Raw genomic sequence first — 57274 nt, forward strand, 5'->3', positions numbered from 1 at the left:
ACCGCAGCAGGCACCGCGCCCATCATTGCTGCCAGCAGGCCGGATTCAAACTCCCCGAGCTGGTTTGAGGTATTAATAAAGATGCTGTTGACCGCATTGACGCGCCCGCGCATATCATCCGGGGTGTCGAGCTGCACCAGCGCCCCGCGGATCACCATGCTGACCATATCAAAACCGCCGAGCGCGGCCAGCGCCAGCAGCGAGAGCCACAGCTGGCTGGAGAGCGCAAACACCAGCGTAGCAACGCCGAACCCGGCTACGGAACCAAACATAATCATGCCGACATTCTTCTCCAGCTTGTTACGGCTGAGCCAGACGCCCACCAGCAGCGCGCCAACCGACGGTGCGCCGCGCAGCATCCCCAGCCCCCACGGCCCGGTATGCAGAATATCTTTGGCAAAAATTGGCAGCAGCGCAGTGGCGCCGCCCAGCAGCACGGCAAACAGGTCGAGCGAGATCACGCCCAGCACGTCGCGGCGCTCGCGGATGAACTTCACCCCGGCAAACAGCGTTTTGATATTGGCGGGCAGACGCGGCTGCGCGGCGCGGATAAAGCGGATGCGGCTGACCATAATAATCGACAGCAGGTAAAACGCCGCGGCCACCGTATACACCACCTCTGGTCCGGCAACATACAGCAGCCCGCCGAGAGTCGGGCCGAGGATCACCGCGCTTTGCCCGCTCACCGCCCCCGCTGCCGTGGCGCGCGCCAGCATCGCAGGCGGCACCAGCGAGGGCAGCATCGACTGCATTGCCGGGCCTTCAATCGCCTTCGCCACCGAGATAAGAAACACCAGCCCCCACAGCGCGTGCTGATTCGACCAGTGATTAAAGGTCAGCAGCACCAGCGCCAGCAGCGCGCCCCACTCCATGAGCTGCCCGCACAGCACAATACGGCGGCGATCGTACTGGTCGGCCATATGCCCGGCCGGCAGCGCCAGCAGCACCGACGGCAGAAACTGCATCAGGCCAATCATCCCCAGCGCCATTGCACTGTGGGTGATAGCGTAGATCTGCCAGCTGACCGCCACGGAGAACATCTGAAAACCGAAGGAAGAGAAAGTGCGCGCCAGCCAGAAAGCGACAAAGGCGCGTTGATGCAGCAGCGAACCATCCGCTGCTGGTGCAGGTGAACTCATAGCGATTCCGAATCTTATTGTCAGGTTTTGTAATGTTGACAATAAAATAGCGCAATCAGCGCGATGCGGCGATGAGAATAATCACCAGCGCACTCGCCCTGACTGCACGCTTTACTGCGCGGCGGTGACGCGCCAGACGGTGTCTCCGGCATCGTCGGCGATCAGCAGCGCCCCCTGCTGGTCCATCGCCAGCCCAACCGGCAGGCCGTGCACCTGCTTATGATCGTCGCTGAGGAACCCCGTCACCACCGGCTGCGGCAGGCCAACCGGCTTGCCGTTCTCAAAGGCGACGTACGCCACGCGATAGCCGTTGAGCGGGTCGCGGTCCCAGCTTCCGTGTTCGCTGATAAACGCCCCGCCGTGATACTGCGCGGGCAGACTGTTGCCGGTGTAGAACCACAGGCCAAGCGGCGCGACGTGCGAGCTGAGCGCATAATCCGGCTTCACGGCTTTCGCTACCAGATCCGGGCGCGGCGGCTGTGCACGCTTGTCAACATGCTGACCAAAATAGCTGTATGGCCAGCCGTAGAACGCCCCTTCATTCACCGAGGTCAGATAATCTGGCACCAGGTCTGCACCAATTTCATCCCGCTCGTTGACCACCGCCCACAATTTTCCGGTTTGTGGCTCCCACTGTAATCCGGTCGGATTGCGCAGCCCGCTGGCATAAATACGGCTGGCGCCGCTGGCCGCATCCACTTCCAGCACTGCCGCCCGCCGATACTCGGCCCCGATGCCGTTTTCGGTGATATTACTGTTAGAACCCACGCCAACATAAAGCTTGCTGCCGTCCGGGCTGGCGAGCAGCGATTTGGTCCAGTGGTGATTGATCGGGCCGCCCGGTAGCTCGGTCAGCTCGGTCCCCGGCGCCTCAATGCGCGTCTGTCCGCTCTGATACGGATACTTCATCAGGCTGTCGGCGTTCGCCACATACAGCGTATTACCGACCAGCTGCACGCCAAACGGCGAGTGCAGCCCCTCAAGGAAAACATGCTTCTCCCAGGTTTTACCGTCGCCGCTGCTGTTACGCAGCAGGGTAATACGGTTGCCGCCTGCTCCCCCCTTACCGGAAGACTGCTGCACAATGCCCATAATCAGCTGCTTCGGTCGGCTGGTGGGTTTCGCCGGGCCGTTAGCCTCCACCACCAGAATATCGTTATTCGGCAGCACGTACAGCTGGCGCGGATGCTGCAGACCGCTGGCAATTTTGGCAATTTGCAGCCCCTGTGCCACCTGCGGCTTCTCATCGCCCTTCCAGCCGACGCCCTGCGGCACGCGCATCGGCGGCATCAGGAAGTTCTGCGCCTCCGGCAGCACCGGATCGGCGCCCACCTGCTGATTCGGGTCCATGGTTGAAGCGCCATCGCATCCGGCGAGCATCAGCGCTGCCGACAGCGCCAGCAGAGGGAAAACGTGTTGATTTTTCATCTTTTTCTCCTCAGTGTCGCGCGCGCAGGCGCAGAGCAAGCTGAACATTGCCAATCAGCAGCAGCAGGACGGTCAGGGTCGAGAGGATAGCCCCAAGCGGCACCACCGCGTAGCCGTCACGGCTGTGAATAAAGGCATTGAAGATCGCCAGCACCACCGCCAGCAGGTTAAGCCAGAAGTCCGTGCGGTAAGCCCCCGCACGCAGCGGTGCCCGCCCGACCCAGACTTGAAATAAATTAATCAGTCGCGGAACCACGGCAATCAGCAGGCCAAAGACGATCAGCCAGCTGGCGCCCTGGGTCCAGAACTGTTCAAAGCTGTAAACGTAGATGATGTCGAAGATCCAGGCCGCAACGAAACAGCCGAGTGGAATGGGATTCAGCAGCTGATACAGCGCCAGTGCCAGCGTTGACTGCCGTAAGGTGCCAGTTTCGGACATAACAAACCCTCCAGAGAAATAATGCGGGCGGCAAAACCATCCGCCGCCCGCGACACTGCAAAGTTTAGTTAGTGTTATGAATATTTGTAACTTTTGTTAAAGATCACCCCGCCTTATGGAAGAACGGGAACGCACCGGTGATCAGTCCGCCGACCATCAGCATCAGGCTGACCAGGATCCCCCACTTAATCGCAAAGCGCTGATGGTCACCAATATCCACCTTCGCCAGCCCTACCAGCAGGTAGACTGACGGCACCAGCGGGCTGAGCAGATGGAACGGCTGGCCGACAATCGATGCGCGTGCAATTTCCTCAGCGGAGATGCCATAGCTGGCTGCCGTCTGCGCGATCACCGGCAGGATGCCGAAATAGAAAGCATCGTTCGACATAAAGAAGGTAAACGGCAGGCTGACCAGCGCGGTAAACACCGCCAGATAAGGGCCGAAACTGTGCGGGATCACCGCCAGCAGGCTCTTCGCCATCGCATCGACCATTCCGGTGCCGGAGAGGATGCCGGTAAATATCCCGGCGGCGAAAATCAGCGAGGTTACCGCCAGCACGTTACCCGCATGGGCGCTGATGCGCGCTTTCTGCTGCTCCAGCGTCGGGTAGTTGAGCATCACCGCCACGGCGAAGGCCAGCATAAACAGGATCTGAATCGGCAGCAGGCCCACCACCAGCAGTACCAGCAGCACCGTGGTAAGGATCAGGTTGGGCCAGAACATTTTCGGGCGGCGGTTGGCGGCGCACTCTTCGGCATCCCCCAGCCCCAGCTCAATGTTTTCCAGATGATGGTCGCTGATTTTCATTACCCCGAGGCGCTTACGCTCCTGCAGGCCAAACAGCACCGCCATGCTGACCAGCGTCACGCAGGCGATAAACATCGCAGGTAGCATCGGGATGAAGATGTCCAGCGCATCAATGCGCAGCGCCGCCGCGGCACGGGCGGTAGGGCCGCCCCACGGTGAGAGGTTCATAATACCGCTGGCGAGGTTGACCAGGCAGGTCATCGCCAGCACGTTCATTCCCAGCTTGCGGTACAGCGGTAAAAACGCCGCGATGGCGATCATATAGGTAGTCGAGCTGTCGCCGTCCAGTGAGACCAGCAGCGTCAGGATAGCCGTGCCGACCAGCACCTTCAGCGGATCCCCGCGCACCAGCCTGAGAATAAAGCGCACCAGCGGGTCGAACAGCCCGGCATCAATCATCAGGCCAAAGTAGAGAATGGAAAAGGTCAGCATCACGCCGGTGGGTGCCAGCGTCTTCACCCCATCGAGCATCATGGCGCCCAGGCCATGGTAAAAACCGCCTGCCAGCGCAAACAGGGTCGGGATCAGGATCAGTGCAATCAGTGCCGACATGCGCTTGGTCATGATCAGGTACATGAAACAGACAACCATCGAAAAACCCAATATGGTCAGCAAGGTAACTCCCCTCTTTAAGCGGTATGAAAGGTGATAAATTGGTCACGTAGTGATAAAAAAACTGATGAAACAATTAGCGCGCTCATGATTAACCTATTGTTTTACATGACGAGCGCTATTTCCTGATAATAATTAGTAACCAAATTTCTTCATTTTTTTAACAAAAAAGAGTGAGGGCGATCGCCTTTCCACACTGTGTAAATGGATAAGTGTGAGGGCGATCAACTGCTGCAGGGTTATCGGTAACAGGAAATGTGGAGGGGACAGTCCGGTTTAACCTGGCACTGACGGTAAAGTACAGGGCCGCAGCCAGCGGCCGCCGCCCTGCCCGTGCGTTTATCGGCTTTGCACCAGCTTTTGCAATACTTTGAGCTGTGCAACCGCTTCCTGCATTGCATCAATCCCGGAAGTCATTTCGTTAAGCTTATCGAGGTTATCACTAATGCTCTTACGCTCGCTGGCCGTCTGGCTGCTCATTGCCGCGATGGCGTTGGCGGCATCGATGCTCTGCTCGGCCATCTGCTTCGCACGCTCGACGGTAGTCTCCGCCACTTTACGGATATGCAGAATGGTACTCACCGAGTCGGTGATGCTGCGTGAGGTGGCATCCGCCTGCTCTTTCGAGGAGTGCGCCAGGCGGCGCACTTCGCTGGCGACCACGGCAAAACCTCGTCCTGCCTCCCCGGCGCGTGCTGCTTCCACCGCGGCATTCAGCGCCAGAATATTGGTTTGAAACGCAATATTACTGATGCCGCTATTGATAGTGGTAATCCCGGCGGAGAGGGTTTCCAGCTGGTCAAGGCCGCTGCTGAGCTGATGCTGCGCCTGCTGGCTGTGCAGCGCGGCATCGCTGATCGAACGGATATTGCTTTCTGCCGCGGTCAGCGCTTCGCTCTGGCTGCGCGTGGCGTTTTCCAGCGCCGGCAGCGATTTCATCAGCGGGTCGAGCTGCTGCTGATAGTCCACCACCTGATTCACAATTTTGCTTTGCAGCGCGTTCAACGCCTCCCAGCGGCGCAGGGCGCGCTGCGCATAGTGGCTGGCATAACCGGCATACTGTACCGGGAAGTTACGCATCGCATCCGATGGACGATGGAAGAATGCCAGCGCCGACAGCGTCTGATTGATCGGCACACCAAGGATTTCGCCAAAGCTGGAGAAGCCCGCCGCCGGGATGCCGGTGAAGAAGTGGGACTGCGGCAGGCGCGCCAGGTTACCGGCCCGGCGCAGTACGCAGTCATTCAGCAGCAGCGCCGCTGGCTCGCCATACTGCGCGGTAAACTTCTGCCAGTCTTCGCGCGTGGCCGCAGCAAAGTCGGTCTCCTGCAGCAGATGCAGGCGATCGCCAAACTCCAGATCGCAGAAGAACTGAATGCGGTCCGGCAAAATTTTGGCGATGGAACGAATGAAGAACTCCTCTTCGACTTTTACCGCAAAGGTCAGCCCCTGCAGGCTTTGTTGCAGGTTTGCCGGCGTGCAATTTAACTGCGCGCACAGCGCCTCGATAACGTTGTGCTGGCGCCCCTGGGCATCAAACAGCGAGGTGACGGTGCGTGCCACCGGGTCCGCTTCCGCGACCAGCCAGCTGTGCGCTGTCGGGACAAAGTTCTGGCTTTTAAACGGCGCAAAGGATTTACCGGCGGCCATCTGGCAGAAGACGATCACCGCCTTGCCCTGCAAAATACGCCCGCCGTTGGCGATCCAGGTGCCGTCAAAATCCAGCGTGCCGCCTGCGGACCCGCCAATCGCCAGACACGGGAAGCGACCGGAGGCATACCACGCCTGCATCAGGAATCCTTCGGATGCTGACAGGCCATCACAGAAGATCAGCGCAAAGGTCCGCTCTGCCGAGAGTGGCATTTTAAGCGCCAGATGCTCAAGCTCGCGCTGAATAGCGCTGACACGCTGCGAGGCACCCGAAGTATCCTGTACGTGCAGATCAACTTCATGCACTTCGTGTGCGGCAATCAGACTCTCCGGCAGCCAAAGCCAGCTTCCCTGCTGCCCGTCACCGTCACAGTAGGTGCTCTGCCCCCGCCCGCTGCACAGTGCGCCATTGGAGGAGAGCGTCAGCACGCTGCGCCGCGCCGCGTTCAGCTTCTGCCACGGCGTACTGACACGGCTGAAATCGGCATGCGGCGGCACAAAACTTAGCAGCAGACCGGCGCTGTTGCGGCTCAGTCCTAGCTCGTTCATGCCTGCAGGAGGGTGGCTGGCGTTAAAAACACCGGCACGAGGTACGCTGCCGCGCGTTTTCAGCCGCGCGGCAGTGTTCCAGAAAGAAGTGTGACTCATTTATTGCCTACTTATTAACTAAGCGCCCGGTGCCGTCTGGGTTGAAGTCTGGCACCTGCTGGTGAAAAAAATAAGAGATGCGCTTCCGTGTGTCGTTAGGTTTTACGCTGGGGGTTATCGGCAACGAGGGGGGAAGTATTAGGAGCAATGCGTGCGGTGCGCCAACAGAGGGTTAACGGGCGAGGCAAACCTCGCCCGCGCGGTGGTCGGGCCATTTTCCTGGTTGGGGTCAGGCCTGCCTGACCGGGGGCCACCAGTGATTATGGTCGTGCCGCGCTGCCGTCCGGCAGGCGGGCGTTGGTCCAGTCCGGCAGACCCCCGCTCACCGGGAAGCGTTTCGCTTTCTCCTCATCAATATCCACCCCCAGCCCCGGACGGTCACTGAGGTAAGCATAGCCGCGGTCGATTTCCGGGCAGCCTGGGAACACCTCCATCAGCGCCTCATTGACCGGGGTATACTCCTGAATGCCAAAGTTGGTCACGCTGAGATCCAGATGCATATTGGCGGCGACGCCGACAGGGGAAATATCCCCCGGGCCGTGCCACGCGGTTCGCACGCCGTGGATCTCGGCATAGGTCGCCAGCTTCTTCGCGGGGGTAATCCCACCGATGGTGCTGACGTGGCAGCGGATAAAATCGATCAGCTGCTGCTGAATCAGCGGCTTCCATTCGTTGACGTGGGTAAACAGCTCCCCCATCGAGATCGGGGTGCTGCTCTGGGCGCGGATCATTTTCAGCCAGTCGAGGTTCTCTGGCGCAACCGGATCTTCAAGGAAGAACAGCTGGTATGGCTCAAGGTTTTTCGCCAGCTGTACCGCCGCAACCGGCGCGATGCGCTCGTGAACGTCGTGAATAAACTCAACGCCAAAGCCTAATTTGTCGCGCAGGTGGTCAAACAGGCGCGGTACCGCTCGGGCATAAGCATCCGGGTCAAAATAGATCCCTGCCGTCTGGCTGCGCGGCGAAATTTTCGCTTTGATGTTGCGGGCTTTCGCCAGCTTGCCGGCAATCAGGCGCAGATCTTCGGTCCCGGCGCCGCCGTACATCCCCATCTGACAGCGCACATACTGATAGCCCTCTTCCATGCGCGCGCGGATGTTGTCCTCCACTTCTACTTCATCGGCACCGTCGCAGTGGCGATAGAGCGGAATAGCGTCGCGACATTTGCCGCCCAGCAGCTGATAGACCGGCAGCCCGGCAACCTTGCCCTTAATATCCCACAGCGCCATATCAATGCCGGACAGCGCGTTGTTCATGATCGGGCCGCTACGCCAGTAGCCGCTGACCGCCGCCGACTGCCAGATATCCTCAATGCGCAGCGGATCTTTCCCCAGCAAAAATGGACGCATGTAATTTTCAATCGCGGCTTCCACGGCGAAAATGCGCTGAGTAAAAGTGGCGCAGCCCAAACCGTACAGCCCCGGCTGATTGGTTTCGACTTTAACAACCACCAGATCGATGCCGCCGGGTGCCGTCAGCAGGGTTCTGACATTCGTTATTTTCAACGTTTCCATAACTGTCTCCGTATCACCGCAATGATGTATGATGTCCTACAAGATAGGGTTTTAAAAAAAGCCTCGCACTGAGGCTTTTTGCGCGACTACTTTTCGCCCAATTTCACTTCTTCAATCGCGCTGACGTTGTGCGCCATCGCGCTGTTCAAGGTTTCGCTGGCGGTGGCCGCATCACGGTTTTTCAGCGCCATAAACACCTTAATATGCGCCTCGACGCTTTCCAGCGTGACGCCCAGCACCCGGTTAAGCTCTTCCAGATAATGGATATAGATATTCTTCAGCGACTCCATCACGTGGATAAACACCTTGTTATGCGAGGCTTTAACAATCGCCAGGTGGAAATCGTAGTCGGCTAAGGAGTACTTTTTGTAGTCGTCTTTGCTGACCAGCATGCGGTTCAGCGCCTGCTCCAGCCGCACGATGTCTTCATCAGTGGCATTCTCTACGGCCAGGTCCATGCAGCGGAACTCTACCGTCTGGCGGAACACGCGCATATCGTCAAACTCTTCCTGTGAGAGGTGCAGTATCGGCTGGCTGTCGCTGAAAGCGCCGTAGCGCGACACTTCACGCGTAACAAAGGTGCCCTTGCCCTGATGGGTCACCACCACGCCGAGGTCGCGCAGTTTCTGCACCGCACTGCGCACGCTGACCCGGCTAACGTTAAAGGTTGCCGTCAGTTCAGCTTCCGAAGGCAACTTACAGCCCGGCTCCCACACCCCGTCCTGAATGTTTTGCTTCATCTGCTGATAGATCAGATTCACCACGTTGTGCTTTTGTACGCTTTCCAGGGTCACTGCCGTCCTCTCTTAACCTGTCCTACAAGCTGGGTTTATTTTTAGCATTGTCGTGGTGTCATTAGCAAGGCTTTGATGATAAATAGTTAACTTCATGATTTTTATACACTAAGCCGCACTGCGGCAATTAAAATGTGATATTGCCTGCATTTTTATTATCCCCGGATTGCCGATTTAACGCGCATCACGTAGATATTAAGCCACAACTTGTTAGTCATGTTACATATACATTAACCGGAGTTACTATGTCTTCTCTGTTCTCCCTTGCTGGTAAAACCGCGCTGATTACCGGCTCCACCCGCGGCCTTGGCCTGGCCTATGCTCAGGGGCTGGCGGCGGCTGGCGCAGCGGTGATTATCAACGGTACGCAGCAGCAGCACCTGCACTCTGCCCTGGCCACCCTCGGCGCTCAGGGCGCCAGCGCACGCGGGTTTCTGTTTAATGTCGCCGATGAATCAGCGGTTGAGGCCGTGTTCCGTCAGCTTGATGAAGAACAGGTCAATGTCGACATTGTGATTAATAACGCCGGGATCCAATTTCGCAAACCGATGCTCGAACTGGCGCTCAGCGACTGGCAGCGCGTGCTGGATATCAATCTCACCAGCGCATTTATCGTCTCGCGTGCCGCCGCGACGCGCATGGTGGCGCGCAACAGCGGCGGCAAGATCATCAATATTGGCTCCCTCACCAGCGAAGCGGCGCGGGCCACCGTTGCCCCCTATACCGCGGCTAAAGGCGGTATCAAGCTGCTCACTAAGTCGATGGCGGCAGAGTGGGCACAGTACAACATTCAGAGCAACGGTATCGGCCCGGGCTACATCCTGACCGATATGAACCAGGCGCTGGTGGATAACCAGGAGTTTGATCAGTGGGTGCGCAGCAGTAACCCTTCCGGGCGCTGGGGCCACCCCGATGAGCTGATCGGCACCTCTGTTTATCTGGCCTCGTCAGCGTCCAACTATGTGAACGGCCAGATGATCTACGTTGACGGCGGCTGGCTCGCCACCCTGTAACAGCGCATACCCTACCGGAGCAGAGCGCTAAGACTCTGCCCTTCCATGATACCGAGGTCAGCACCATGAATCAGACAATCGCGGCGGCACTGCCCGCCAGTCGCTGGGGGAAACTGATCCCCATCGCTTTCATTACCTACAGTCTCGCCTATCTTGACCGCGCCAATTATGGCTTTGGTGCCGCAGCGGGGCTGGCTGAAGATCTGAATATTACGCCCGCTATTTCGTCCCTTCTCGGCGCGCTGTTCTTTCTCGGCTACTTCTGCTTTCAGGTGCCCGGCGGGATTTATGCGGAAAAGCATTCGGCTAAGCGGCTAATTTTCTGGAGCCTGGTGCTGTGGGGCGCGCTGGCGGCGGCCACCGGAATGGTGCACAACGTGGTGCTGCTGGCCGCGATCCGCTTTCTGCTCGGCGTGGCCGAAAGCGTGGTGATGCCCGCCATGCTGATTTTCCTCAGCCACTGGTTTACCCGCGCTGAGCGTTCAAAAGCCAATACGTTCCTGTTCCTCGGTAACCCGATCACCGTGCTCTGGATGTCGATCCTTTCCGGTTATCTGGTCAATGCCTTCGGCTGGCGCGGCATGTTTATTATCGAAGGAGTTCCGGCAATTCTCTGGGCGGGGATCTGGTGGCTGGTGTATGCAGACCGCCCGCGCGACGCCAAATGGCTGAGCGAGGCGGAAAAACGGGCGATTGAGAGTGCGCTGGCTGCGGAGCAGCAGGCGATCAAACCGGTTAAAAACTACCGTGAAGCGTTTCGCTCACCGAAAGTGCTGGCGCTGGCATTTATCCACTTCTTCTGGAACATCGGCATGTACGGTTTCATTATGTGGCTGCCATCGATGCTGAAAAGTGCCTCGGGCATGGGGATTGTGGCGACAGGCTGGCTCTCCGCCGCGCCTTATCTGCTGGCGGTGCCGCTAATGCTGGCAGCTTCGTGGTTTTCTGATAAATACCAGCAGCGTAAGGCTATTGTCCTGTTGTTCCTTGGACTCGGCGCGATCTGCTTTATCGCCTCCTTCTCCATCGGGCCTGCTCACTTCTGGCTCTCGTGGGTGCTACTGGTGATTGCCGGTGGTGCAATGTATACCCCTTACGGCCCGTTCTTTGCGGCGATCCCTGAAATGATCCCACGTAACGTCGTGGCTGGGGCGATGTCGTTCGTGGTCTGTTTTGGCGCACTGGGATCCTTTATTGGTGCGTGGATCGTAGGCTATCTTAACGGCCTGACCGGCAGCCCCGACGCGTCCTACATCTTTATGGGCGGTTCGCTGGTGCTGGCGGTGCTGCTCGCCGCGCTGACCACCTTCAGCAGCCACTCCTCCACGGCGCAAGCCACTGTGGCCGGCTAAGGGGGCACTGATGACGACGATGAAACCCACGCGTTCACGCTTGACCATTCTGCTGATGCTGTTTGTGGTGACGGCCATCAATTATATGGACCGCGCCAATCTGTCGGTGGCGGGGTCGCATATTCAGGGCGAGTTTGCCCTGTCACCGACCCAGCTTGGCCTGCTGTTTTCAATGTTCACCTGGTTTTATGCCATGAGCCAGATCCCGGTCGGCTATATTCTGGACCGGGTGGGTTCGCGGGTGCTGTACGGCAGCGCCATCGTGCTGTGGAGTATCTTTACCTTTGTGATGGGCTTTGCCTCGCACCATCTGTTCGCTACCGCCAGCGCATCGTTCGCCATGCTGCTGGCCTGCCGCGCGCTGATTGGCGTGGCGGAGGCGCCCTCTTTCCCTTCCAACACCAAGATCATTGCCAGCTGGTTCCCGGACCACGAACGCGCGCGCGCCACCGCCTTTTACTCCAGCGCGCAATATATTGGCCTGGCGCTGCTGACGCCGCTGCTCTCCTGGATCGTGGCGGAATACGGCTGGGAGATGTCGTTTTATCTCTCCGGCGGGATTGGCATTGCGTTTGGCATTTACTGGCTGATCGCCTATCGCGACCCGCAGCACAGCAAAACGGTCAATCAGGCAGAGCTGGAGTATATTCGCGCCGGTGGCGGCTATGGTTCCAGTAATCAGAAAGGTAGCAGTGGCAAAGTGAACTGGGCCAGCGTCAAGCATATCCTGCGCCAGCGTACCGTGTGGGGGCTATTTATTGCCCAGTTCGCCGCTTCATCGACCCTCTATTTCTTCCTGACGTGGTTTATTGTCTATCTGGAAAAAGGGCTGGGGCTGTCGATTGCCAAAGCGGGGATCGGGGCGATGTTCCCCTACCTGATGGCGATGGCGGGCGTGCTGTGCGGCGGTACGTTGAGCGATATGCTGCTGAAAAAAGGGCATTCACGCACGTTTGCCCGCAAGCTACCGGTGATGAGCGGCCTGTTGGTCACCACCTCCATTGCGCTGGTCAACTTTTTCCAGCACAGCCCGACAATTGCCATCGCGATTCTGTCAGTCGCCTTCTTTGCCAATGCCTTTTCTAACCTCGGCTGGGTGGTGTGCAGCGATGTTATTCCACGCCATCTGATCGGCACCATCGGCGGCTTCCTGAATATCTTCGGCAACCTGTCCGGCATCATCAGCCCTATCGTGATTGGCGTGATCCTCGAACGCACCCATAACTTCCAGTATGCCATGTGGTATATCGCCGCCGTGGCGCTGGCGGGCTTCTTCGCCTATCTGCTGCTGGTTGGCAAAATAGAGGTGATAGCCCTGCCGGATGAAAAACCTGAAGCGGATGAACCATTAAAAAAACTGAGGGAAAACAATGCAGCACATTAAAGAAATCGTTGCCAGCGTGGTCAGCGGTGCGCATCAGGTCAGTAATGAAACGCGCAGCCTGACGTGGAGCGACAGCCAGGTGCTGGTGAAGGTCGAGCGCGGCGGGATCTGCGGCTCCGATCTGCATTACTATCAGCACGGCCGTGCCGGGATGTCGATACTAAAGCAGCCGCTTATACTGGGGCATGAATTTGTCGGCCGCATTGAACAAGCTCCGCCAGAAAGCGGCTTGCGGGCCGGTCAGCGCGTGGCGGTCAATCCTTCGCAACCCTGTAATCAGTGCGAGCTGTGCCTGAAGGGCAAACAGAACCTCTGCCGCACCATGAAGTTTATGGGCAGCGCGCAGTTCTTCCCTCATATCAACGGTGGGTTTGCCAGCTTTGTCGCGGTTAGCCCGGCGCAGTGCGTGCCATTCGCCGAGGATGTGGACAGCAAGATTATTGCCTTTGCCGAGCCGCTGGCAGTGGCGCTGCATGCCATTCACCAGGCGGGGGAAATTTTCGGCAAGAAGGTGCTGGTGACCGGTTCCGGTCCGATTGGCTGCCTGGTGATCGCGGCCGCCTTAGCGGGCGGGGCCGCTGAGATCGTCGCAACCGATATGAGTCCGCGCTGCCGCCAGCTGGCGCTGGAAATGGGGGCCACGCAGGCGATCGATCCCAGCGATGAGAGCCTCACCGCCCACTGGCTGGAAGACGGTGGCTATTTCGACCTGTGCTTTGAAGCCTCGGGGGCAGCAGCGGCTATCGCCTCCACCGTCGGTTTTACCCGCCCGGCAGGGCGCATTGTGCAGCTGGGGATGGGCGCGGCCGCGCTGGAATTCCCCCTTGGGCCTCTACTGGTTAAGGAGATTGTGCTGGCAGGATCCTTCCGCTTTATCAGCGAGTTCCAGCTGGCAGTGCGCTGGCTGGAGAGCGGACGGATAAACCCCCTGCCGCTGCTTTCCGCCGAGTTCCCACAGCAGGCTATCGTGGCGGCGCTGGAAATGGCCAGCGATAAGAGCCGTGCGGCCAAGGTGCAGGTCGTATTCGGCTAACGTTATGGCGAGGCATGCCTCGCCACTACGGGATTGCGGATGCAGGCGCAGCAGCAGGAGGTTGCCGTAGGGGTCAGGCCTGCCTGACCCGCAATTCCCCGCGCTGATTCAACCTTCCAGCACGTTCAACGACTCGCCCGTGGCATAGAACTGCCCGCCTGCCACGTAGTGCAGGCTGCGCAGTGCGGGGTCGGCCTGGTCAAAATGCCAGTGACCTTCGCTGAATACCCGGCTGTCGGCCCATGCGCCCACCACTTCAGCGATAAACAGATCATAAGTGTTCTGAATATGAGGTTCGGGGATTAGCCGGCAGGCCAGCCACGCGGAACAGCCGCGTACAAACGGCAGGTCGTAGCCGTCGAAGCTGAACAGCTCCACGCCGCAGTTGGCCAGCTTATCCGGTTCGTTAAACAGGCTGCGCGTGCCAACCGCATGGGTAAGATTGATCTGTGCGACGGTGGGAACCTGAATCACAAACAGCCCGCTCTCCTCTACCAGCTGCCGGGTTTTGGCGATTTTGTCGATCACTACCGTCAGCTTTGACGGCGAGAAATCCAGCCCGCAGGCCCAGGCCGCTGCCATCACATCTTCCGTGCCGCCTGCGCGCGCTGAAACAAGGATGGTCGGGCCGTGATTAATCAGGCGGTAGGCCTTTTCCAGTTCAACCGGGACAATATTGTTCATTGATTTCCACCCTGATGGATTTTTTGCATTACGATCATATCAAGGGTATCTCATCGGGGAATCATCATGCCACTGCTAATCCTGGTACTGCTCAGCGCGCTTCTGCCGCTGCGGGTCGCGACTGCCGACAGCAGCGGCTGCCAGCAACAGTGCTATATCGAAAACAGCCGCTGCGACCGTGACAGTCGCAGCGGCTGTAGCAGTACACTTCAGAGCTGTCTGCAGGCCTGCGCGCACCGTTAACGGCTGACGGGCAGATCAAGCACCTGCTGGGTGGTTTTGATCTCGGCGAATACGTCTGCGACGGCGGCCAGGGCAGCACGCTGCAGATCCTTGCTGTCGACAACGTTGTTATCCCAGGTCGCCAGGCTGCGCGTGGCGGTAGCATCTTGCGGGATAATGACCTCATAGCCCAGCGGCACGGCGTCACGCGCGGTAGATGAGACGCACATGTGGGTCATCAGGCCGCATACGATCAGCGTTTTAATTCCTTTCGCTTTCAGCTGCGCATCCAGATCGGTGCCGACGAACGAACTTGGGGTCGGTTTGGTAATCGTGATATCGCCCTCAACCGGCAGCAACTCCGGGTGAAACTCAGACAAAAAGTGGTCTTTAGCAAACAGTGGGCCGTCCGCCGGGCCTTCGTGGCGAACGAAAAATACCGGCATCGCGTGGGCATGGGCAAAATCAACCAGCTTGCGCGACTGCTTTAAGACTTTCATGCCGTCGGCGATCGGCATTTTGCCGTCAAAATATTCATTCTGGATATCGATAACGATCAGCGCAGTCTCGTTGGCCGTCAGTTGGTTAATAGCCGTGGCGCCGCTCATGGTGCGGATGCTGGGTGCCTGGCTTGCAGTAGCAGATAATGTGGTCATGTTATTTTCCTGTAAGCGTGTTCAATTAGTGGCCTGTCTGATTATAGACAGGCTCACAAATGGGATTAGTTAATTACCCGCATATCGAGAACCTGCTGGGTGGTTTTGATCTCGGCGAATACGTCCGCAACGCCTGCCAGCGCGGCACGCTGCAGATCCTTGCTGTCGACGACGCTATTATCCCAGGTCGCCAGGCTACGAGTGGCAGTTGCATCTTCCGGAATAATTACCTGATAGCCTAATGGCACAGCATCGCGGGCGGTGGAAGAGACACACATATGGGTCATCAGTCCGGTGACAATCAAATCTTTGATGCCCAGTTTTTTCAGCTGCGCATCAAGGTCGGTGCCAACAAATGAGCTGGGAGTGGCTTTGGTGATCACAATGTCACCTTTGCCCGGCTGCAGGTCTTTATGGAACTCTGCAAAGTGGCTGCCTTTGGCAAACAGCGGGCCGTCCGCCGGGCCTTCATGACGCACGAAGATCACCGGCATCCCTTTTTTATGCGCAAAATCGACCAGTTTGCGTGACTGCTTCAGAGCTTTCATGCCGTCGGGGATCGGCATTTTACCGTCAAAGTATTCATTCTGAATGTCGATAACCACCAGCGCGGTCTGTTTGGCAGTCAGCTGATTGATGGATGTCGCGCCGCTCATGGTACGGATAGTCGGAGCCTTGCTGGCGGTTACGGTGTCAGCGGCAACAGCAGCGCCGGAAGCCATCATGGCTAATACCAGGGCAGCGGAGGTGAATAATGTTTTCATGTTATTTCCTTTCTCTCATTTTCAGGTTAGTTTGCTTTTCACTCATCAAGTGATGGCGGCAAGTATCCTCCTGAAACGGCATGTTGAAGAGAGGCGCGGATACCCAAAAACGATCGTTTTGGGCCAGGTTGATTACAGGAGAAGGTTCATGGCGATTAACATAGGGATTGTGGTGTTTGACGACATCATTCCTTTCCATCTCTCCGTGCCCTGCGCGGTATTTGAGAAGGCGCTACAGCCGGATGGCAGCCCTGTTTTTCAGCTAACCGTGTGCGCCACCACGCCGGGCGTGCTGCGCACCAATGCTGGGTTTTCCATTGTTGCGGAGCGGGGATTAGACGCGCTGGATTCAGCGGATATTGTGGTGGTGCCCAGCTGGAGTAAACCGGACGAGCTCCCCCCTGAAGTCCTGCTGGCGGCGCTGCGCAAGGCACATCAGCGTGGAGCTACCGTCGTCGGGCTGTGCCTCGGGGCCTTTGTGCTGGCGGCAGCGGGCCTGCTGAATGGCCGTCGCGCCACCACGCACTGGCGCTGGATGGATGACTTTCTCAGCCGCTATCCGCAGGTCGATATTGACCGGGACGTACTCTATATCGATGAAGAGGATATTGTCACTTCGGCGGGCACCGCAGCCAGCATCGACTGCTGCCTGCACCTGGTGCGTAAACATTGTGGGGCGGATAGCGCTAACAGCGTGGCGCGCCTGCTGGTGGTCCCCCCTCACCGTCAGGGTGGGCAGGCGCAGTACGTTGAGCAGCCGGTGTATAACACCAAAGGCGGGGATAACTTTTTATCGTCACTCAGCTGGGCAACGGAGAACCTGCAGCAGCCATTAACGCTGGATATGCTGGCGGACCACGCCTGCATGAGCCGCCGCAGCTTTACCCGCCGTTTTCAGCAGACCAGCGGCACCAGCTTTAATGCCTGGCTGCTGAATCAGCGGCTGGCGGTAGCGCAGCGTTTTCTGGAAAAAACCGACCAGCCGATTGAGCTGGTGGCGCAGCACAGCGGATTTCCATCCGCCATTGCTCTGCGCCGCCATTTTAAAGCGCAGTTTAATACCTCCCCGGCCCGCTACCGCAGCGAGTTCCGCGGACGGGTTTAATTGCCGACGCGCTTCATCAGATCGGCGGGGTAACGATCTCCGGTGACTTCGATCTCAGCCAGGGCGCTGTTGATCGCCGCCAGATCGGCGGATGGTCTGTTCCCCGGCTTCGGACAGGCCAAAATGTTTTACTTTCCCTTCGGCGATCGGCTGCTTAACCGTACCGGCCACCTCTTCAATCGGCACGTTAGGGTCGATGCGGTGCTGATACAGCACACTATAGTGCTCAGGTGCATGCGCTTATCAGTTCAGCTCATTAATCATCGGGGACTGGCGCATAACATTCACCAGAGCACGCGCCATTAATGAGTTCAGCTCACCACTTCTATAAGCCAGACGCACTCAATCCCCCGTGTGCAATAGCCTATGATGAAGGGGTGTTCAACACTCAAGGAATCAAACTGATGATCGATATTACAAAAAAAGACAGCAAACCGGCCGTTGCCGGACCGGCAGACTATTTCACCGGGGCGGTTACCGTTGCTTCCCCGTTTGCCACCACTGAACCGGCGCGTCTGAGCGGCGCAACCGTGACCTTTACCCCGGGCGCACGCACCGCATGGCATACGCATCCACTGGGGCAGACGCTGCTGGTGACGGCGGGCCAGGGTTGGGTGCAGGAGTGGGGTAAAGAAGCACAGGCGATCTCTGCTGGCGACAACGTGTGGATCCGTCCCGGGGTAAAACACTGGCACGGCGCCAGCGCCGAAAGCGCGATGACCCATATCGCCATCGCCGAAGCCGAAGATGGCAAAGTGGTAGACTGGCTGGAGCATGTCAGCGACGAGCAGTATCAGGGCTAATATTTCACCCTGGCGGGCCAACCTAAAAAGAAGGTCGGCCCCTACGAGGAACAGTGGCCGAAGCTGGCGCAGGGGACGACCCGCATCAACACCCAGGGCCGACCGAAAAAGAGGGTCGGCCCCTACAGGAACGGTGGTCGAAGCTGGCGCAGGGGCCGACCCGCATCAACACCCAGGGCCGACCGGAAAAGAGGGTCGGCCCCCACAGGAACGGTGGTCGAAGCTGGCGCAGGGGTCGACCGCCCTTCTGGTCGACCCGCACCAACACCCAGGACCGACCGGAAAAGAGGGTCGGCCCCTACAGGAACGGTGGTCGAAGCTGGCGTAGGGGTCGACCGCCCTTCTGGTCGACCCGCATCAACACCCAGGGCCGACCAAAAAAGAGGGTCGGCCCCCACAGGAACGGTGGCCGAAGCTGGCGTAGGGGTCGACCGCCCTTCTGGTCGACCCGCATCAACACCCAGGGCCGACCGAAAAAGAGGGTCGGCCCCTACAGGAACGGTGGTCGAAGCTGGCGCAGGGGTCGACCCGCAAACCTTAAACCAGGTACTTGTTAAACCACGCCAGGGTTCTTTCCCACGCCAGATCAGCGGCGGCTTTGTCATAACGCGGAGTTGAGTCGTTATGGAAGCCGTGGTTGACCCCTTTGTACACGTAGCCCTCGTAAATCTTGTGATGCTCTTTCAGCGCCGCTTCGTAAGGCGGCCAGCCTTCGGTGATGCGCGTATCCAGCTCGGCATAGTGCAGCAGCAGCGGCGCTTTAATCTTCGCCACGTCTTCCGTTTTAGGCTGACGGCCATAAAACGGCACGGCCGCCGCCAGCTCGGGATAGGCGACAGCTGCAGCATTGGCCACCCCGCCGCCGTAGCAGAAGCCGGTAATGCCCACTTTGCCGGTGCCGGGTTGATGCTGCATCAGAAATTCAATCGCGGCGAAAAAGTCGTTCATCAACTTAGTCGGGTCGATCTGCTGCTGCAGCTCGCGCCCCTTCTCGTCATTACCGGGATAGCCGCCGACCGAACTTAACCCGTCCGGGGCCAGCGCGATAAATCCGGCCTTGGCCACGCGGCGCGCCACATCTTCGATATACGGATTCAGGCCACGGTTTTCGTGCACCACCACCACGCCCGGCACCTTGCCACTGGCGTTGGCCGGGCGCACCAGGTAGCCTTTTACGCTGCCGTGCCCCTGCGGTGACGGATAGTGAATATATTCCGCGAGAATGTCAGGATCGGTGAACTTCACCTGCTGAGCATAAGCATAATTGGGCGTCAGCAATGTGCCGAGCGCGGCGGCCGACAGACCACCAACGACAAATTTCGCCGCGATATCAAGAAATTCGCGCTTGCTGATTTTGCCGTGGACGTAGAAATCGAAATACTCGAGTAGTTCAGGGGGGAAATCTTTTGCCGTCATACGTGTCATGCGCCAGGCTCCGTTCGGTTCAAAAGAAGCCTGAATAATGACCTGTAAATGCCGATTTTGTAAACACATTATGCACAGGCACGTAGGGGCGAGGCAGGCCTCGCCCCCATAACGGGCTCGCTATAATTCGACGGAATGCGCGTTGATATCCGGAATGGCTTTGATCAGTCCCTGCTGCAGATACCACTCGGCAACGTGCTGAATATGCTGGCGCTGCGCTGCGCCGACCGGGGAGAGCGGCACGGTATTCACTGTGCCCAGCTGGTCGCCCAGCCCGTCCCCGAGGCGCCCCATCTGCTGCGCCCAGATTTTCCCGGCCTCATGCGGGTGCTGCTTCGCCCAGGCATTCTGCTGCTTCATCACCTCCCAGAATATCTTCACCACTTCCGGGTGCTGCTGATAAAACGAGGTGGTGACAAAATAGCCCACCGCATTTTCCGAGCCAAGCTGTTTGCCGTTGGTCAGCAGGCGGCCATCGTAGCTCTGGCGCGCCAGCGACAGAAACGGGTCCCATACGGCCCACGCATCAACATGGCCGCCGACAAAGGCGCTGCCGCTGTCGGTCGGCGTCAGGTACTCTTTCTGCACGTCGCTCTCTTTCATCCCGGCGCTTTGCAGCGCGCGCGACAGCAGATACTGCCCGGTGCCGCCCTTATTCACCGCCACCTTTTTCCCGCGCAGGTCGGCCAGCGTTTTCAGCGGCGACTCTTTACGGACCACAATGCCTTCGCCATCGGGCGACATCGCCTGATAGCCGAAGAACACCAGCGGCAGCCCGGCAGAGATGGCGGTGACGAACGCGGTTGAGCTGCCGGTGGTGATATCGATCGACCCGGCGTTCATCGCTTCATAGGCGGGCGCGGCTGAGGAGAACGTCCCCGACCACTGCAATTTAACGTTATGCGCGGCCAGCGCCTTTTCCAGGCTGCCGTTTTCCCGCGCCAGCGCCAGGTCGGTCGGCGCACGTAAAAAGCCAATCCGCAGCGTGACAGGGTCGGCAGCCTGAGCCGCCAGCGTGATGCCTAACGCCGCGGCAACCAGCACGCGCAGCACTCCGTTCTTCATGCCTGTACTCCGTATTCTGCCGCAACGCCAATCGTCAACGGCTGGGTGATAAATTCGGCGGCCAGCAGATCGTCGGCCTGCTGCTGCTGCTCCGCCAGCAGGGCTGGTGCAACGCGCTGAATGCCCCATGGGCGGGCGCGAAGGGTTGCCAGCCAGTGGCTTTCGCTCAGCGCCCCCGGCAGATGCTGATGCAGCAGTCTGGCCGCCTGCAGGCTGTTTTCAGCAATCCAGCGGTCATTATCGCTGAGCACTTCCAGCAGCTGCGTTGCCTGCTGCGCATGCTGGCTGAGCCAGCTGGCGCGGCACCAGAACAGCGAACGATTGCGGATCACCTCGCCGACCTGAGCGAGACAGCGCACCTTTTTAGCATCCCGGGCGGCAGTTAGCCAGGGATCGATAGCGGCCCACAGGTCCACCCGCCCTTCGCGCAGCGCACGCGCGGCATCGCTGCCGTTAAGGTCCACCAGCGTGACGTCACCCAGCGTCAGCTGCTGCCGGAGCAGCAGGCGGGCGAGAAAATGGTCGGTAAACGAGCCTTTCATACAGGCAATGCGCGCGCCGCGCAGGTCGCGTACGCTTTGCCTGGCGCCCTCCTTCATCGCCAACAGCGCACAGTTGGCGGCACGATCGGGAGAGGCGGCGAGATAGGCCACATCCAGACCGTTACCCTGGGCGTAGATCGGCGGGGTTGAGCCGGTCCCCGCCACGTCCAGCCGCAGGTCGGTCAGCATCGCCGCGCTGTCGCCGCCGTGCAGATAGTCCACCCAGCGCACGCCGCTTATCGCCGCTTCCAGCACGCCGCGCTGGCGCAGAATAAACAGCGAGAGGTTATTGGGATGGCTGCCGATACGTAAGCTCATCAGCGCTCCTCCGTCTGGCTAATCGGGCGGTCCCACAGATTGCTCCAGGTAAAGGTATTGGCCGCCTCGTCCGCCGCTGCCGTGACCGCATTGTCGTCCAGCTGCAGGCGCGGCAGCACCAGCTCGCTGAAGCGCTCGGCCTTCTCCAGCAGCGGGAAGCCGGAGAGAATAAACACCTCGACGCCAGCCTGCTGATAAGCTTTCAGCGTGCGTTCCACCGTTTGCGGGCTGCCGACAATCGCCGTGCCCGGCCCCGGACGCACCAGACCGATGCCCGCCCACAGCCCGGGATAGATCTCCAGCTCGCGCGGGTCGTCGGGGCGGGCGTCATTGTGCAGCGCGCTCATACGTGCCTGGCCGACGGAGTCCGACCCCGCCGCCAGCGCCCGGCGGGCAGCGATCGCCTGCTCATCCATCGACTGATACAGCTCGTCTACCGCCTGCCATGCGGCCTCGTCGCTGTCGCGCACGATGACATACAGGCGAATGCCAAAGCGTAGCGTGCGCTGGTAAGCTGCCGCCCGCTGCTTCACCGCCGCGATTTTCTCTGCAGCCTGCGGCGGGGTTTCTCCCCAGGAGAGATAGGTATCAATATGCTTAGCCGCGACGTCCTGCGCCGCTTCAGATGAGCCGCCAAACCACAGTGCCGGAGGCGGATAGCCGCCGTTGCCCAACGCCAGCTTCGCCTTGTCGATATCAAGATGGTCGCCATGGAAATCCACCGACTGCCCGGCCAGCAGCGGTTTCAGCACGGTAAGAAACTCATCGCTCAGGGCATAACGCTGGTCGTGTTCCAGGTGCATACCGTAGGCGCCAAGGGTATTTTTATCACCGCTCACCACGTTCAGCAGCACCCTCCCTTTCGAGAACTGGTTAAAGGTGACCGCCATTTTCGCCAGCAGCGTCGGGGAGATCAGCCCTGGCTGGATGGCAATCAGAAACTTCATGCGCTCGGTGGCAGAGATCAGCGATGCACCGATAATCCACGGATCGTGCGCCCCCGTCGCCAGCAGCGCACCGTGAAAACCCAGACGGTCAATACCGCGCGCCACCCGCTGGAACCAGGCATAATCGATGTTATAGCTGCCGGCGGCGTTCCACGGCTGAGGGCCATCAGGGGCGGTGAGATACCAGTAAATTTCCATTGCGGCTAACCTTTGCTGTGTCAGAGTTAAACCACAGCAATATCAAAGCCGTATCGTAAGGACAAAGAAGAAATCGGGGAAAGGTGTGCAGGAATGAGCATTTGGAAAACTGGCGGCTCTGTGGCCGCCTTGTCTTTCAGGCGCGGGTTAATCATCATCACACTTCTAAAATGTACCGTACCGTACCGTACCGTACCGTACGGTTTGCTTGTGCCCTGGCAGGATTTTTTTGTCAATAAAATGTACACTCGGGTTTATTTTTCGCGGGAGGTGCGATGAAAGTCAAAACGGAAGCCCGCCGTGAGGCGATTGTGGAAGCTGCCGCTCAGCTGTTCCAGGAGATGGGGTATGAACGCGCCTCAATGAATGAGCTGGCGAAGCGGCTGGGTGGCTCGAAAACCACGCTGTATAACTATTTCCCCTCGAAAGAGGAGCTGTTTAGCGCGGTGATCCGCACCTATGCGACGCAGCACCTGACCGACGCCGCCTGTGCGCTGGATACCTCCGTCAGCAAAGGCCTGTCGCTGACCGAGAAGCTGCAGCTGTTCGGTGAGCAGATGCTGCAGGTGATGACCACCAACAACACCGCGCTGGCGGTATACCGCATGGTGGTGGCTGAAGCCGGTCATTCGGAGATGGGGATGCTGTTTTATGAATCAGGGCCGCGTGAGAGCATCGAACGGCTTGCGCGACTGTTCTCCAGCGCGATGGACAGCGGCGTGCTGCGCATGGGCGACCCGCAGATCCGTGCGCTGCAGTTCCTCGCCCTGCTGACTGCAGAAATTGAGATCCGCATTTACCAGCGCAACGCGCCGCCGCTGAGCGTGAAGCGGGTCAGCGAGATGACCGCCTGCGCGGTAAGAATGTTTATGGCTGGCGCAGGAAAGTAGTGCCGCCCCTATTGTGAGGAGATGAATAATGAAGACTCTGCCTGCTGTCACTATCACCTACTGCTCCCAGTGCAACTGGATGCTGCGCGCCAGCTGGATGGCGCAGGAGCTGCTGCACACCTTTAGCACCGACCTTGGCTCGGTTACGCTGATACCCGGCACCGGAGGTGTTTACCAGATTGCCATCCACGACCAGATAATCTGGGACCGCAAAACTGATAACGGTTTTCCCGATGCCGCCGAGATCAAACGCCGCCTGCGCGCCGTCTGCTTCCCCGAGCGTGACCTTGGCCATATTGACCAGCACGTGAAACCGGCCGAATAACACCACAGCGGGTCAGGCATGCCTGACCCCTACCTGAACCCGGATGCTGCTACCGTGGGGGGCGGGCACGCCCGACCCGTTGTTTTCCGTGATGCTGCAACCGTAGGGGTCGGGCACGCCCGCCCCGTAGTTTACCGTATCGCAATTAACCGACGCGCTTCACGTCACCGACCAGCAGGATGTAGGAGAGCGCACCAATCAGCGCCACCACCGAGATATAGATCAGCGCCGGGGAGAAGCCATAATCCTGCGCCAGATAGCCCACCACCAGCGGCACGGTGATGCCACCCAGCCCGCCAATAAAGTTGAATACCCCACCGGTTAAACCAATCAGACGCACCGGCGCCAGCGAAGAGACCAGCGACCAGGTGATTGAAGCAAAGCCGTTGCCGAAGAACGCCACCGCCATCAGTACCATGATCCACACCGGATCGTTGGTGTAGTTGGCGCCCATAATGCAGGTGGAGATCAGCAGCCCGCAGATGATCGGCGTTTTACGCGCAAAGCCCAGCGAGCGGCCGCTGCGCACCAGACGGTCGGCGACAATGCCGGAGAGGATCACCCCGAAAAAGGCAGCGAGGAACGGCACGGTCGTCATAAAGCCAGCGGTAAGTGCCGCAATATGTTTCTCCTGGGTCAAATAGTTAGGGAACCAGGTGAGGAAAAACCACAGCGTCGAGGTCACGGCAAACTGCCCGAGGTAAACGCCGCACAGCTTGCGGTGGAACACCAGCTTCCAGTCAGCCGCCGTCATTTTAACGCGGTTTTTCTTCTCTGAGGGGGCATCGCCGTCGATCATCGCCCCGCCGTCGCGAATGTACTCCAGCTCGGCCTGGTTGATACCCTGGCTTTTGCGCGGAGCCTGGTAGACTTTGATCCAGACAAATGACCAGATAATGCCGATGCCGCCGGTAATGATAAACACCCAGTGCCAGCTCAGTATCTCCTGGATCCAGATCAGCAGCGGCGTCAGAAATGCCAGGCCGACAAACTGCCCGGAAGTGTAAAAACCCACGGCCGAAGCACGCTCCTGCTCCGGGAACCAGCTGGTCACCAGGCGATTATTGGTCGGGAACGCCGGCGCTTCAAAGATACCGGTAATCGCGCGCAGGCCAATCAACGACATTAATCCGCTGGCAAAGCCTTGCAGCAGCGTCGCCACCGACCAGCCGAAGATGGCGATGAAATAGGTCAGGCGCGAACCGACGCGGTCAAGGAACCAGCCGCCGGGGATCTGGCACAGGGTATACAGCCATGCAAAGGCCGAGAAGACGTAGCCCATCTGCGCTTTGCTGATGCCAAACTCTTCCTGAATATGTGCCGAGGCCACCGCCAGGTTGGCGCGGTCGACATAGCAAATCACCACGGTAATAAAAATCATCAGCAGGGTTAAATAGCGCCGACGCGTAGGCCTGGTATTAACGTCAGAGATGTCCATAATAGGGCTCCGTAGGGTTTCAGGGCGAGATTTACCCGCCCGGTGAGAGGTTTATCTTTCTAATAATTTGATAAAAAAATTGCCATATAAATAGAACGGTACACTTTGCCACTAATATCGTTAATGGCTGTGCACTCTTAATTAATATCCAAAATAACTCGAGCAGCAGGAAGGCGGCAAGCCCGTGAGTCTCCAGCAGCATAGTAAGCTATGTGACTGGGGTCAGCGGGTGAAGCCAACGCATCTGCGGCTCGAAGAATGAAGGATATTTACCATTCCGCCACGGAACCATCCGCGAAACGCCACAATGGATTACGCCAGTCCGGGGCATTTTTACTGCGCTCAATCACCAGCTCTTCGTTTATTTCTACGCCAAGGCCGGGTTTATTTAACGGATAGAAATGACCGCCATCCATTTTAAAGTCGTCTTTATTAATCACGTAGTCGAGAAGTTCGGCGCCCTTATTATAATGGATACCCATACTCTGCTCCTGGAATACCGCATTGCGCGAGACAAAATCGACGTGCAGGCAGGCTGCCAGCGCAATCGGTCCCAGCGGGCAGTGCGGCGCCAGCGCCACATCGTAAGATTCAGCCATCGCGGCAATTTTATAGCACTCGGTAATGCCGCCCGCGTGGGAGAGATCGGGTTGCAGAATAGCGAGACCGCCCGCTTCCAGCACGCGTTTAAACTCGAAGCGCGAAAACATGCGCTCACCGGCGGCAATCGGAATATGGGTTTGTGCCGCCAGTTTCGGATAGTACTCCGCCTGCTCTGCCAGCACCGGCTCTTCGATAAACAGCGGACGATACGGCTCCAGCTCTTTGATCAGCACTTTCGCCATTGGCGCACTGACGCGGCCGTGGAAGTCGAGGCCGAACTCAATCTCACTGCCGAACGCTTCACGGATCTGCGCCACGGTATTGACGGCGGTATCGATCTTACGCGAGTTATCGATAATGCCCATCTCTTCACAGCCGTTCAGCTTAAAGGTGTCGAAGCCGATGGTGCGCAGCTTTTTGATCCCTGCGATGGCATCTGCCGGGCGGTCGCCGCCGACCCAGCTGTAGGCTTTGATGCTGTCGCGCACCAGCCCGCCCAGCAGCTGATAGACCGGGACGCCGAGCACTTTGCCCTTAATATCCCACAGCGCCTGGTCGATGCCCGCAATGGCGCTCATCAGGGTTGGGCCACCGCGATAGAAGCCGCCGCGATACATGACCTGCCAGAGATCGTTGATGCGCGCCGGATCCTGGCCGATCAGATAGTGTGACATCTCGTGCACCGCCGCTTCCACGCTGCGTGCGCCCCCTTCTATTACCGGCTCGCCCCAACCGAATACGCCTTCGTCAGTTTCAATTTTGAGGAACATCCAGCGCGGCGGTAGGCGGTAAGTTGTCAGTTTGGTAATTTTCATCGTAACGCGTCCTTATAAGCGTGAATAAATGCCTGAGCCTGTTCAACGGTGCGCGCCAGCGGCTGCCCGGCGCGGTAGAGATCGCTGCCCAGCCCGGCGCCAATGCAGCCCGCCGCCATAAAATCTTTTAAGTTTTCCGGGGTCACGCCGCCGACGGCAAATACCGGAACGTCGGCAGGCAGCACCGCCTTCAGGGCTTTGATATAGTCAGGGCCAAAGGCGGAAGATGGGAAAATTTTCAGGGTTTGCGCACCGGCTTCCAGCGCGGTAAACGCTTCGGTCGCGGTCGCGCACCCGGCAGCCACCACCATCCCGCAGTCGACCGCCCGGCGGATCACCGCGGCGTTGGTATTTGGCGTTACCACCAGCTGGCTTTTGATCTGCGCCAGCTGCTCAACCTGCTCCACTTTCAGTACCGTTCCAGCACCGATCAGGGCTTTATCGCCGAAGTTCTGCACGGCTTCGCTAATGCTGACCGCCCACTCCGGGGAGTTAAGCGGGATCTCGATGGCGTCGAACCCTGCGGCGATCAGCGCGGCAATATGCTCCTGCGCTTCCTGCGGACGAATGCCGCGTAAAATGGCGATTAACGGTAATTTAGTCTGCCAGCTCATTGGCTATGCTCCTTATCCCATGCTGGAAGGCGCTATCGCCCGCCAGCGTTTGTGTATTGAGGCCGACAAAACGCAGCGCCTGCTGATAGCGTTGCGCCAGCGCCTCCCCGGCTATAATCGTCACCGGACGCCCGGCCTTCACCGCGTACTGCCCGGCCATCAGCGCCGCTTCGTGGCCAATTAACAGGCCGGAGAGAAAATCGCTAATCGTCGCCCGGTCACGCACCCCCAGCACGTGTGCCGCACGCACTTCAAACAGCCGGGAGAGAATGGAGCGGTCGCTGCTGCCTACCGCCAGCCCGTCGCGAAAAGCGGCGCGATCCTCACGCTGCTCAGGCAGCCCCGCCCCCACCAGCGACTGCGTTAACAGCAGGTGGTGCAGCTCACCGGTCATGACGGTACGAAAATCGATAATTTTGTCCGCTTCGGCCTGCACCCACTTGGCATGGGTGCCGGGCATCACGTAAACGTCCGCCGGGGCGAGCTGAAGTGCGCCCAGCAGCTGCGTCTCTTCACCGCGCATGACATTGGCGTTATCCTCCCGCTGCACGCTCAGCCCGGGCACCACCCAGGCACGGTTATCGACGCGGGTCAGGCGAGCGGCAATGTCGCTCAAGCGCACCGGGCAACTAAGGTACGGCACCGGCTGCCAGCCCGCGTTGCTGCCGACCATCCCGGCCATGACCACCGGCACGTCATCCACCGGCCAGCCGGCGGTCACTTCAGCAAACACCTCGGCGCAGCGGCGACCGTTGAGGCGCGTGACGCCCGCCTCTGAGCGGCGCTCTTCGACGCATGCGCCCTGCTGATAGTGCCACGCGCGTAAATTGGTGGATCCCCAGTCGATGGCGATATAGCTGTTCACATTATCTCCTTAAGGCGCCCCGTTGAGCTGGCAATCATGGTTTTCGCCGCCTGCTCAGCGGCATCGGCATCCTGATGGCGAATGGCATCCAGCAGAGCTTTATGCTCCTCCAGCGTACGCGGCATATTGGCTTCGTCCGGCATAAAGGTGCGGTCAAACACCGCTTTTTGCAGCTCGCCAATCGCAACGTTAAGCTGTTGCAGCACCGGGTTATGCACCGAGGCCATCACCGCTTCGTGGTAGCGAATATCCGCCTGGTTAAAGGCATCACGATCGCGGCGGTTCGCCACCATCTCGTTCCAGGCCATCTCGATATTCGCCAGATCGCTGGAGGTGGCGCGCTCCGCCGACCAGCGCGCAATTTGCGGCTCTACCAGCACGCGCACTTCGTTCATGGCGGCGATCAGGCGCGGGTCGTCATCATGCGCCAGCGACCAGCGCAGCACGTCGCTGTCGAGGTAGTTCCACTGGTTGCGCAGGGTGACGAACGCGCCGCGATAGCGCTTCATCTCCATCAGGCGTTTCGCCATCAGCGAGCGAAACACCTCGCGAATAATATTGCGCGAGGTGGTAAAGCGTTCGCACAGCTCGGCTTCGGCAGGCAGCGCGCCGCCGGGAACATATTTGCCCGAAACGATCTCCTCGCCCAGGGTCAGGATGATGCGTTCGGTTTTACTTAGCTGTTCTTGCGTCATGATTTTCCATTCGGTGAGCTGCAGGTCAGCGGCGGCAGTGGATGAGCAGATTGTAGTACTAATGGATAAAGTTGTACTACAATCCAGATCACAAAACAGACAATTGCTCTGACAGGCACAAAAAAGGCCGGGCAAGCCCGACCTTATGGTTAATCCTGAGCCTTACATCAGAAATCGACGTTCACACCCAGCTGGAAATTACGCCCCGGCATGACGGCCAGTGAGCGGTCGTTGATATCCATCGGGGTCTCCCCGGTCAGGTCGCGGCTGCTGAGGTAATCCCAATATTTGCGATCGGTCAGGTTATAGATGCCGCCGCTCAACCTGACGTTCTTCGTCACCTTCACCCACGCGGAGAGATCCACCATGCCGTAGCCCGGCACGCGCTGGTACTCGGAAGTGGCATCGGTCAGCGCCGAGCCACTGTTGTTGAAGCTGTTGCGATTGGTGTTTTCCGCCTGCTTGCCCTTCACAAAGGTTGCGGTGACATTGGCACCAAAGCGCTGCGCCGGGTCGTCCCAGCCCACGCCGACCACGGCTTTCATCGGTGCCACGCTGTCGAGGTCAACATACCTGTCGCCGGCATAGCTGGACTTCGACTGCCCTTTGCTGTACCCCAGCGCGAAGGTGCTGTTCAGACCATTAACCGCTTCAAACCAGGTGCCGTAGTTGATTTTGCTACTGATGTTGCCGCCCCAGATGTAGGCTTTATCGCGGTTTTCCGCCTGATAAGTGGTGGCGATATTTGACGGCACGTTGGCGAATTTCTCCGGGTTGGTGGCGCGGCTGTAGCGGGTATAGGCAATAAAGTTTTTATAGCTGTTATAGAACATCGCGCCGCTGAAGGTGACCCCTGGCGTGGCTTCTCCCTTTACGCCCCACTCAACGTTGTTACTGGTTTCGGTATCGAGATCGGTGTTGCCGATCAGCGCGTACTGGCGGCCGGCCAGGTAGTTGGAGCCGAGGTTCCACGAGCCGTACAGCTGGCTGGCATTCGGGAACTGCGCCCCGCGCTTGTACTGCACATAGGTCATCAGCTTTGGCGTGATGTCGTAGTTGAAGCTGATGGACGGCAGCACCTGCGTGTCGCTGTTGGTTTTACCGTACAGCGCTTCGGCATCGGCCCCGGTGAGCACGTCGGTGCCGGCGGCGAGGTTATCGAGGTTCTGCGGTTTGGTTTCCTGATGTGCCACGCGCACGCCGGGCACTACCGCAAAGCCGTGACCGTCGAGATCGAACTGAATGGTGTCCTGCACGAAACCACCCAGAACCACGGTGCGGCTGTCGCCCTGGGGTTTGGTGATCTTATTGAACGAGGTCTGCGCCGGGGACTGGCTGAATGGACGCTCAGCATCGGCCAGACGGGCATTGACCCCGGCGAGCAGATCGTGACGGCCAATGCTTTTCGCCAGCTGGGCTTCGTAGCCCACCGTTTCAACGTTATAGTCAGAATAGACGCGCTGCATGGATGACGCATCCAGCGGCATCAGGGTGTTGTCGTGCGCTTCGGTTTTCTGGTAGTAGACCTTGTTGCTCAGGCTGTCGATCCACGCGTTTGCCGGCGTCCACTCATCTTTCAGGCTGATGCCCCAGCGGCGGGTATTGCTCTGCTGATTGGCATCGCCCAGTACCGCTGTGCCGGCGGTGTTCCAGCTGTCGTAACGGGTGTGGTTCACCTTGTTGTAGAGATCGACGGTGGCTATCAGCTTGTGCTCGTCGCTGGGCTGCCAGATGCCGGAGGCGAGAAACGCATCGGAGTGCCAGTTAGCCGGGTAAGCATCCCGCTCGCCGCTGTTGTTGCGCGTCTCCTGCCCGTCGCGGCGGCTGTAAGCCACCAGCCCGCGCAGGGTTTCATCGCCCATCGCTGCGGTAATGCCGTTGTGCCAGCTGCGGTTGGAGGAGTCGTAATCGCTCTGGTAGCCAAAGTAGGTCGGTTTTGACGGCGCCAGGTAGTCATCGGCAGATTTTGGCAGGAAGGAGACGGAGCCACCGAGCGCGTTATTGCTGCGCGCCGTAGAGGTTGCGCCGACTTCGATGTCGACCTGGCCGTAAAGATAAGGATCCACGTAGTCGCGACCGATACCGAAGGTATTTACCCCGGCACGGCTGGCGTAGCTGCGCCCGGTCGCGTCCGGCTGCGGGATGCCGTCAACGTCCATCGCGATGCGGTTACCCTCCAGACCACGGATGTTGTAGCCGGTGTAGCCGCTGCGGTCGAAGCCGCTTTTACCGCTGGTGGAGCCACCGCTGCTGCCGACCGCACCGATCAGCGTTTCATAACGCATGATGGTGCCAAAGTCGTTGCCGCCGCGCTGCTGCATCTCCGCCGCGCTGAGCGTGATTTTGCTGCCGGCGACGTTTTTCACCGCCGGCGACAACACGGTCATCACCGCATCATCTTTCGGCCTGGCGGCATCGGACGGTTTCTGGCCGCTGGCGTTCTGTGCTGTTTGTGCGGTCTCGTCACCCTGCTCCGCAGCGCTGCTGACGGTGGCGGTGAGTAAAGTTCCCATGACGAGCGATGTCTGCAGTAGCCCCTGGCGGGACGAAAATTTGAGCATGATAAATACCTGATTTAATTATTGGTATTTGCTCAACAGTGCTTTCCGATGAAACAGGTTAATGGCCCCGAAAATGCGATGCGCGGGGCAAGTCGTTCTTTTATAATTTGCGACATCATATACAGACGATAATAATTATCAATACACTAATTGAATAATTTACATTAACCTGCGGAACTTTCTGCTAAAGCCGCCCTCATGGCATAAAAAAACCGCTGTTCCTTGCGGCGCAGCGGCTTAGACGTGACTCAGTCCTCTCAGGATTCAGCGAAATCCGTCAGCACCTTGCCTTCCATGCGGTAGCGCACCCACTCATCCTGCGGAACCGCGCCGAGGCTTTTGTAGAAGTCGATGGCAGGCTGGTTCCAGTCGAGCACGCTCCACTCCAGGCGACCGCAATTGCGCGCGACCGCCAGCTGGGCGATATGGCGCAGCAGGGTTTTACCGGCTTTATGGCCGCGAAAACGCGGGGAGACGTAGAGATCTTCAAGATAAATACCGTTTTTGCCCAGCCAGGTAGAGTAGCTGGTAAAGAACACCGCGTAGCCCGCCGCCTCACCGTCGATTTCGCAGATTAGCGCTTCTGATTTGCTCTCCGCAGCGAACAGCGACTCTTCGATGTCCTGCTGGCTGGCGACCACTTCATGTAGCGCTTTCTCATATTCGGCCAGCTCGGCGATCATCGCGAGGATCAGTTTAGCGTCCGGGCGTTCGGCGCGGCGGATAACGATATTCATTGTATTTCTCTGAGGTTAGGGCGTGGATAACGCTTAGCATAACCGCTAAGCGCGGGTGAATGAAGGGAAAGCTTATGCCGCTATGCGTCACGCAGCGTGATGAGTCTGACGATCGTGGTGGTCGCGCCTGGCGATGCCCAGCCTTTCGCGCAGCGTGCGGCTGTCGTCCTGATGCCAGTAACCGCGGGCTTCGAGGATCGGCAGCACGTAGCGCACCACGTCTTCCAGCGCTTCGTTCAGCACCGGGCCGCAGATGATAAATCCGCTGGCGCCACCCTGCTCAACCCAGCGGATAAAGGTGTCGGCCACCTGCTCTGGCGTGCCAAAAAACTCGCCTTTTGGCAGCGTGGTGCGCAGCGCAACCTCGCGCAGCGTTAACTTTTCTTCTGCCGCCAGTCGTTTGATCTGATCGGTGGTGGAACGGAAGCTGTTCTCGCCCAGGCTACCCAGCTGCGGGAAAGGCGCGTCCGGATCATACTGGCTGAAGTCGTGATGGTCGAAGAAGCGCCCAAGGTAGTTCAGCGCCTGCTCCAGCGTCAGCAGGGAGAGCAGATACTGATATTTCTCCTCGGCTTCCTGTTCCGTGGCGCCAATAATCGGGCTGATGCCGGGAAAAATTCCCACCGCGTCACGCCCCTGCTGCGCCACCTGTTCACGCAGGCTGGCGGCGTAACCTTCGGCTTCCTCCAGCGTGCGCGCGTTGGTAAACACCGCGTCAGCCGTCGCCGCCGCCAGGCGAATACCGGACTCAGAGGCGCCCGCCTGGAAGATCACCGGCTGCCCCTGCGGGGAGCGCTGAATATTAAGCGGCCCTTCAACCGAGAAGTGGTCGCCCTGATGATTCAGCTTGTGCAGCTTGCTGGCGTCAAAAAACTCGCCGCTCTGCTTGTCACGGATAAATGCATCCTCTTCCCAGCTGTTCCACAGCCCCTGCACCACTTCAATATATTCACGCGCTATCTGGTAACGCTGGCCGTGCTCCGGGTGTGTTTTACCAAAGTTGCGCGCCGAGCCTTCCAGCGGCGAGGTCACCACGTTCCAGCCTGCGCGCCCGTGGCTGAGCAGGTCGAGCGTTGCCAGCTGCCGTGCGACGGTAAACGGATCGCTGTAGGAGGTGGAGATGGTCCCGGCCAGCCCGATGCGTTCGGTGACCGAGGCCAGGGAGGAGAGCAGCGCCACCGGCTCGAAACGGTTAAGGAAGTGCGGCAGGGATTTTTCATTGATGTGCAGCCCGTCGGCGACAAACAGGAAGTCCAGCCCGGCATCCTCTGCCTGGCGTGCCAGCTGGTGATACCAGCTAACGTTGACGCTGGCATCGGCCGGGACACGATGATGGCGCCACGCATTCATAAAACCACCGGCGCCCTGCAGCATCAGACCAAGTTTGATCCGTTGTGGATTCTGGCTCATTTTACTACTCCCTCGTCATAAGATATGACGCCAGATTTTCATAAATCCGCGACGGAATTAAATATCAATATCCCCTTTGTAATGCCGCATTACGGCAAACTGCCGGGCGGTGAGGGTTTTACCCGCACCAGCAGCGGAGTATGATGTCGCGCTTTGGTTAATATGATGTTCTCTTTTGCTGACTTCAGGATCCTGCCGCCATGATTGTTCGCCCGCATCAGCACTGGTTTCCGCGCCTGTTCTCATGGCACGGCGCGGTGCTGCAAAAAATTCTGTTTCGCCTGAGCCTCAATCTGATGATGGCGATATTCGCGGTGATCTGCTTTCAGTGGTATGAAACGCTGGGGGTGAAGCTGACCACCGCGCCGTTCAGCCTGCTGGGGGTGGCGATTGCTATCTTTCTTGGCTTTCGCAATAGCGCCAGCTATGCGCGCTTTGTTGAGGCGCGAACCCTCTGGGGGTCGCTGCTGATTACCCAGCGTTCGCTGCTGCGCCAGGCGAAAGGCGCGCTGCGCAGCGACCCGGCGGCAGTGAGCGAATTCAGCGCGCTGCTGAAGGCCTTTAGCTGGAGCCTGAAGCATCAGCTGCGCAGCACCGATGCCAGCGATGATATCCGCCGCCTGGCCCCGGAAAAGTGGCGGGAAGAGGTGCTGGCCAGCCCGTTCAGGACCGGCCGCCTGCTGTTGTGCATGGGCGCGTGGCTGGCGGACCAGCGCGAAAAAGGGCTGATTAGCGACCTGCTGTATAACGGCATGGATAATAATCTGAATGAGCTGTCGCATATTCTGGGCGGCTGCGAGCGCATCAGCACCACGCCGATCCCGTTTGCCTACAGCCTGATTGTGCATCGCACGGTGTACCTGTTCTGCACCCTGCTGCCGTTCGCGCTGGTGGCAGACCTGCACTACATGACGCCGCTGGTCTCGGTGTTTATCTCTTATACCTTTTTGTCGCTGGAATCGCTGGCGGAAGAGCTGGAAGACCCCTTTGGCACCTCCGCTAACGACCTGCCGCTGAACGCCATCTGTAACCACATCGAACGCACCCTGTGCGAGATGGATAACCAGCACCCGCTGCCGGAGAAGCTACTGCCGGACGCGCGATATAATTTGATGTGATTGGATTGCTGTTGCGATAACAGTTTAGGGCCGACCGGAAAAGAAGGTCGGCCACTACGCGTGACGGGCTACGCTTGTCGGCAGCGCAATGACGTTGGATTTATAGAGGCACTAACGGATGCTGGCAATCAGGACTAGCCGGGTTAACCGGCCGATGTAGGGGTCGGGCATGCCCGACCCGCTGGGAGGGCTCCAGCCTAAAGGGATCTAACGACGGCGAGCCCTGAAATCATCCTTACTTCCCGAGAATGCTGTTCACCGCGGCGGCATGGCCGGTTTTGTCGCTGGCGCCGGAAAGCACCTGGATAACCACAAACTTGTTATCGGCGGTAGAGAGCAGCGTCGCCTGCTGCACGCCTTTACCGTCCATCTTGTCGGTGGCTTCAATGTGATAAACGTCCAGCCCTTTGACCTTCTCGGTCTTCTCGCTGATCACCTTATAATCCGGCGATGCCTGCTTCTGTTTATCCTTAATCGACTTCATACCGTTGAGGAAGTCCGCATCGGTGCCGCCTCGCGCCACAACGGGGACATTGTCCTCACCGAGGATAATCACGCGCTTTTCTGCCTGGCTGACGTACATCTTGCCCGGTGCCCCGCCCGGCATTGGCTGCTGCTGATAACCTTTCAGATTAAAAGCAAAGTCGCCGTTCAACAGCGAGACTTTCTGCGTGGCGGGTGCCGCTGCCGCAGGAGTAGTGACTTCCGCTGCGCCTGCGGCTGTCGCCGTACCAGAGAGGGCCAGCACCAGAGATAATGAACCTGCTAATTTAGATAATTTAATAGATTTCATTCGAGCATCCTTCTTCTGAATTGGCTTTCAGTATAGTGAGCCGCTCAAGCCCCCTGCCATGAGAAAGTTCCTTAACTGCCGAAAACGATAATGATTAATAAGGATATTTGGCCAGTCACTCTATCGCAGCCAAACCAAAGCCCTGCTTGCCATTACGCTTTACGTTGTACATCGCTTCATCGGCGCGCATCAGCGCCGCGCCAAAATCATCAGATTCCTTCACCTCAGCAATACCGACCGATGCGCCAATCTGCGCCAGGCCGTTATCGAGCTCGAACGGCGTCAGCGCCGCATCCAGCACGGCCTGCGCCGCAATGCGTACTTTGGGATAACCGATCAGGTAAGGCAGCAGCAGCACAAACTCATCGCCGCCGATCCGGCTAATCACCACGGCGGGCGGCACCGCGTCACGCATACGCTGGCTGAGCTGGATCAGCACCTCATCACCGCTGCGGTGGCCGAGCGTGTCATTAACGTGCTTAAAGTTGTCGAGGTCGATATAGGCAAGGCACAGCGGACCCTGCGTTTTCATCTGGCTGAAATGGTGTTGCAGCGCGTGGCGGTTAGTAAGGCCGGTTAGCGGATCGTGATGCGCCAGCGCCGAGAGCTGGGCTTCGTACTGCTTCTCTTTAGTCATATCAATATGAGTGCCGGTCACCTTCAGCGCGTTACCCTGCTCGTCCCATTCGCTGACGCGCCCGCGGTCCAGCACCCAGGTGATCTTACCGTTCTTGGCGATCATCCGGTGCAGCGCCTCATAATAGGGTGCGCGCCCCTCGATATGGTCATAAAACGCCTTCAGCACTTCCTGCGCATCCTCCGGGTGCAGATGTTCGCGCCACACGGCAAATTGCGCACTCAGCTCCTTCGGCTGGAAGCCCAGCATCGACCCCCAGCGGCGGTTGAAGATCACCAGCTTGCCGCTGGGGATATCCAGCTGCCACAGACACAGCCCGGTGCCGTCCAGCGCCGCATTCAGCTTATGGCGGGCGTCATGGGCAATACGCTTCAGGCGCGCATTATGTTTTTTCAGGTTGTGGATTTGCTGGTGGAGCGCTTCGTCGGACATGGTTCACGCAAAGAGTGAAAATAAGCGCTATTTTGCCTGCGCGAATTTTTCTGTAAATGACTGAATTGAAAAGCCGATCTTTGGTGGGGAATTTCAGGGAAAGAAGGGTTTTTGGCGGAATAGCAGGGCAATATCAGCGGGGAGCGCTGTTTTACCGGGTTGGATGCTGAGAGCTGATCAATAGCTGGCGGCGCGATGCCCTGCGCCGCCGGGCTTAACGTGGTCAGAATTACATCTGCACCAGGTTCTTAATTTTTACGTCCGGATTAACATCCGCTTCGTAATCCACGCCGTCCAGACCAAAGCCGAACAGGTGCATGAACTCGGTTTTGTAACCAACGAAGTCAGTCAGCTGGTTCAGGTTTTCGTCAGTGACGGTTGGCCACAGTGCGGAAACCTCGTCCTGAACTTCAGGCTGCAGCTCTTTATAATCGGCACGCAGGCGGCCGGTGTCATCGAGGATCGGCGAAGCACTATACAGGCTGTCTTTAAACAGGCCGTAGACCTGCTCGATGCAGCCTTCGTGGGTGCCTTTCTCTTTCATCACTTTAAACAGCAGTGAAAGATAAAGCGGCATCACCGGGATAGCCGAACTGGCCTGGGTCACTACCGCTTTCAGTACGGAAACGCGTGCGTCGCCGTTACCGTGCGCGGCCAGCTTGTCGCGAATGGAAAGAACGCGTTTATCGAGATCTTTCTTCGCTTCACCAATTGAGCCGTTCCAGTAGATATCATGGGTGATCTGCTCGCCCAGATAGGTGAAGGCAGTAGTTTTAGCGCCGTCGGCCAGAACACCCGCTTCCATCAGCGCGTCGATCCACATCTGCCAATCTTCACCACCCATAACCGCGACGGTGCCTTCGATCTCTTCCTGAGAAGCCGGTTCCAGGGAGACGTCGGTGATGGTTTCTTTATCGGTGTTCAGCCCACGGGTCACCAGCGGCTTGCCGATTGGCTTCAGGGTAGAGTTAAACACTTCACCGGTGGTTGGGTGGGTACGGCGTGGCGCGGCCAGGCTGTAAACCACCAGGTCAACCTGACCCAGATCCTGCTTAATCATCTCAATGGTTTTCTGTTTCACCGCGTCGGAGTAGGCGTCACCGTTGATGCTTTTGGCATACAGGCCTTTCTCCTCGGCAAACTCTTCGAACGCCGCAGAGTTGTACCAGCCTGCGGTGGCGGTTTTATTCTCTTCGCCGGCACGTTCAAAGAACACGCCCAGCGTATCTGCACCGCAGCCAAACGCCGCAGAGATACGCGCCGCCAGGCCGTAACCCGTCGAGGCGCCAATCACCAGAACTTTTTTCGGGCCGGAAGCGATCTCGCCCTGTTGGGTGACGTATTCGATCTGTTTTTTGACGTTAGCTTTGCAACCCGCCGGATGGGCAGTAATACAGATGAAGCCACGGATGCGTGGTTTAATAATCATATTGACCTCAGTTTATGAAACTTTTTCATTAACTTTTTCATTAACTTTCTCATGAAATAAGGGCGTCAGAATAGCGCGTAAAGCGGTTCAGGCAAAGTGCGGAAGCGCCGATCTGCCGCTTCGGCTTACTCTGTAAGCGCCAGTTGCTTACGGATTAAGCGCTTTTAGTGCGCTGGCCTGATACTGCGCCATCTCCGCAGGCGGCACCATGCCGCCGCCGGTCGCCCAGACTAAGTGCGTCGCACCGGCCAGCGCCGCTGCACTGATGCCCTGCTGAGCCAGCTTTTCAGGCTGCGCGCTGATACGCCACGGCCCTGCCATTCCCGCCAGCGCCGACGGTTCCAGCGCCAGCTGTTCATGCTGATACAGCAGCCCGAGCAGCGCATACATTTCTTCGTCACTGAGAGTATAAAAGGCGCTTAGCAAACGCTCCATTGCGCGGCCCACAAAACCGGAGGCGCGCCCGACCGCCAGACCGTCCGCTGCGGTACGGTTGTCGATTCCCAGATCCTGTACCGCGATCTCATCATGCAGGCCGGTGTGTACGCCCAGCAGCATGCACGGAGAGTGCGTCGGCTCGGCAAAGATGCAGTGCACGCTGTCGCCAAAGGCCAGCTTAAGGCCAAACGCCACGCCGCCGGGGCCACCGCCGACGCCGCACGGCAGATAGACCAGCAGCGGATGCTGTGCATCAACCCGGATATTTTCCGCAGCAAACTGCTGCTTCAGCCGTTCCCCGGCCACCGCATAGCCAAGAAACAGGTTATGGGAGTTCTCGTCGTCGATAAAGAAACAGTGCGGATCGGACTCGGCCTGACGGCGCCCTTCCGCCACCGCCACGCCGTAATCCTGCTGATACTCCACCACCTTTACGCCGTGCTCGCGCAGCTTCTGCTTTTTCCACGCGCGCGCATCCGCCGACATGTGGACCGTGACATCAAAACCGAGGCTGGCACTGATAATCCCGATCGACAGGCCAAGATTTCCGGTCGAGCCGACGGCAATACGCCGCTGGCTGAAAAACTGGCGCAGCGGCGCGGAAGCAAGGCAGGCATAGTTATCCGTCTCCTTCAGCAGCCCGGCATCGATTGCCAGCTTTTCCGCATGTGCCAGCACTTCATAGATGCCGCCGCGGGCCTTAATCGAGCCCGACACCGGCAGGTGGCTATCTTTCTTTAACCACAAACTGCCGGGCAGCGCGTGCTGATAGCGTGCATCAAGCACCGGTTGTAAGCGGGTCAGCGGGCAAATTTCCGACTCAATGATGCCGTTGCTGGCGCGCGTTTCCGGGAATACCTGCATCAGGTAAGGAGCAAAACGCGCCAGCCGGGCGCTGGCTTCCACCACCTGTTCACGCGTCAGGCCGACGTGCGCATAGCCCTGTGCCAGCGTCGTGGCTTTAGGGTTGAACCAGGTAACCGGTTGTAAGGCACACAGCTGATTAACCAGTGGAAAATTCTGCCTGACCTGTTCTGCATCCATTAACATGGTGACTTCTCCTGTGGTGGTGGGGTGATGGCCGATTTATGCTTAAACAATGGGAAAAACAGTCATTAGCGCCAAAGTTTGATCGCATTCAAATTTCTGAAAAATATAAAGAAAAAACCAGATATGCAGTTTATCTGCATAACTACCGCCTGCCAACTGTCGGTCTGTAAAGTCAGCGCAGTTTTACCCGCTAACTATGCAGTTAGTCATGCTGAATTGCGCTTAAAACACAGGATTTCACATTTATTTAAAAACTTTGAAACCTTTTTTTGATGTTAAATTAGCGGCGACTTAGTGAGATTCACTGAGTCATCCACGGTATGACAGTATTTATAACTAAGAGCTCCCCGCACGGCATTTGCCCCTGACGGACAGGCTCTACACATATGAAGGTTTGTTATGGAAAAGCTCTCTTACGTTTCTGAAGGCAGCAAGACGGCCTGGTCAACCTATCTGCAGCAGATCGATCGCGTCGCGCCGTATCTCGGCGACCTGTCGCGCTGGGTGGATACCCTGCGTCATCCGAAACGTGCACTGATTGTAGACATTCCGCTGCAAATGGACGACGGCAGCATCCGCCACTTCGAAGGCTTCCGCGTGCAGCACAACCTGTCGCGCGGCCCGGGTAAAGGCGGTATTCGTTACCATCCTAATGTGGATCTTAATGAAGTCATGGCGCTTTCTGCGTGGATGACGATCAAATGTGCGGCGGTTAACCTGCCGTATGGCGGCGCCAAGGGCGGGATCCGCGTTGACCCCTTTGCGCTGTCGGAAGGCGAGCTCGAGCGCCTGACGCGCCGCTACACCAGCGAAATTGGCCTGATCATCGGCCCGCAAAAAGATATTCCTGCGCCGGACGTTGGCACCAACGCTAAAGTGATGGCGTGGATGATGGACACCTATTCAATGAATCACGGCACCACCATCACGGGCGTTGTGACCGGTAAGCCTATCCACCTTGGTGGTTCACTGGGGCGCGAAAAAGCCACCGGGCGCGGCGTATTTATTACCGGCCGTGAAGTGGCACGCCGCAGCGGCATTGAAATTGAAGGTGCGCGAGTTGCCGTGCAGGGCTTTGGTAACGTCGGTAGCGAAGCAGCGCGCCTGTTTAACGATGCCGGGGCGCGCGTGGTAGCGATTCAGGACCACAGCGCCACGCTGTTCAACGCGGCAGGCATCGACCTGGTCGCGCTGAGTGAGTGGCAGGCAGCCAATAAAAAGATTGCCGGATTCAGCGGCGCAGACGTTATCAGCGATGAGGCATTCTGGGACGTAGAAATGGAGATTCTGATCCCTGCCGCGCTGGAAGGTCAGATCACCCGTCAGCGCGCGGAAAAACTGCACTGCCGCATCGTGCTGGAAGGCGCAAACGGCCCAACCTTCCCGGAAGCCGATGACGTGCTGGCCTCACGCGGTATTACCGTCGTGCCGGACGTCGTGTGTAACGCCGGGGGCGTAACCGTCAGCTACTTTGAGTGGGTGCAGGATATGGCCAGCTTCTTCTGGAGCGAGGACGAAATTAATGAGCGCATGGATAAGCTTATGACCGAAGCGATGGTCCACGTCTGGGATAAAGCGCGTGAGAAGACGTGCAGCCTGCGCACCGCCGCCTATATCGTGGCGTGCGAGCGCATCCTGATGGCACGTAAGGATCGCGGGATCTATCCGGGTTAAGAGCAATATAGCCCCTCAAAAACCGTATTGATGTAGGGTTGGCTCGAAGAATGGCAGGCTCCTTTAGGAACCTGCCTTTTTTTAGATCTTTTCCGCCCGGGCGTCCGCTTCGGCCTGCTGGTAACGCTGCTTAAATGCCTCGTTCTCTTCGACCAGGCGCAGCGCCGCCTCGATCAGTTCATTCTGCACCAGCGTATCGGCACCGTCGCTGGTGGCCCAGTGAATGTACATCACGCACAGTGCCGCAACTTGCAGCTGCTCGCCCTCTTCATTGCTGCCGTCAAACTGATATTCGGCCAGCGACCAGCGGTAAATTTCAGCGACAAATGGCATATCACCACTTTCATCCAGCGCGGGTAAGGTGGCGAACAGTTCCAGCATCTCCGGGGTGGCGACGTAGTTCTGGCGGCCAACGGCATCCAGCTGGCGTCCGTGGGCGCGGGCCTTATTGGCCTGTTTGGCTTTCAGTTTGGCGCGTTTGTTACGTTTATCCTGTTTGGTGCTCACGGCTTTTCTCTGTCAGTAAAAAATTGGGCGGCAGGATAACATATCTGGTCAGGATTTCCCGATCATCAGCGACACCAGCCCGGCGGCAATCAGCGGCCCGACCGGCACGCCGCGAAACAGCGAGACGCCGATAATGGTGCCGATCAGCAGCCCACCAACGACGGTAGGCTGGCTGCTCATCAGCTGCACGCCGCGCCCGCCAACCCATGAAACGAAAATGCCCACCGCGATTGCCAGCAGCGATTTCCAGTTCAGGAACGAGTGCATCAGCGTGGTGGATGGCAGCGAACCGCTGGCAATCGGCGCCATCACGCCAATGGTCAGGATAATGATCCCCACCGTGACGCCCTGCTTCTCAATCCACGGGAAGGTTTGCTGCAGCGGCGTCATGCGAATGGCAACCAGCACCAGCAGCGCAATGGTGACGGTGAGGTTGTGGCTGAAGTAGCTCAGGGCGGCAAGGAACAGCAGAATAGCGAGGGTCAAATCGAACATTTTTTACCTGATAACAGTTTCGCAACAAAGTGGTGAGCACAGCATAAAGAATTTTTTCAGCAACTCACCCTTTTTTTTCCGCCACGCCGCGGGCGTGACCCGCGCCCGCTTCAGGCAATCAGTGGCTGGCATCAATCGCGGCCTGAAGGCTGACCTGCGGGCCACTCAGCACCGCCAGCGTACTGTTAATAAAGCGCTCCGCCCCGCTCATCGACGCCTGCGCCAGCACGATACAGCCCAGGGTGCATTCCGGACGTTGCTGAATATAGTGCGCAATTTCCTGATGATAGCCGTCAATGTCGCCCTGATTGAACCAGGCCCACGCGCGCGGAATCAGTTCGATCACCAGCCGTTCACCGGGAATAAAGGCGCTAAATAGCTGGGTGGTGGAGGCCAGCGTCGAGCTGGCGGTACAGAGCACCAGTATCGTGCCGTGATAGCGCGAGGCGATTTTCGCCAGCGTGGCATCAATGCGCACCACCGGTTTGCTGAAGGCGACCTCGTATGCCGCCACCCCAAGCGTGGTGCAGGTGACAATCACCGCATCCGCCTGCTGACACAGCTCTTCAATGGCCTGGCGCGTGGCGGCTGCGATCTCCGGGGTGACATGCTGCTGCTCAATGGCTTGATCAAAAAGTTCACTCTCCACCCGGTGCAGCAGCTGGACGTCTTCATAGCCGAGCGCGCCGAGCGACTGCTCGAACACTTCTATATTGCTTCTGGCCGCGTGCAGGCAGGCAATGATGGTCATGGCCGCATCTCCTTTAACGTTGAAATGCTACTGTGGCAAATATCACAAAAAATGCCAGTAAAAAGGGCCTCTCTGAGAACGAATGTTTCACCCGATAAGCACCGCCGTGGTGCACTGCACCGTATTTGTTCGCCACCTCCCTGCAACCTTTGTTTCAACAACCGCATTGTTCGCCTGCTGGCGGCACTTTTTGTCTCATAAGAAACTGGTATGGAAATTGCTTTTATTTACTCATGACGCAAAGGAGAGACAGATGAAAGCAATTATCATAGGTGCCGGTATTGGCGGTATGTGTGCGGCGATTGCGCTGCGGCGCGGCGGCATTGAGTGCGAGGTGTTCGAGGCGGTGAAAGAGATCAAACCGGTAGGTGCGGCGATCTCAGTCTGGCCAAACGGAGTGAAATGCCTCAACTATCTGGGGATGAGAGAAGCCCTGCGCGCCATTGGCGGTCCGATGCAGATGATGGCCTACAAAGACGGGTACAGCGCGGAAACTCTGACCCGCTTCAGCCTTGACCCGCTGGTTAAGGATTCCGGCGAGCGCCCGTATCCGGTAGCGCGTGCCGAGCTTCAGGCGATGCTGTTGGATACCTGGGGGCGCGACTCTGTTCAGTTCGGCAAACGGGTGGTCAGCGTGGAAGAAAAAAGTGACGGTGTCACTGCTTACTTCGACGATGGTTCAGAAGCACACGGCGACCTGCTGATCGCCTGCGACGGCACCCACTCGGCGATCCGCCAGCACGTGCTGGGTTATGCCACCGAGCGCCGTTACGCGGGCTACGTAAACTGGAACGGCCTGGTGGAGATTGATGAATCACTGGCTCCGGGCGACCAGTGGACCACCTTTGTCGGTGAAGGCAAGCGCGTTTCGCTGATGCCGGTAGCGGGCAACCGCTTCTATTTCTTCTTCGACGTGCCGCTGCCAAAAGGGCTGGCGCAAGACCGCAGCACCCTGCGCAGCGATCTGAAGGGGTATTTCTCCGGCTGGGCCGCGCCGGTGCAGCAGCTGATTGAACGGCTGAACCCGGAAACCACTAACCGCGTGGAGATCCACGATATCGAACCTTTTGCGCAGCTGGTTAAAGGCCGGGTAGCGCTGCTGGGCGATGCGGCACACAGCACCACGCCGGATATCGGCCAGGGCGGCTGTGCGGCGATGGAGGATGCGGTGGTGCTGGCGATGATGCTGCACAGCAATTCGCTGGGCATTGAAGATGCGCTGCTGCGCTATCAGGACAAGCGCGCCGGGCGGGTAAAGGATCTGGTGCTGAAGGCGCGTAAGCGCTGTGATGTTACCCACGCCAAAGAGCCAGCGGTGACCGCAGAGTGGTACGCGGGGCTGCGCGAGGAGACTGGCGAGCGCATCCTGAACGGCATGTGCGAAACCATCCAGGGCGGTCCGCTGGCCTAGCCCGCGATTTGCCCCTGTAAGCAGGGCCGATCGAAACAGAAGATCGGCCCCTGGGCGTTATTCTTGCAAACCCCGGTTGCGCAGCATCGGTTCGATCTCCGGGTCACGCCCGCGCCAGTCGTGGTAGAGCTGCTTCAGATCTTCGCTGTTGCCGCGTGACAGCACTTTGTCACGGAAGCGCTGACCATTTTCCCGCGTCAGGCCGCCGTGCTCTTCAAACCACGCAAAGCCATCATCCGCCAGCATTTCGGTCCACAGATAGGCGTAATAACCGGCGGCGTAGCCGTTACCCCAGATATGCTGGAAGTAGCTGGAGCGATAGCGCGGCGGCACGGCGGCCAGGTTGATTTTCTCCTCGCTCAGCGCGTGCTGTTCAAACTCATCGGTTTTCTGCACTGGCTGGTCGGCATGCAGCCCGTGCCAGTGCTGATCGAGCAGCGCGGCGGCCAGCAGCTCGCTCATGTCATAGCCTTTGTTGAAGGTGCTGGCACGCAGCATCTTATCGCGCAGCGCCGCTGGCATCGGCTCCCCGCTCTGGTAGTGGCGGGCGAAGTGGCTGAACACCTGCTGGTTGCTGGCCCAGTGCTCGTTAAACTGCGACGGGAACTCAACAAAATCACGCGGCGTCTCGGTGCCGGACAGGCTGGCGTAGCGCTGGTCGGCGAACATGCCGTGCAGCGCATGACCAAACTCGTGGAACATCGTAATCACATCATCCCACGACAGCAGCGCAGGCTGGCCGGGCGACGGCTTGCTGAAGTTCGCCACGTTGTAAATCACCGGCTTACTGCCCAGCAGCGTCGACTGCTCGACAAAGTTGCCCATCCACGCGCCGCCGCCTTTGTTATCACGCTTGAACCAGTCGGCGTAAAACAGCGCCAGCGGCGTGCCGTCTTTATCCAGCACTTCATACACTTTGACATCCGGGTGATAGACCGGCAGATCGGGGCGTGGCTTAAAGGTAATGCCGTACAGCTGAGTCGCGGCATAGAACACGCCGTTCTCCAGCACGTTGTTCAGTTCGAAGTAAGGTTTGATCTGCGCCTCGTCGAGGTCATATTTGGCGCGGCGCACCTGCTCGGCGTAGAACAGCCAGTCCCACGGCGCCAGGGTAAAACCGCCCTGCTGCTGGTCGATGACCGCCTGGATATCTGCCGCTTCACGCCCGGCGCGCGCGGTGGCTGCCGGGACAATCTGGCGCATAAAATCGAGCGCGGCCTGCGGGGTTTTCGCCATCTGATCCTGCAGCTTCCAGGCGGCGTAGCTGTCGAAGCCCAGCAGTTTGGCCTGCTGCGCCCGCACCTGCGCCAGCCGGGCAATCAGCTCGCGCGTGTCGTTGGCGTCACCTTTTTCGGCGCGCGTCCAGCTGGCCTGATACAGTTTTTCACGCGTCGCGCGCGCGCTCAGGGTTTGCAGGTCCGGCTGCTGGGTGGTGTTTTGCAGGGTCAGGAGCCACTGGTTGCTCAGCCCGCGCGCCTGGGCCGCATCGGCCGCTGCGGCAATTTCTCCGGCGCTCAGTCCGGCCAGCGGCTGCTCGCTGCTGAACAGGACGCCGCCCGCTTTGGTGGCGGCCAGCAGGCGGTTGGTGAAGCGGGTGCTGAGCGTGGCAGACTCCTGATTCAGCGCTTTGAGCTGAGTTTTATCCGCGTCGGAAAGCTGCGCTCCGGCCAGTTCAAACGCCTGCCAGGTGACCTCTGTCAGCCGCAGCGACTCCGCATCCAGCTTCAGCTGCTGGCGCTGCTGATACACCGCGTCCAGCCTGGCGAACAGCTTGCCGTTGAGGTGAATATCGTCGTCGAGCGCCGCCAGTTTTGGCGACATCTCCTCATCCAGCGCCTGCAGTTCATCACTGGTATTGCCGGAGGTCATCGCGCTGAAAACGTTATACACGCGTGCCAGGCTCTGACCGCTCTGCTCCAGCGCCAGGTATGTATTTTCAAAGGTCGGTGCGGCCGGGTTGTCGGCGATGCGGGCGATTTCGGCGCGCTTTTCCGCTATCGCCGCTTCCAGTGCCGGGCGATAGTCGGCACTGTGGATCTTGTCGAAGGGCGGTGCCTGGAACGGCAATGTACTGGCCTTGCTGAACGGGTTATCTTGCTGTCTCTGCATCTGCTGATGTTCCTTTTGCGATTCTGCCGCCTGCACGCTGGCGGTGACTGCCATACTGATGGCCCAGACTAACGGTGCAATCCTCATAACTTTACCCTCATCCCTGTTGACGAATCACCAGCTTAGGCGCAGATGCGCCGGGTTGCAAAGTCATTGCTGGCGCTGATAACAGGCGATGATCTCCCCCGCCACCGCCACGGCAATCTCGGCGGGCAGCTTGCCTTTCACGTCCGGTAGCCCTATCGGGCAGCGCATCCCAGCCAGCTGCTCGCGGCTGAAGCCTTTGCCCTCCAGCCGGTAATCAAAGCGCTGGCGCTTGGTTTCAGAGCCAATCACACCAAAATAGCGCGCATCGCCGCGCCGCAGGATCGCTTCACACAGCTGTAAATCGCGCGGGTGATGGTGGGTCATCACCACGTAATAGCTGTTGGCGGGCATCAGCTTGACCTGATCGAGGGGGTCTTCCAGACAGCACGTCGTCACCCCTGGCGGCACCGCCGTGAACTGCTGAGGCCGTTCATCAACCCAAAATACGTGACAGGGTAACGTTGACAGCAGGTTCACCAGCGCCTGACCGACGTGCCCGGCGCCAAACACGGCGATCTGCGGCTGCGGCTGTACCAGCGGCTCGAAAAGAATACTGGTGACGCCGCCGCAGCACTGCCCGAGGCGTGCACCAAGGTTGAATTGCTCATGCCGCGCCTGCACACCCGGGGTTTGCAGCATCTCGCGGGCAATAGCAATGGCCTGAAACTCCAGATGGCCGCCGCCAATGGTCAGCCAGGAGTTATGCTGGCTGACGATCATCTTGCTGCCGCGATCGCGCGGCACTGAGCCTTTATCATCGAGCACCGTCAGCAGCACGCAGGCCTCAGCGCGCGCGCGCAGATTCGCCAGAATAGTGATCCAGTCATCGCTACGCATTATCCCCTCCCGCACGCATTTTTTCCGCCCCCCAGAACACTCGCTCCGGGGTAGCCGGGGCATCCAGCAGCGGATGCTGGCGATAGCCGCCTACGCTGGCAACCGCGTCCTGCAGCGCGCACCACACCGCAATACCCAGCATAAACGGCGGCTCGCCGACCGCTTTGGAATGGAACACGGTCTCTTTTGGATTTTTGCGATTTTCGACCAGCGTCACGCGCAGGTCGTGCGGCACATCGCCAATCGCCGGGATTTTGTAACTGGCCGGGCCATCGGTCATCAGCCGCCCTTCGGCATTCCACACCAGTTCCTCGGTGGTCAGCCAGCCCATGCCCTGCACAAAACCGCCTTCAACCTGGCCGATATCAATCGCCGGGTTAAGCGAAGCGCCCACATCGTGCAGGATATCGGCACGCAGCAGGCGGTATTCGCCGGTCAGGGTATCCACCATCACTTCCGCGCAGGCCGCGCCGTAAGCGTAGTAATAGAATGGTTGCCCGCGTCCCGCCAGGCGATCGTAGTGGATGCCCGGCACGCGGTAATAGCCGGCGGCGGAGAGCGGCACCTGATTGAGCCACGCCTGCTGCGCCACTTCGGCGAAGGTAAAATGCTTGTCGCCAACTTTGACGATGCCGTTGCTGAAGCGCACCTGCTCCTCAGAGCAGTGATGTACTTTGCACAGCATGGCGATCAGCCGGTCGCGCAGGATCTCCGCCGCATTCTGCGCCGCCTTACCGTTGAGATCGGTGCCGCTGGAGGCCGCCGTCGGTGAAGTATTGGGTACTTTGCCGGTATCGGTCGCAGTGATCTGGATGCGATCGACGTCGATCTGCAGCACTTCAGCGACGATCTGCGCCACTTTGGTGTTTAGCCCCTGGCCCATCTCGGTGCCGCCGTGATTCAGCTGGACCGTGCCGTCGGTGTAGATCAGGATCAGCGCCCCGGCCTGGTTCAGGAAGCTGGAGGTAAACGAGATGCCGAACTTAACCGGCGTCAGCGCCAGGCCGCGCTTCATTACGCTGTTAGCGGCATTAAACGCCGAGATTTCGGCACGGCGGGCGGCGTAGCCTGCACTCTCTTCCAGCTGGGCGGTCATCTCCTCCAGCAGGTTATCTTCCACCGTCTGATAATAGTGGGTGACGTTGCGCGTCTCTTTGCCGTAGTAGTTACGCTTGCGCACTTCCAGCGGGTCGAGGCCCAGCTCGCGGGCGATATGGTCCATAATCTGCTCAATGGCGACCATGCCCTGCGGCCCGCCAAAGCCGCGATAGGCGGTATTGGACGCGGTATTGGTGCGACAGCGATAGCCGGTAATCAGAGCATCGCCAAGGTAATAGGCATTGTCAGCGTGGAACATCGCACGATCGACGATAGAACCCGAGAGATCGAGCGAATAGCCGCAGTTGCCCGCCAGATCAATTTTTACCCCGCAGAAGCGCCCTTCATCATCCACCCCGACGTCATAGCGCACAAAGAACGGATGGCGTTTGCCGGTGGTGCGCATATCGTCGCGGCGCGACAGGCGCATTTTTACCGGCCTGCCGCTTTTACCTGCCGCTACCGCGCACAGGCAGGCAACGCCCGCGGCCTGCGTCTCTTTACCGCCGAAGCCGCCGCCCATACGGCGCATGTCGATGGTCACTTTATTCATCGTCACGCCCATTACCGAGGCCACCAGCTTCTGCACTTCGGTCGGGTTCTGGGTTGATGAGTAAACCTGCAGCGCACGATCTTCGCCGGGCACCACCAGCGCCACCTGAGTTTCCAGATAGAAGTGCTCCTGACCGCCGATGTGAAATTCGCCCTGCAGGCGGTGGGCCGCACGCGCCAGCGCCGCTTGCGCATCGCCGCGCTGGTGGATGTGCGGCTGCTGGACAAAGCTTTGCTGCTCCAGCGCCTGCTTCACGTCCAGCAGCGGGGTGAGCGGCTGGTACTCTATTTTTGCCAGCATCGCCGCCTGACGCGCCGCCTGCTCGCTTTCGGCCGCCACCACCAGCACCATCTGCCCGGCATACTCCACCACGTCCTGCGCCAGCAGCGGGTCGCCAGGCTCCAGCGGCCCGATATCCACATCACCCGGCACGTCGCGCCAGGTCAGCACGCTCACTACCCCGGGCACCGCGTAGCAGGCTGCGACATCAATGCTGATAATGCGCGCATGGGCATGTTCGCTGAGGCGTGGGCAGAGATGCAGCATCCCAGGCAGCTCGAGGCGATCGTCAATATATTGCGCTGCGCCGCTAACGTGCAGCGCCGCGCTCTCATGCTTGTTGCTCTTGCCAACGCCGTTCTGAATGCCCTGCTTAAACTGGTGGGCAATCACCTCTTCACTGACCTGCGGGCGATTATGAGACATAGCGGGCAACCTCCGTAATGGTCAGTTCACCGTTGAGATCGGCGTAGTAGCGGCGCAGCAGATTTTTCGCCAGCTGCAGGCGATAAGCCGCGCTGGCGCGGAAGTCGCTCAGCGGCTGGAACTCCTGCTCCAGGGCTTTGCAGGCTTGTTCGATGGCGCAGAGCGTCAGCGGCTGGCCAAGCAGCAGCTGTTCACAGCGCAAAGCGCGCTGCGGGATCGCCGCCATGCCGCCAAAGGCAATGCGCACGTGCGACACGCAGTTTTGCGCATCGGTTTGCAGCGTGAAAGCGGCAAATACGGCGGAGATATCATCCTCCAGCCGTTTGGAGACCTTCCAGGCGCGGAAATTTCGTCCTGTCGCCGTTTTGGCTATCACGATAGCGCGGATAAACTCGCCAGCGCGCAGCGCGGTTTTACGGTAGCCGAGGAAGAACTCACTGATTGCCAGGCGGCGCACTTCATCACCGCGCTGCAGCAGCAGCTCCGCGTCCAGCGCCAGCAGCATCGGCGGCGTATCGCCAATCGGCGAAGCGTTAGCGATGTTGCCGCCCAGCGTGCCCTGATGGCGGATCTGCAGTGAGGCAAAGCGCTCCAGCAGCTGGCTGAACGCCGGGATTTCCGCGCTCAGTAGCTGCCAGCAGTGATGTAAAGAGGCCCCGGCCCCCAGCACAATCTCCTCGCTGCCAATTTCACACTGTTTCAGTTCATCGACGTGGCCGAGAGCAATCATCAGCGGTAGCGCCTGATGCTGCTGCGTCACCTGCAACGCCAGGTCGGTGCCGCCCGCCAGCAGCCGCGCCTGCGGATTGGCCAACAGCGCCGCGCTGAGCTGACCGAGAGTTTTTGGCAGCAGGCAATGGTTGCCCTGCCGCGCGATCTCCTGCATCTCGCTGTTTTGCAGCGCCAGCAGACGTTCTACCGTCGCGGCTTCCTGCTGCTGAAAACTGTCGCTGACCGGCGTGGCACAGGCCTGCTGCGCCGCCGCAACAATTGGCCGATAGCCGGTACAGCGGCACAGGTTGCCCGCCAGCGCCTGCTCAATCTGCTGATGGTTTGCGCTGCCCTGCTTTTGCAGCGTGAACAGCGACATCACAAAGCCCGGCGTACAGAAGCCGCACTGCGACGCGTGGCAGTCAACCATCGCCTGCTGCACCGGGTGTAACCCCTCCGGCTGGCGCAGATCTTCAACGCTAATCAGCTGTTTGCCCTGCAGGCTGCTGACAAACGTCAGGCAGCTGTTGACCGTTTCATAGTGCATTTTCCCGTTTTCTACGCGGCCAAGCGTGACGGTGCAGGCGCCGCAATCGCCGGAGGCGCAGCCCTCTTTCGTGCCGCAGCGCCGCTGGTTCTGGCGCAGATAGTTGAGCACCGTCAGATTCGGGTCGATCTCCTGCTCGCTTACCAGGCGCTGATTGAGTAAGAACTGGATCATGCTGCACGCTCCATTTTATCGCTCTGCCAGACGCAGCGCCCGTTGACCCAGGTGGCGGCGATATTGCGGTCGTCACCCAGCGTCATCAGCACGAACAGTTTTTCCCAGATATCGCGGCTGTTGGCGTGGCGCATCTGCTGCAGCGGGGAAACAGCCGGATCGAGCACCACAAAATCGGCCTCTTTGCCCGGCATGAAATTGCCAATCTTCTGGTCGAGATCCAGCGCTTTCGCGCCGCCCAGCGTGGCGTGGTAAAAAGCTTCACAGGCTGAGAGCCTGTAGCGCTGCAGCTGGCCAACCTTGTAAGCCTCGCCCAGCGTTTGCAGCATATTAAAGGTGGTGCCCGCGCCGACGTCGGTGCCAATACCCATCTTTACCCCTTTATGCCAGCAGGTTTGCAGATTAAACAGCCCGCTGCCGAGGAACAGATTAGAGGTCGGGCAGAATGCCACCGCGGAATCCGTGGCGTGCAGGCAGTCCCACTCGCCATCGTCAAGATGCAGGCAGTGGGCAAACAGGCTGCGCTTGCCGGTTAGCTGGTACTGGTGATAAACGTCAAGATAGCCGTTGTGATGCGGGAACAGCGCCTTCACCCATTCGACCTCCTGCGGGTTCTCGCTCAGGTGAGTATGCAGCCAAATATCCGGATATTCGGCGCGCAGCTGCTGTACCTTGCTCAGTAACTGCGGGGAGGAGGTCGGGGCAAAGCGCGGGGTCAGCGCGTAGCTCAGGCGGCCGTGATTGTGCCAGCGTTCGATCAGCGCTTTGGTCTGCTGGTAGCTCTGCTGCGGGGTTTCGGTCAGGCTCTCCGGCGCGTTGCGGTCCATCATCACCTTGCCGGCAATCAGCCGCATCTCCAGCGCCGCAGCCGCGGTAAACAGTGCATCGACCGATTCAGGATGCACGGTGCCAAATACCAGCGCGGTGGTGGTGCCGTTGCTCAGCAGCTGCTGGAGAAAAAATGCCGACATGCGCGCCGAGTGCTGCGGGCAGTGATATTGGCTTTCCACCGGGAAGGTGTACTGATTGAGCCACTCCAGCAGCTGCTCACCAAACGCGCCGATCATTTCGGTTTGCGGGTAGTGAATATGGGTGTCGACAAAGCCAGGCACGATCAGGCGGCCGCGATAGTCGAGTGCCCCATTCCCCGGCTGCAGCAGGTGCTGCCCCTGCTGCCACTCATACAGGCCGACGATTTCGCCCGCGTTCAGCAGCAGCAGTCCATCTTCAATATGGCGTGCGGCGTCTGGCAGCTGCTGAGGGTTTTCCACCGTGCGGGTGATATCAAAAAAGCTGGCGCGTATCGCCTGGGTATAGGTCACTGACATAACATTTCCTTTATTGAGGCGGCCTCACCCTGTTCAGTATTTACCAGCAGTGAGGTTTTTACCCGTAATCAAATAACTTTCTTATCAGTGTAGTTTTGCAATTGTTGTGCCAGCCGGGAAAAATAAATTCCCCTTAAATTACAGGCAGTTAAAATTATCCTTAATAAACTCTGTTATTCAGGCTTAATAAACGATTGCGCAATCGGTTGCTAATAATGCAACCGATTGCTAATGGGCAACAGTGCGCTTAATGATTGGGATGACATTTTATTTGGCCGGGCCTGCGCCCTTTTTTGGCGCATTTCTGCCTTGAGGTGCACCAGCAGTGTGCAGCTTTTGGTATTAACCCATAACAAAACGCTCCTTTATCGGCGGCGCGGCATAATGTTAAGGTAAGAAAAATCCAAAATGTGTTGAGGAACAGTGAGATGATCGTATTTGTTACCGGTGCGACCGCCGGTTTTGGTCAGAGTATTACCCGCCGCTTTGTCGCTCAGGGACATAAAGTCATTGCCACCGGCCGCCGCCAGGAGCGCCTGGATGCGTTACAGCAGGAGCTGGGCGACAGCGTCTATACGCTGGTTCTCGACGTGCGCGACCGCGCCGGCATTGACGCGGCGGTGAATAGCCTGCCGGCGGAATGGCGCAACATTGACGTGCTGGTGAATAATGCCGGCCTGGCGCTGGGCATTGAACCGGCACAGCGTGCCAGCCTGGAAGACTGGGAAGATATGATCGACACCAATAACAAGGGCCTGGTGTATATGACGCGCGCCATTCTGCCCGCCATGGTGGAGCGCAACGTCGGCCATATCATTAATATCGGTTCGATTGCCGGCAGCTGGCCGTACCCGGGCGGTAACGTCTACGGCGCGACCAAAGCGTTTGTACGTCAGTTCAGCTTTAACCTGCGTACCGACCTGCACGGCACCGCGCTGCGCGTTACCGATATCGAACCGGGCCTGGTCGGCGGCACCGAGTTCTCCAATGTGCGCTTTAAGGGCGATGATGCCAAAGCGGGTAGCGTGTATGACGGCACCGAACCGTTGACGCCGGAAGATGTGACCGAAGCGGTCTGGTGGGTGGCTACCCTGCCGAAACACGTCAATATCAACGCGCTGGAGATGATGCCAGTCGGCCAAAGTCAGGCTGGCCTGCGCGTGCACAAAGGGTAATTAACCTGCGGCGGGCGACTCAGGCCCGCCCCCATCCGGCAACGATAATCAACACTCCGCAGAACGCCACCAGCGCCCCAACCCAGTCGAAAGTGCTAAGCCGAACACCCTCAATAAAGCGCAACCACAGCAGCGCCGTGACCACATACACGCCCCCATAGGCGGCGTAGACGCGCCCACTGGCGGCCGGGTGCAGCGTCAACAGCCAGACAAACAGCATCAGGCTGACTGCTGCCGGCAGCAGCAGCCATGGCGAACCGTTCTTTTTCAGCCACAGATACGGCAGGAAACAGCCGACGATTTCGGCCAGTGCGGTGGCAAAGAAAAGTAAAATGGTGGTCAGCAAAGGTAAATTCTCACTCAAAGTTCAACGGCGCAACCGCGTGACTGGTCGCTGCCTGAAAGCTGGTGATATACTAACAAACATCGTCCGCGCAGTCGCGACAGCGGGCTGCCCACTGAAAGGAAACTATGATGAAAACAGTACAACACCGTCTGAAGCAGGCGACACTGCCGCTATTAATGCTGGCAGCCCTGTTCTCCGTCCAGCACAGCGCGCAGGCACGCACCGACCGCCTGGTGATTGAGGATGGCGATAACTCACTGACTAAAGAAGAAGCGCGCCAGCAGAAAGAGCAGTGGGATGACACCCGCAATCTGCGCCATAAGGTTAATTCCCGCACCGAGAAAGAGTTCGACCGCGTTGACCGCGCTTTTGATACCAGCGAAGCCTGTGAAAAAAGCCTCAATCTGAATGCCTACTGGGAGCCGAAAACCCTGCGCTGCCTCGACCGTCGCACCGGTCGTCCGGTCACGCCTTAACCACTCCGGCACTGTTATTACTGCTAATTTAAGGATGATAAGATGAAGAGTTTCAAGTGGATATTAACCGCCCTCGTCGTTGCCACTCCTCTGGCCGTTCAGGCATCTTGCGAAACGGTCAAGGCCGATATTAACCAGAAAATCATCAACAACGGGGTTCCGGCCTCCGGCTTTACGCTGGATATCGTGCCGAATGACCAGGCCGATCAGGCGGGTGGTCAGGTCGTAGGTCATTGCGAAAACGACACGCAGAAGATTGTTTACAAGCGCAGTGGCAATAACGATGACAGCAGCGTCCCTACTGCTGCCGGTACCTCGCAGGATACTTCCGCGCAGTAACATTCCGCTGGCCAGGCATGCCTGGCCCCTACCAAACGTTATAATATTTACCCCATCTGCAGGGTCAGGCATGCCTGGCCCGCCTCAACAATTATAAAGTTATAATATATTCGTCATTTGTAGGGGTCAGGCATGCCTGACCCGCCTCAAAAAATTAATGCGGTTTCAGCGCCGGGATCATCCGTGACACCAGCAGGCTCATCACCGCCACCCCCAGCGATACTGCAAATACCCAATGCAGCGACAGCGCGATTTCACTCAGCATATGCTGCAGGCTGTCCGCCTCGATCGCCGCGCGCTGGCTATGGGACATCACCTGCTGTACCGGGTCGTTGCTATGCGGCAGGCGCAGCAGCAGATTATAATTCAGCACCGCTCCCATCACCGCCGTTCCCAGCGCCGAGCCGAGCATGCGGCTAAACATGATTGACGCGGTACAGATGCCGCGAATGGCGAAGTCGGCGGTATTTTGCACCGCAATCAGGAAGGTGGTGCTGGTCATGCCCATCCCGGTGCCAATCACAAAGGCGAAAAAGCCGGCGTGCCACACCGGGCTTTCACGATGCAGGGTGAGCAGCAGCGCGGTGCCGGCAATTAACAGCAGCGAGCCGAGCAGCGCGGTAAAGCGGTACGAGGTGCGCTGCATCAGGCGCCCGCTCAGCGTACTGGCAAGCGGCCAGCCGATTGACATCATCGCCAGCGCACTGCCCGCCTGCAGCGGCGTGCCGCCGTTAACCCCCTGGATCCAGGTGGGCAGAAAGGCGCTGATGCCCATCATCGCCGCACCGATCAGCAGATTTCCGGCATTACCTGCCAGCAGCGTGCGGCTACGCCAGATGGCCATCGGGAACAGCGGTTGGTTGGCGTTACGCTCGTGGTGCAGCAAGGCGTAGCCGGCGATGCATGCCACAATGACCAGCCCGGCGACCAATGGCAGCCCCAGTGATTCCGCCTGCAGTAACGCCACCAGCAGCGCGCTGACCGTCAGCATCAGCAAGGCGCTGCCCGTCAGGTTCAGGCGGTGCGGACTTTTCTCCTTCGATTCCGGGAAGAAGCGCGCCAGCAGCAGCATCGAAATAATGCCGATCGGCACATTGACCCAGAAAATCAGCGCCCAGTTAAAGTGCTGCACCAGCCACGCCCCGGTTAACGGACCAACGATCGCCGCCACGCCCCAGACGCTGGACAGCCAGCCCTGGATCCCCGCCCGCTCTTTCGGCGGATAGACATCGGCAATAATCGTGGAGGTGAGCGGCATAATGGCCCCGGCCCCCAGCCCCTGTAGTGCGCGGAACAGGATCAGCCAGCCCATATTGGTGGCGAAGCCGCACAGCACCGAACCGCATAAAAACAGGCCTGTACCAATAAAGAACATGCGCTTTCTGCCCCATAAATCTGCCAGCCGCCCGTAAATCGGCACGCTGACTGCCTGGGTGAGCAGATAGATAGAGAACACCCAGCCAAACTGTGAGAAACCTCCCAGCTCGGCGATAATCGTGGGCATAGCTGTAGCAACAATGGTGACCTCGATCGCCGCCATAAACATCGCCAGCATCGAGGCGATCAGGATCCAGTGGCGCTGCGCCACTGGATTAGCAATATTTTCCGACATAGTTTCCCCGTCCTTCGTTCATCCCTTTAGTGTGGAGCATTTTAGAGCAAACAGTTTCCGAAATGTGCTTATCTGTATAAGTGACATTGTCACCTGTTGACGATAAATTTTTTTCATTGATGGCTTTTCCAGCGCTGGCAAAGGCTTAAGCGTGTTTAGCTTAAAACTATCCCCCTGATTTTCGGCCTAAAATTTGGCACTTCTCCCGCTTCGCTGCTATAGATTTTTAGGCGAACTTACCGGGTAAAACGCTAGTAACACATTTAATCATCACTTTTAGTGCTTATCTGCATCCAGGGAGAACCATGATATGCAAAATTCCACGCTGTTGCAGCGTGCCTTACTGGCGGTGCTGTTTATCGCCGCTATCGTTGGCCTGCTGGTCTGGGGGCTTGGCGTAGAGACTATTCAGGCTCGCCGCGTTGATCTGATTTACCTCGGTCAGCAACATATGAAGCTGGTGTTCTGGTCACTGCTGTTTGCGCTGCTGATTGGTATTCCGAGCGGCATTCTTCTTAGCCGCCCTTTTGCCCGCCGCTGGGCGGAATACGTGATGCAGATCTTTAACGTCGGCAATACCCTGCCGCCGCTGGCGGTACTGGCGCTGGCGATGGTGGTGATCGGCATTGGCGATCGCCCGGCGATTATCGCACTGTTTCTGGCGTCGCTGCTGCCGATTGTGCGCAACACCTACGCCGGCCTGTGCTCGGTGCCCGCTTCACTGCTGGAGGCCGCTGACGGCATTGGCATGACGAAAGGCCAGCGCCTGTACCAGGTTGAGCTGCCCAATGCGTGGCCGGTGATGCTGTCCGGCATTCGCGTGGCGACGGCAATTAACGTCGGCACCGCCCCGCTGGCGTTTCTGATTGGTGCCAGCAGCTACGGCGAGCTGATTTTCCCGGGGATTTACCTGAATGATTTCCCTACGCTGATCCTTGGCGCTGCC

The 57274-nt window shown here is 58.7% G+C and carries 52 protein-coding genes and 1 pseudogene (2 of these 53 running past the window's edge); 16 read left to right on the forward strand and 37 right to left on the reverse strand.

The window, feature by feature from the left end:
- The 7 genes from ID864_RS03960 to ID864_RS03990 all read right to left on the reverse strand — a co-directional run.
- Positions 1-1139: the 5' portion of an MFS transporter gene (locus ID864_RS03960; protein ID WP_048917987.1), read on the reverse strand. It extends 91 nt beyond the left edge of the window; only the first 1139 of its 1230 coding nucleotides appear in the window; its start codon is at positions 1137-1139; the stop codon falls past the left edge of the window.
- Positions 1140-1250: 111 nt separating this feature from the next.
- A complete protein-coding gene (locus tag ID864_RS03965; RefSeq protein WP_048917988.1) occupies positions 1251-2567 on the reverse strand; it encodes a PQQ-dependent sugar dehydrogenase in 1317 nt (438 codons plus the stop codon).
- A 10-nt stretch (positions 2568-2577) separates the two neighbouring features.
- A complete protein-coding gene (locus ID864_RS03970) occupies positions 2578-3006 on the reverse strand; it encodes a DUF2231 domain-containing protein (protein ID WP_099753838.1) in 429 nt (142 codons plus the stop codon).
- Between the two features lie 103 nt (positions 3007-3109).
- On the reverse strand, positions 3110-4429 hold the full coding sequence (locus ID864_RS03975; protein WP_191149441.1) for a CitMHS family transporter: 1320 nt from the start codon (positions 4427-4429) through the stop codon (positions 3110-3112).
- Between the two features lie 336 nt (positions 4430-4765).
- Positions 4766-6724, reverse strand: a complete 1959-nt coding sequence (locus tag ID864_RS03980; protein WP_191149442.1) for a methyl-accepting chemotaxis protein — start codon at positions 6722-6724, stop codon at positions 4766-4768.
- 260 nt (positions 6725-6984) lie between these two features.
- On the reverse strand, positions 6985-8238 hold the full coding sequence (locus ID864_RS03985; protein ID WP_099753835.1) for an enolase C-terminal domain-like protein: 1254 nt from the start codon (positions 8236-8238) through the stop codon (positions 6985-6987).
- An 86-nt stretch (positions 8239-8324) separates the two neighbouring features.
- Positions 8325-9032: a FadR/GntR family transcriptional regulator gene (locus tag ID864_RS03990; RefSeq protein ID WP_048917993.1), complete on the reverse strand. Its 708-nt coding sequence runs from the start codon at positions 9030-9032 to the stop codon at positions 8325-8327.
- A 245-nt stretch (positions 9033-9277) separates the two neighbouring features.
- On the opposite strand from ID864_RS03990, the gene ID864_RS03995 reads away from it, so the two are divergent.
- The 4 genes from ID864_RS03995 to idnD all read left to right on the forward strand — a co-directional run bounded on the left by ID864_RS03995 (position 9278) and on the right by idnD (position 13814).
- Positions 9278-10045, forward strand: coding sequence for an SDR family oxidoreductase (locus tag ID864_RS03995; RefSeq protein ID WP_191149443.1), 768 nt, complete (start codon positions 9278-9280; stop codon positions 10043-10045).
- Positions 10046-10110: 65 nt separating this feature from the next.
- Complete coding sequence (locus ID864_RS04000; protein WP_133623608.1) at positions 10111-11397, forward strand: MFS transporter; 1287 nt, start codon at positions 10111-10113, stop codon at positions 11395-11397.
- 19 nt (positions 11398-11416) lie between these two features.
- Positions 11417-12781, forward strand: coding sequence for an MFS transporter (locus ID864_RS04005; protein WP_048918014.1), 1365 nt, complete (start codon positions 11417-11419; stop codon positions 12779-12781).
- The gene (idnD, locus tag ID864_RS04010) at positions 12768-13814 is read left to right on the forward strand and encodes an L-idonate 5-dehydrogenase (RefSeq protein WP_048917996.1); all 1047 of its coding nucleotides are present in this window, start codon (positions 12768-12770) and stop codon (positions 13812-13814) included. The genes ID864_RS04005 and idnD overlap by 14 nt, the downstream gene beginning before the upstream one ends.
- Positions 13815-13922: 108 nt before the next feature.
- On the opposite strand, the gene ID864_RS04015 is transcribed toward idnD, so the two are convergent.
- Complete coding sequence (locus ID864_RS04015; RefSeq protein WP_048917997.1) at positions 13923-14498, reverse strand: flavin reductase family protein; 576 nt, start codon at positions 14496-14498, stop codon at positions 13923-13925.
- A 66-nt stretch (positions 14499-14564) separates the two neighbouring features.
- Here ID864_RS04015 and ID864_RS04020 point away from each other — a divergent pair, with 66 nt between their 5' ends.
- On the forward strand, positions 14565-14741 hold the full coding sequence (locus ID864_RS04020; protein ID WP_180276732.1) for a hypothetical protein: 177 nt from the start codon (positions 14565-14567) through the stop codon (positions 14739-14741).
- On the opposite strand, the gene ID864_RS04025 is transcribed toward ID864_RS04020, so the two are convergent.
- On the reverse strand, positions 14738-15376 hold the full coding sequence (locus ID864_RS04025) for a cysteine hydrolase family protein (RefSeq protein ID WP_191149444.1): 639 nt from the start codon (positions 15374-15376) through the stop codon (positions 14738-14740). The two genes, ID864_RS04020 and ID864_RS04025, sit on opposite strands and share 4 nt — an antisense overlap.
- Positions 15377-15441: 65 nt before the next feature.
- Positions 15442-16140: a cysteine hydrolase family protein gene (locus ID864_RS04030; protein ID WP_099753830.1), complete on the reverse strand. Its 699-nt coding sequence runs from the start codon at positions 16138-16140 to the stop codon at positions 15442-15444.
- Between the two features lie 148 nt (positions 16141-16288).
- Here ID864_RS04030 and ID864_RS04035 point away from each other — a divergent pair, with 148 nt between their 5' ends.
- Positions 16289-17245 (forward strand): GlxA family transcriptional regulator, encoded by a 957-nt coding sequence (locus ID864_RS04035; RefSeq protein ID WP_191149445.1) that lies wholly within the window; start codon positions 16289-16291, stop codon positions 17243-17245.
- Between the two features lie 81 nt (positions 17246-17326).
- On the opposite strand, the pseudogene ID864_RS04040 reads toward ID864_RS04035, so the two are convergent.
- Positions 17327-17461, reverse strand: a pseudogene (locus ID864_RS04040) (aldo/keto reductase); the annotation flags it as partial.
- A gap of 188 nt (positions 17462-17649) precedes the next feature.
- Between ID864_RS04040 and ID864_RS04045 the strand changes: the two are divergent.
- Positions 17650-18048, forward strand: coding sequence for a (R)-mandelonitrile lyase (locus ID864_RS04045; protein ID WP_191149446.1), 399 nt, complete (start codon positions 17650-17652; stop codon positions 18046-18048).
- Positions 18049-18585: 537 nt separating this feature from the next.
- Here the strand turns inward: ID864_RS04045 and yghX are convergent.
- From yghX to ID864_RS04065, 4 genes are all read right to left on the reverse strand, one after another.
- Positions 18586-19473, reverse strand: coding sequence for a YghX family hydrolase (gene yghX, locus ID864_RS04050; RefSeq protein WP_191149447.1), 888 nt, complete (start codon positions 19471-19473; stop codon positions 18586-18588).
- A 120-nt stretch (positions 19474-19593) separates the two neighbouring features.
- Positions 19594-20538, reverse strand: coding sequence for an aliphatic sulfonate ABC transporter substrate-binding protein (locus ID864_RS04055; RefSeq protein ID WP_191149448.1), 945 nt, complete (start codon positions 20536-20538; stop codon positions 19594-19596).
- Positions 20535-21398, reverse strand: a complete 864-nt coding sequence (locus ID864_RS04060; RefSeq protein WP_191149449.1) for an ABC transporter substrate-binding protein — start codon at positions 21396-21398, stop codon at positions 20535-20537. The genes ID864_RS04055 and ID864_RS04060 overlap by 4 nt, the downstream gene beginning before the upstream one ends.
- Complete coding sequence (locus ID864_RS04065) at positions 21398-22543, reverse strand: LLM class flavin-dependent oxidoreductase (RefSeq protein WP_191149450.1); 1146 nt, start codon at positions 22541-22543, stop codon at positions 21398-21400. Before ID864_RS04065 ends, ID864_RS04060 begins: the two co-directional genes overlap by 1 nt.
- A gap of 275 nt (positions 22544-22818) precedes the next feature.
- Here ID864_RS04065 and ID864_RS04070 point away from each other — a divergent pair, with 275 nt between their 5' ends.
- Positions 22819-23433: a TetR/AcrR family transcriptional regulator gene (locus ID864_RS04070; protein ID WP_048918005.1), complete on the forward strand. Its 615-nt coding sequence runs from the start codon at positions 22819-22821 to the stop codon at positions 23431-23433.
- 28 nt (positions 23434-23461) lie between these two features.
- The gene (locus tag ID864_RS04075; RefSeq protein WP_048918006.1) at positions 23462-23758 is read left to right on the forward strand and encodes a SelT/SelW/SelH family protein; all 297 of its coding nucleotides are present in this window, start codon (positions 23462-23464) and stop codon (positions 23756-23758) included.
- 145 nt (positions 23759-23903) lie between these two features.
- Here the strand turns inward: ID864_RS04075 and ID864_RS04080 are convergent, their stop codons facing one another.
- The 8 genes from ID864_RS04080 to ID864_RS04115 form a co-directional block, all read right to left on the reverse strand.
- The gene (locus ID864_RS04080; RefSeq protein ID WP_048918007.1) at positions 23904-25196 is read right to left on the reverse strand and encodes an MFS transporter; all 1293 of its coding nucleotides are present in this window, start codon (positions 25194-25196) and stop codon (positions 23904-23906) included.
- 269 nt (positions 25197-25465) lie between these two features.
- Entirely contained in the window at positions 25466-26614 is a 1149-nt protein-coding gene (gene dgoD / locus ID864_RS04085; protein ID WP_048918008.1) for a galactonate dehydratase, read from the reverse strand.
- Positions 26611-27228: a 2-dehydro-3-deoxy-6-phosphogalactonate aldolase gene (locus tag ID864_RS04090; protein ID WP_048918009.1), complete on the reverse strand. Its 618-nt coding sequence runs from the start codon at positions 27226-27228 to the stop codon at positions 26611-26613. Before ID864_RS04090 ends, dgoD begins: the two co-directional genes overlap by 4 nt.
- Positions 27212-28093 (reverse strand): 2-dehydro-3-deoxygalactonokinase, encoded by an 882-nt coding sequence (locus ID864_RS04095; protein WP_191149451.1) that lies wholly within the window; start codon positions 28091-28093, stop codon positions 27212-27214. The genes ID864_RS04090 and ID864_RS04095 overlap by 17 nt, the downstream gene beginning before the upstream one ends.
- Entirely contained in the window at positions 28090-28788 is a 699-nt protein-coding gene (locus ID864_RS04100) for a FadR/GntR family transcriptional regulator (protein WP_048918011.1), read from the reverse strand. Before ID864_RS04100 ends, ID864_RS04095 begins: the two co-directional genes overlap by 4 nt.
- Positions 28789-28955: 167 nt before the next feature.
- Positions 28956-31349, reverse strand: coding sequence for a TonB-dependent receptor domain-containing protein (locus tag ID864_RS04105; RefSeq protein WP_048918012.1), 2394 nt, complete (start codon positions 31347-31349; stop codon positions 28956-28958).
- Positions 31350-31606: 257 nt separating this feature from the next.
- Positions 31607-32086 (reverse strand): GNAT family N-acetyltransferase, encoded by a 480-nt coding sequence (locus ID864_RS04110; protein ID WP_048916063.1) that lies wholly within the window; start codon positions 32084-32086, stop codon positions 31607-31609.
- A gap of 87 nt (positions 32087-32173) precedes the next feature.
- On the reverse strand, positions 32174-33496 hold the full coding sequence (locus ID864_RS04115; RefSeq protein ID WP_062818545.1) for an LLM class flavin-dependent oxidoreductase: 1323 nt from the start codon (positions 33494-33496) through the stop codon (positions 32174-32176).
- Positions 33497-33696: 200 nt separating this feature from the next.
- On the opposite strand from ID864_RS04115, the gene ID864_RS04120 reads away from it, so the two are divergent.
- A complete protein-coding gene (locus ID864_RS04120; protein WP_062818546.1) occupies positions 33697-34614 on the forward strand; it encodes a bestrophin family protein in 918 nt (305 codons plus the stop codon).
- Positions 34615-34849: 235 nt separating this feature from the next.
- Here ID864_RS04120 and ID864_RS04125 read toward each other — a convergent pair whose 3' ends face one another.
- The 4 genes from ID864_RS04125 to ID864_RS04140 form a co-directional block, all read right to left on the reverse strand.
- On the reverse strand, positions 34850-35407 hold the full coding sequence (locus ID864_RS04125; protein ID WP_062818547.1) for a DcrB/PsbP domain-containing protein: 558 nt from the start codon (positions 35405-35407) through the stop codon (positions 34850-34852).
- A gap of 115 nt (positions 35408-35522) precedes the next feature.
- Positions 35523-36476, reverse strand: coding sequence for a sensor domain-containing diguanylate cyclase (locus ID864_RS04130; RefSeq protein WP_133623592.1), 954 nt, complete (start codon positions 36474-36476; stop codon positions 35523-35525).
- A gap of 229 nt (positions 36477-36705) precedes the next feature.
- Positions 36706-37905, reverse strand: a complete 1200-nt coding sequence (gene fabV, locus ID864_RS04135; protein ID WP_048916068.1) for an enoyl-ACP reductase FabV — start codon at positions 37903-37905, stop codon at positions 36706-36708.
- A gap of 147 nt (positions 37906-38052) precedes the next feature.
- Positions 38053-39387, reverse strand: coding sequence for a D-serine ammonia-lyase (locus tag ID864_RS04140; RefSeq protein ID WP_048918804.1), 1335 nt, complete (start codon positions 39385-39387; stop codon positions 38053-38055).
- A gap of 405 nt (positions 39388-39792) precedes the next feature.
- On the opposite strand from ID864_RS04140, the gene ID864_RS04145 reads away from it, so the two are divergent.
- On the forward strand, positions 39793-41067 hold the full coding sequence (locus ID864_RS04145; protein WP_048916069.1) for a Glu/Leu/Phe/Val family dehydrogenase: 1275 nt from the start codon (positions 39793-39795) through the stop codon (positions 41065-41067).
- An 81-nt stretch (positions 41068-41148) separates the two neighbouring features.
- On the opposite strand, the gene ID864_RS04150 is transcribed toward ID864_RS04145, so the two are convergent.
- From ID864_RS04150 to ID864_RS04160, 3 genes are all read right to left on the reverse strand, one after another.
- Positions 41149-41574, reverse strand: coding sequence for a hypothetical protein (locus ID864_RS04150; protein WP_048916070.1), 426 nt, complete (start codon positions 41572-41574; stop codon positions 41149-41151).
- A gap of 48 nt (positions 41575-41622) precedes the next feature.
- Positions 41623-42069 carry a DUF441 domain-containing protein gene (locus ID864_RS04155; RefSeq protein WP_048916071.1) on the reverse strand — a complete coding sequence of 149 codons (447 nt, stop codon included), beginning with the start codon at positions 42067-42069 and terminating at the stop codon, positions 41623-41625.
- Between the two features lie 118 nt (positions 42070-42187).
- A complete protein-coding gene (locus tag ID864_RS04160) occupies positions 42188-42820 on the reverse strand; it encodes a hypothetical protein (protein ID WP_187497820.1) in 633 nt (210 codons plus the stop codon).
- 253 nt (positions 42821-43073) lie between these two features.
- Between ID864_RS04160 and hpxO the strand changes: the two genes are divergently transcribed.
- A complete protein-coding gene (gene hpxO / locus ID864_RS04165; RefSeq protein ID WP_048916073.1) occupies positions 43074-44231 on the forward strand; it encodes an FAD-dependent urate hydroxylase HpxO in 1158 nt (385 codons plus the stop codon).
- A 57-nt stretch (positions 44232-44288) separates the two neighbouring features.
- On the opposite strand, the gene dcp is transcribed toward hpxO, so the two are convergent.
- From dcp to guaD, 5 genes are all read right to left on the reverse strand, one after another.
- Positions 44289-46427, reverse strand: coding sequence for a peptidyl-dipeptidase Dcp (gene dcp, locus ID864_RS04170; RefSeq protein WP_099754694.1), 2139 nt, complete (start codon positions 46425-46427; stop codon positions 44289-44291).
- A 63-nt stretch (positions 46428-46490) separates the two neighbouring features.
- Complete coding sequence (xdhC, locus tag ID864_RS04175) at positions 46491-47264, reverse strand: xanthine dehydrogenase accessory protein XdhC (protein ID WP_191149452.1); 774 nt, start codon at positions 47262-47264, stop codon at positions 46491-46493.
- Positions 47257-49620, reverse strand: coding sequence for a xanthine dehydrogenase molybdopterin binding subunit (gene xdhB / locus ID864_RS04180; RefSeq protein ID WP_187497862.1), 2364 nt, complete (start codon positions 49618-49620; stop codon positions 47257-47259). Before xdhB ends, xdhC begins: the two co-directional genes overlap by 8 nt.
- Positions 49610-51052 (reverse strand): xanthine dehydrogenase small subunit, encoded by a 1443-nt coding sequence (gene xdhA / locus ID864_RS04185; RefSeq protein WP_191149453.1) that lies wholly within the window; start codon positions 51050-51052, stop codon positions 49610-49612. Before xdhA ends, xdhB begins: the two co-directional genes overlap by 11 nt.
- Positions 51049-52380 (reverse strand): guanine deaminase, encoded by a 1332-nt coding sequence (gene guaD, locus ID864_RS04190; protein WP_191149454.1) that lies wholly within the window; start codon positions 52378-52380, stop codon positions 51049-51051. Before guaD ends, xdhA begins: the two co-directional genes overlap by 4 nt.
- Before the next feature lie 428 nt (positions 52381-52808).
- Between guaD and ydfG the strand changes: the two genes are divergently transcribed.
- A complete protein-coding gene (ydfG, locus tag ID864_RS04195) occupies positions 52809-53555 on the forward strand; it encodes a bifunctional NADP-dependent 3-hydroxy acid dehydrogenase/3-hydroxypropionate dehydrogenase YdfG (protein ID WP_048916079.1) in 747 nt (248 codons plus the stop codon).
- Positions 53556-53574: 19 nt separating this feature from the next.
- Here the strand turns inward: ydfG and ID864_RS04200 are convergent, their stop codons facing one another.
- Entirely contained in the window at positions 53575-53901 is a 327-nt protein-coding gene (locus tag ID864_RS04200) for a YnfA family protein (protein ID WP_187499217.1), read from the reverse strand.
- 128 nt (positions 53902-54029) lie between these two features.
- On the opposite strand from ID864_RS04200, the gene ID864_RS04205 reads away from it, so the two are divergent.
- Complete coding sequence (locus ID864_RS04205) at positions 54030-54377, forward strand: DUF1283 family protein (RefSeq protein WP_099755163.1); 348 nt, start codon at positions 54030-54032, stop codon at positions 54375-54377.
- Positions 54378-54419: 42 nt separating this feature from the next.
- Positions 54420-54716 carry a DUF1161 domain-containing protein gene (locus tag ID864_RS04210; RefSeq protein ID WP_048916082.1) on the forward strand — a complete coding sequence of 99 codons (297 nt, stop codon included), beginning with the start codon at positions 54420-54422 and terminating at the stop codon, positions 54714-54716.
- A 154-nt stretch (positions 54717-54870) separates the two neighbouring features.
- Here the strand turns inward: ID864_RS04210 and ID864_RS04215 are convergent, their stop codons facing one another.
- Entirely contained in the window at positions 54871-56328 is a 1458-nt protein-coding gene (locus ID864_RS04215; RefSeq protein ID WP_191149455.1) for an MDR family MFS transporter, read from the reverse strand.
- 310 nt (positions 56329-56638) lie between these two features.
- Between ID864_RS04215 and osmY the strand changes: the two genes are divergently transcribed.
- Positions 56639-57274: the 5' portion of an osmoprotectant ABC transporter permease OsmY gene (gene osmY, locus ID864_RS04220; protein ID WP_062818665.1), read on the forward strand. The gene runs 81 nt beyond the window's last position; 636 of the gene's 717 nt are visible here — the first part of the coding sequence; it begins with the start codon at positions 56639-56641; the stop codon falls past the right edge of the window.

Origin of the sequence: Erwinia aphidicola (genome assembly GCF_014773485.1) — a bacterium.
GTDB lineage: Bacteria > Pseudomonadota > Gammaproteobacteria > Enterobacterales > Enterobacteriaceae > Erwinia > Erwinia aphidicola.

Bases quoted from the DNA above. Each gene is read 5' to 3' on its own strand.
- ID864_RS04110 (WP_048916063.1), bottom strand. From the start codon at position 32,086: ATGAATATCGTTATCCGCCGCGCCGAACGCCCGGACGCTAAACTGATC.
- ID864_RS04105 (WP_048918012.1), bottom strand. From the start codon at position 31,349: ATGCTCAAATTTTCGTCCCGCCAGGGGCTACTGCAGACATCGCTCGTC.
- yghX (WP_191149447.1), bottom strand. From the start codon at position 19,473: ATGACACGTATGACGGCAAAAGATTTCCCCCCTGAACTACTCGAGTAT.
- ydfG (WP_048916079.1), top strand. From the start codon at position 52,809: ATGATCGTATTTGTTACCGGTGCGACCGCCGGTTTTGGTCAGAGTATT.
- ID864_RS04125 (WP_062818547.1), bottom strand. From the start codon at position 35,407: ATGAAATCTATTAAATTATCTAAATTAGCAGGTTCATTATCTCTGGTG.
- xdhC (WP_191149452.1), bottom strand. From the start codon at position 47,264: ATGCGTAGCGATGACTGGATCACTATTCTGGCGAATCTGCGCGCGCGC.
- xdhA (WP_191149453.1), bottom strand. From the start codon at position 51,052: ATGATCCAGTTCTTACTCAATCAGCGCCTGGTAAGCGAGCAGGAGATC.
- ID864_RS04145 (WP_048916069.1), top strand. From the start codon at position 39,793: ATGGAAAAGCTCTCTTACGTTTCTGAAGGCAGCAAGACGGCCTGGTCA.
- ID864_RS04215 (WP_191149455.1), bottom strand. From the start codon at position 56,328: ATGTCGGAAAATATTGCTAATCCAGTGGCGCAGCGCCACTGGATCCTG.
- dgoD (WP_048918008.1), bottom strand. From the start codon at position 26,614: ATGAAAATTACCAAACTGACAACTTACCGCCTACCGCCGCGCTGGATG.
- ID864_RS04140 (WP_048918804.1), bottom strand. From the start codon at position 39,387: ATGGATGCAGAACAGGTCAGGCAGAATTTTCCACTGGTTAATCAGCTG.
- ID864_RS03970 (WP_099753838.1), bottom strand. From the start codon at position 3,006: ATGTCCGAAACTGGCACCTTACGGCAGTCAACGCTGGCACTGGCGCTG.
- ID864_RS03985 (WP_099753835.1), bottom strand. From the start codon at position 8,238: ATGGAAACGTTGAAAATAACGAATGTCAGAACCCTGCTGACGGCACCC.
- ID864_RS03995 (WP_191149443.1), top strand. From the start codon at position 9,278: ATGTCTTCTCTGTTCTCCCTTGCTGGTAAAACCGCGCTGATTACCGGC.
- ID864_RS04115 (WP_062818545.1), bottom strand. From the start codon at position 33,496: ATGAGCCAGAATCCACAACGGATCAAACTTGGTCTGATGCTGCAGGGC.
- xdhB (WP_187497862.1), bottom strand. From the start codon at position 49,620: ATGTCTCATAATCGCCCGCAGGTCAGTGAAGAGGTGATTGCCCACCAG.
- dcp (WP_099754694.1), bottom strand. From the start codon at position 46,427: ATGAGGATTGCACCGTTAGTCTGGGCCATCAGTATGGCAGTCACCGCC.
- ID864_RS04130 (WP_133623592.1), bottom strand. From the start codon at position 36,476: ATGTCCGACGAAGCGCTCCACCAGCAAATCCACAACCTGAAAAAACAT.
- ID864_RS04045 (WP_191149446.1), top strand. From the start codon at position 17,650: ATGATCGATATTACAAAAAAAGACAGCAAACCGGCCGTTGCCGGACCG.
- ID864_RS04075 (WP_048918006.1), top strand. From the start codon at position 23,462: ATGAAGACTCTGCCTGCTGTCACTATCACCTACTGCTCCCAGTGCAAC.
- ID864_RS04090 (WP_048918009.1), bottom strand. From the start codon at position 27,228: ATGAGCTGGCAGACTAAATTACCGTTAATCGCCATTTTACGCGGCATT.
- idnD (WP_048917996.1), top strand. From the start codon at position 12,768: ATGCAGCACATTAAAGAAATCGTTGCCAGCGTGGTCAGCGGTGCGCAT.
- ID864_RS04030 (WP_099753830.1), bottom strand. From the start codon at position 16,140: ATGAAAACATTATTCACCTCCGCTGCCCTGGTATTAGCCATGATGGCT.
- ID864_RS04005 (WP_048918014.1), top strand. From the start codon at position 11,417: ATGAAACCCACGCGTTCACGCTTGACCATTCTGCTGATGCTGTTTGTG.
- ID864_RS04035 (WP_191149445.1), top strand. From the start codon at position 16,289: ATGGCGATTAACATAGGGATTGTGGTGTTTGACGACATCATTCCTTTC.
- hpxO (WP_048916073.1), top strand. From the start codon at position 43,074: ATGAAAGCAATTATCATAGGTGCCGGTATTGGCGGTATGTGTGCGGCG.
- ID864_RS04015 (WP_048917997.1), bottom strand. From the start codon at position 14,498: ATGAACAATATTGTCCCGGTTGAACTGGAAAAGGCCTACCGCCTGATT.
- ID864_RS04020 (WP_180276732.1), top strand. From the start codon at position 14,565: ATGCCACTGCTAATCCTGGTACTGCTCAGCGCGCTTCTGCCGCTGCGG.
- guaD (WP_191149454.1), bottom strand. From the start codon at position 52,380: ATGTCAGTGACCTATACCCAGGCGATACGCGCCAGCTTTTTTGATATC.
- ID864_RS04065 (WP_191149450.1), bottom strand. From the start codon at position 22,543: ATGGAAATTTACTGGTATCTCACCGCCCCTGATGGCCCTCAGCCGTGG.
- ID864_RS03965 (WP_048917988.1), bottom strand. From the start codon at position 2,567: ATGAAAAATCAACACGTTTTCCCTCTGCTGGCGCTGTCGGCAGCGCTG.
- ID864_RS04000 (WP_133623608.1), top strand. From the start codon at position 10,111: ATGAATCAGACAATCGCGGCGGCACTGCCCGCCAGTCGCTGGGGGAAA.
- ID864_RS04120 (WP_062818546.1), top strand. From the start codon at position 33,697: ATGATTGTTCGCCCGCATCAGCACTGGTTTCCGCGCCTGTTCTCATGG.
- ID864_RS04070 (WP_048918005.1), top strand. From the start codon at position 22,819: ATGAAAGTCAAAACGGAAGCCCGCCGTGAGGCGATTGTGGAAGCTGCC.
- fabV (WP_048916068.1), bottom strand. From the start codon at position 37,905: ATGATTATTAAACCACGCATCCGTGGCTTCATCTGTATTACTGCCCAT.
- ID864_RS04155 (WP_048916071.1), bottom strand. From the start codon at position 42,069: ATGTTCGATTTGACCCTCGCTATTCTGCTGTTCCTTGCCGCCCTGAGC.
- ID864_RS04160 (WP_187497820.1), bottom strand. From the start codon at position 42,820: ATGACCATCATTGCCTGCCTGCACGCGGCCAGAAGCAATATAGAAGTG.
- ID864_RS04205 (WP_099755163.1), top strand. From the start codon at position 54,030: ATGAAAACAGTACAACACCGTCTGAAGCAGGCGACACTGCCGCTATTA.
- ID864_RS03980 (WP_191149442.1), bottom strand. From the start codon at position 6,724: ATGAGTCACACTTCTTTCTGGAACACTGCCGCGCGGCTGAAAACGCGC.
- ID864_RS04025 (WP_191149444.1), bottom strand. From the start codon at position 15,376: ATGACCACATTATCTGCTACTGCAAGCCAGGCACCCAGCATCCGCACC.
- ID864_RS04210 (WP_048916082.1), top strand. From the start codon at position 54,420: ATGAAGAGTTTCAAGTGGATATTAACCGCCCTCGTCGTTGCCACTCCT.
- ID864_RS04080 (WP_048918007.1), bottom strand. From the start codon at position 25,196: ATGGACATCTCTGACGTTAATACCAGGCCTACGCGTCGGCGCTATTTA.
- ID864_RS04100 (WP_048918011.1), bottom strand. From the start codon at position 28,788: ATGACGCAAGAACAGCTAAGTAAAACCGAACGCATCATCCTGACCCTG.
- ID864_RS04055 (WP_191149448.1), bottom strand. From the start codon at position 20,538: ATGAAGAACGGAGTGCTGCGCGTGCTGGTTGCCGCGGCGTTAGGCATC.
- ID864_RS04060 (WP_191149449.1), bottom strand. From the start codon at position 21,398: ATGAGCTTACGTATCGGCAGCCATCCCAATAACCTCTCGCTGTTTATT.